Source organism: Neisseria leonii (genome assembly GCF_028776105.2).
In the GTDB taxonomy this organism is placed as follows: Bacteria; Pseudomonadota; Gammaproteobacteria; order Burkholderiales; family Neisseriaceae; genus Neisseria; species Neisseria leonii.
The window spans coordinates 396064-452455 of record NZ_CP145606.1; the positions used below are offsets into that span (position 1 = coordinate 396064).

Genomic DNA, 56392 nt, shown 5'->3' on the forward strand with positions numbered 1-56392 from the left:
GGCGCGATGCTGCAAAGCCCCGATTTGATTGATGTGATTATTCCGCGCGGCGGCAAAAGTCTGGTGGCGCGGGTGGCGGCCGAAGCGCGCGTGCCGGTTATCAAGCATTTGGACGGCATCTGCCATGTGTATTTAGATGAATTTGCCGACCGGGACAAAGCATTGGCTATTGCCCTGAATGCCAAAACGTCGCGCTACGGTACCTGCAATACGATGGAAACCCTGCTGGTGCATCAGGCGCGCGCGCAGGATTTGCTGCCCGAGCTGGCGCGGCTGTATGGGGAAAAAAATGTCGAATTGCGTGGCTGTGCACGCACGCTGGCGGTTTTGCCCGATATTCAGACGGCCTCCGAAGCCGATTGGGATACCGAATATCTCGCCCCCGTGCTGGCCGTGAAAATCGTGGACGACTTGGCCGAAGCCGTCGCCCACATCAACCGCCACGGCAGCCACCATACCGACAGCATCGTTACCGAGCATTACGGCCGGGCCCAAAGTTTCCTGCGTTTGGTGGACAGTGCCAGCGTGATGGTGAATGCGTCCACCCGCTTTGCCGACGGTTTCGAATACGGGCTGGGTGCCGAAATCGGTATTTCCACCGATAAAATCCATGTCCGAGGCCCGGTCGGCCTGCACGGGCTGACCGGGCAGAAATGGGTGGTGCTGGGCAGCGGCCAGATTCGCGAATGAATCACGATTCCGTCCGGCCGCCGCAAGGCCGTCTGAACGGCCGGCTGCAACGTTAAAACCGCCGCCTGCGGTTTTGCAAACCTTTTACAAGCATTATCTGGTATACGGTACGGCTTTTTGCGACAATCGCCATGCTGTACCGAATACACGCAACTACTACTGAAATAAGGATAATCCCGTGAAACGCATCGCACTTTTCCTGCTGACCAATATCGCTGTTTTGGTGGTCATCAGTATCATTCTGCGCATTTTGGGCCTGAACGGCGACCCCGGCCAGTACGGCAGCCTGCTCGCCTATTCGGCCGTCATCGGTTTTACCGGATCGATTATTTCGCTGCTGATGTCCAAAAGCATGGCCAAACGTGCGGTGGGTGCGGAAGTGATTACACAGCCTGCCAACGAATTGGAAGCCTGGCTGGTGAATACGGTGGCTGCGCAGGCGCGCCAGTGGAATCTGAAAACGCCGGAAGTGGCGGTTTACCACTCGCCCGAGCCGAACGCTTTTGCCACCGGCGCGAGCAGAAACAACTCGCTGGTTGCGGTCAGCACCGGTCTGCTGCAACACATGAGCCGCGACGAAGTCGAAGCCGTGCTGGCGCACGAAGTGGCACACATCGGCAACGGCGATATGGTCACGCTGACGCTGATTCAGGGCGTGGTGAATACTTTTGTCGTCTTCCTGTCGCGTATTGCCGCCAATATCATCGCCAACAACGGCCGGAGCGAAAACAGCGGCGGTGTGTATTTTATGGTGAGCATGGTATTGCAGGTATTGTTCGGCTTTCTCGCCAGCTTTATCGTGATGTGGTTCAGCCGCCAGCGCGAATACCGTGCCGATGCCGGCGCGGCCAGACTGGTGGGTGCGCCGAAAATGATTGCCGCGCTGCAACGCCTAAAAGGCGAAACCGGGCAGCTGCCCAAAGAAATGGCGGCGATGGGCATTGCCAGCGAAAGCAGAGATTCGCTGCTTTCCACCCACCCGACATTGGACAACCGCATCGCGCGTTTGAAAGCGATGTAAGGCGGCTGCCGGAACCATACGGCCCGCTGTGGCGGCCAGCTTCGGGCAGTCCGCAAACAGCGGGTTTTTGACGGGCTGTCGGCAGGGCAGTTTCGGAAAATACTGTGAAGTTTTATTAAGCTTCTTCGAGTCTTTAATAATATATAAGCCTGTAATATATAAGGCCGTCTGAAAAACGGGTTTTGCCGTTTTCAGACGGCCTTTTTGCGGACGGACGGCACAACTTGAATCTTTTCATGCTTGTGGCATAATTTCTGCGGGCTGTATGTTTCAGGAACAGTTTGGCGGGCGGGCAGTGTGGCTGTCCCGCATCATGGCGCAACTGACAATCGGCGGGGTCTGTTATGTCCGTATGTGTTTTGGCATGGTTTGTCAATGATCCTTCTTTTACCTTCTTTTTTCCGTAGAACGGTCTGTTTTGTGCTGTTTACGGTTTGTTCTGCTGTTTTTAGATTGAGCATATCAGGAGGTTTGTGATGGAACATTTCAAACATTTGCCCGAGCCGTTCCGTATCCGTGTTATCGAGCCGGTTGCCCGCACGACGCGCGCCTACCGCGAGCAGGCGATTGTGCAGGCGGGGCTGAATCCGTTTCTGTTGGACAGTCGGGATGTTTTTATCGATCTGCTGACCGACAGCGGCACCGGCGCGGTAACGCAGGATATGCAGGCGGCCATGCTGCGCGGCGATGAGGCTTACAGCGGCAGCCGCAGCTATTACGCGCTCGCTGATATGGTAAAAGAGATTTTCGGTTACGGTTATACGATTCCCACCCATCAGGGGCGTGGTGCGGAACAGATTTACATTCCGGTTTTGATCCGGAAGCGGGAACGCGAAAAAGGCTTGGACCGCAGTAAGATGGTGGTGTTTTCCAATTATTTTTTCGATACCACGCAAGGCCATTCCCAACTGAACGGTGCGGCCGTCTGCAATGTGCATACGCAGGCGGCTTTCGATACCGGCGTGAAGCACGATTTCAAAGGTAATTTTGATTTGGACAAGTTGGAGCAGGGCATTGTGCAGGCAGGCGCACAGAATGTGCCCTATATCGTCTGTACCATTACCTGCAATTCCGCCGGCGGCCAGCCGGTATCGCTGGCCAATTTGCGTGCGGTATATGCCGTGGCACAGAAGTACGATATTCCAGTGGTCATGGATTCGGCGCGTTTTGCCGAAAATGCCTACTTTATCCGTCAGCGCGAAGCGGAATGCCGGGATTGGAGCATCGAAAAAATCACTTACGAATGCTACCGCCATGCCGACATATTGGCGATGTCGGCGAAAAAAGACGCAATGGTGCCGATGGGCGGACTGTTGTGCTTTAAAGACGAAACGGTAGCAGACATTTATCAGGACTGCCGTACGCTTTGCGTGGCACAGGAGGGTTTTCCGACCTACGGCGGTTTGGAGGGCGGTGCGATGGAGCGGTTGGCGGTGGGTTTGCGTGACGGTATGCGCGAAGACTGGCTGGCCTACCGCATCAACCAGGTCGAATATCTGGTCAACGGCTTGGAGGCGGCAGGGGTGGTCTGCCAGCAGCCCGGCGGTCATGCCGCTTTTGTCGATGCGGGCAAATTGCTGCCCCATATTCCGCCCGGGCAGTTTCCCGCACAGGCATTGGCCTGTGCACTGTATCGGGAGGCCGGTATCCGTGCGGTGGAAATCGGGTCTTTGCTGTTGGGGCGCAATCCGAAAACGGGCGAGCAGCTGCCCTGCCCGGCCGAGCTGCTGCGTCTGACCGTGCCCAGAGCCACTTATACGCAAACCCATATGGATTTTATTATCGAAGCGTTTGCCCGTGTCCGTGAACGGGCAGCCGGTATCAAGGGTTTGGCCTTTACTTACGAACCGTCCGTTTTGCGCCACTTCACTGCCCGTTTCCGAGAAGCGGCCTGAGTGCGCACCATACGGCCGCGCCCGCATGATCTGCGGTGCGGCCTTTTCTGTATGTGAGGCGGATATGCAGGCCGTCTGAAAAAAAGGATGAAACGGATTTTGCTGTCGGATGTAGTCGGTGCTGCCTTTTCAGACGGCCTTGCTGCCGGTGGCGGCCGTACGGGAAAGCGGGTTTTGTTTGTGCAGGTGTGCGGGGTAGAAGGTTGAGTATATCCCGTCTGAGGCGGGTAACAGGATCTGTCCAGTTGCGATGCTGCATGCCGTGCAGAAAATGCGGGAAGCGGGGGCGGGGAGCGTTTTGCCGCAACCGTCTGAGATGGGGCAACCGTCAGACTTTTCAGACGGCATCACATGGCGGTCGGCGGAAACGGCTTATCCGACGGTATAGGGTCGACCGTTTGAAACAGGCGGTGCTGTTTTTTCCGGCCGAACTTAGTGGGAAGTTTCCAGCCAAATGATGCTGGCCATGCGGCCGGTTCGGCCGTCGCGGCGGTAGGAAAAGAAGTGGTCGCGCTCCAAAACCGTGCAGCGGTTGCCGCCGTAAATACGGTTGATGCCGTGGCGGCGCAGGATACGGCGGGCAAGCCGGTAAATATCGGCCAGATATTTCCCTTCGCCGATAGGGTCAAACGCCCCGGCCGCGCCGGGGTCGGGCAGGCAGAATGCGTCCCATACATCTTGGCCGACTTCAAAGGCTTCCGGGCCTATGGCAGGGCCCAGATAGGCGAGCAGTTTTTCGGGGGGAACCCGCATGGCATCGGCGGTGTTCTGCACAATGCCGCCGGCCAACCCGCGCCAACCGGCATGGGCGGCGGCAACGGTTGTGCCGTCTTCGTCACAGAATAAGACCGGCAGGCAGTCGGCCGTCATCACCGCGCAGGCGGCCAGGCCGTCTGAATTGACGGATGCATCGGCGGTATGGCCGTTGTGCGCACAGTCGGCGTAGACGACATCGGTGCTGTGGACTTGGTTGAGATAGATGACGGGACGGCCGACGGTTTGTTCCACCCGTGCGCGGTTGGCTGCCACATTTTCGGGGCGGTCGCCGACATGGCTGCCGAGATTCAGGCTGTCAAACGGTTTGCTGCCGACACCGCCCCGGCGGGTGGTGAGCAGGGTATGCACCGTCGGCGGCGCGGGCCAGTCGGCATGGAAAAAACCGTCGTCCTGAGCGGCGGGCAGGTTGAGCATTTGATGAACGGTTTTGACGGCCATGGCGGTATCGGCTTTTTTAATGATGGTGGTACTGACAGGCGGTTTCGTGCCAAGCATCGTCGTCGCCGTCGAACTCTTCTACATGGTCGAAATCGCCGTTTTCCACCAAAGCCACCAGTTCGGCCAAATCCTGCGCGCCTTCTACCCAGAAACACGGCACATCGAGCGGGGTATCGGGGGGCAGCAGCGCGGCTTTGCCCTCGTGCCAGGCCAGCCAGTAGCCGTTGGCGGTTCGGATAAAGCGGGCATCGGGGTGAATGTGTTCGTTTTCGGTGTTCACGAGCATACGCTCGGCGATTTCGGTTTGGAAAGGCAGGGTCTGCATAATAGCTGAACTTTGAAAGGTTGCGGATGCGGCATTATAGCGGAATAGCGGACGGTTGCGTGTGGGCAGAACGGAGGCCGTCTGAAACCGCCGCGTATGATGCCTGCGTATTTTCGGGCGGCCAAAACGCCTATTCGGGCAGAAAACGGCTGAGGGCGGGCAGGAAGCATTCGCTCAGATAGAGGCGTTCGCCCCGGTGTTCAAACCACGACTGGCGCGTGAGCAAATAGTGTTCGGCGCGGGAAAAACGGATTTTGCTGCGTTTGAGTGTCAGGCCGTCTGAAAACAGAATCTGCCCCAGCGGCGTGGTGCCGCAATCGAGTATTTCCCGCCATTCGGATTGCGGACTGCACAGGCTTTGCGCATGGACGACCGGAATATCGTCCAGCAGCAGGGTAACATTGCGGGCAAACCGCGGGGCGTGGAAACAGAATCCGCCGAACGGCAGAAAGCGGCCGGTTTCGCCCAAAAAATCCAGCTGCACCCGAAAGCTGCCCAAAGCCGACAAGGCGCGGGTTAATGAGGGCTGGCGGACGAGTTCGGCCAAAGCGGGGGCGGGCGGAATCGGATTCATGGTGGTGTGCGGGAAAACGGCCGCATATTATAGCGTTTTTGCGCGCCGCCGTGAGCGGGCATTCTTGTCCGCTTTGTTATAATCGCGCTTTTCCCCGATTCAGGCCGTCTGAAAATATGCAGATTATCCAATACGAACACTCCCCCTTCAAACTCCACCAGCCCTTTCCCCCCGCCGGCGACCAGCCCGCCGCCATCGCGGGATTGTTGGAAGGCCTTTCAGACGGCCTTGCCTATCAAACGCTGTTGGGGGTAACCGGCTCGGGCAAAACCTACACCATGGCCAATGTCATCGCGCAAAGCGGCCGTCCCGCGATTATTATGGCGCACAATAAAACGCTGGCGGCGCAGCTTTATGCCGAAATGCGCGAGTTTTTCCCCGAAAATGCGGTGGAATATTTCGTTTCCTACTACGATTACTACCAGCCCGAAGCGTATGTGCCGTCGCGCGATCTGTTTATCGAAAAAGATTCCGCGATTAACGAACACATCGAGCAGATGCGCCTGTCCGCCACCAAAAACCTGATGACGCGCAACGACGTGATTATCGTCGCCACCGTGTCCGCCATTTACGGTATCGGCGACCCCACCGAATATCAGCAGATGGTGCTGTCGGTGAAAGAGGGCGACACCATGGAACAGCGCGACATCATTTCCACCCTCGTTTCCATGCAATACGAGCGTGGGGATATGGACTTCAAACGCGGCTCGTTCCGCGTGCGCGGCGATGTGATTGACGTTTACCCCGCCGAAAGCTCGGACAACGCATTGCGCATCAGCCTGTTTGACGACGAAATCGACCGCCTCGACCTGTTCGACCCGCTCACGGGCGGCAGCCTGCAACGCGTCGGCCGCTACACCGTATTCCCGTCCAGCCATTACGTTACCCCGCGCGATACGGTTTTGCGCGCCTGCGAGGGCATCAAACAGGAATTGCGCGAACGCATCGAATTTTTCGGCCGCGAAAACCGCCCCGTCGAGCAGCAGCGCATCGAGCAGCGTACGCGCTTCGATTTGGAAATGCTGTATGAAATGGGCTTCTGCAAGGGCATTGAAAATTACAGCCGCCACTTTTCCGGCAAAAAAGAAGGCGAGCCGCCGCCCACATTAATGGACTATCTGCCCGACAACGCCATCATGTTTATCGACGAGAGCCACGTTACCGTCAGCCAAATCGGCGGCATGTACAAAGGCGACGCCAGCCGCAAACAGAATCTGGTGGACTACGGTTTCAGGCTGCCTTCCGCGCGGGACAACCGCCCGCTCAAATTCCACGAATTTGAAAAAATCATGCCGCAAACCATTTTTGTTTCCGCTACGCCCGCCCAATACGAAGCAGAACACGCCGGACAGGTGGTCGAACAAGTCGTGCGCCCCACCGGCCTTGTCGATCCGCAAATCGAAATCCGCCCCGTCGCCACGCAAGTAGACGATTTACTGAGCGAAATCAACGGCCGCATCGCCAAAAACGAACGCGTACTCGTTACCACGCTGACCAAACGCATGGCCGAGCAGCTGACCGACTATTACAGCGAACTGGGCGTGAAAGTGCGTTATCTGCACAGCGATATTGACACTGTCGAACGCGTGGAAATCATCCGCGATTTGCGCTTGGGACTGTTTGACGTGCTTGTCGGCATCAACCTTTTGCGCGAAGGCCTAGACATTCCCGAAGTGTCGCTGGTCGCCATTCTCGATGCCGACAAAGAAGGCTTCCTGCGTTCCCACCGCAGCCTGATCCAAACCATAGGCCGCGCCGCCCGCAACGTCAACGGCGTGGCGATACTGTATGCCGACAAAATCACCGATTCGATGCAGGCCGCCATCGACGAAACCGAACGCCGCCGCGAAAAACAGATGAAATTCAACCAAGAACACGGCATCGTGCCGACCCAAATCAATAAAAAGGTCAAAGATATTATTGACGGCGTTTATCATGACGAAGACAGCGGCAAAGGCCGTCTGAAAGGCAAAGGCAAGGTGCAGGTGGGCAAAATCCGCAGCGAAGAAGATGCGGTGAAAGAAATCGCCCGCTTGGAAAAAGCCATGCAGCAGGCGGCACGCGATTTGCAGTTTGAAGAAGCGGCGGTGTTGCGCGATCGGATTCGGGGGATTAAGGAAGGGTTGTTGTTTGGGGCGGAGTAGTAAGTGCTATTTATTTTTTAAATTTAAAAAGTTGTATGGGTGATATATGAGTGAACAATTATTTTTGAACATTAGTCTTAATTTGGCTGTATATGTACTGGCATTTATTCCAGTTATTGTGAACTTCTTTTTTATCAGAAAATTTAACTCAAATAAGTGTAAAGTAAATTACCAACCAGTAGAGCAAGATAAATCAGAAAAGTACTTGAAATTTATTTTGTATTTAGCATCTGGTTATTATGGATTATTATTTTTGATATGTCATTTCTTGCAGATCTTACAGAAATCACCAGAAGAATATAAAAAAATACTAGAAGAGTATAAAAATGGCGATGTTGTCATCAATGCTACTATTATTTTTCTATTAAGTTGGTTTTTCTTTTTATTCGGATTCTATAAATTAGCCGTTAATAAAAGGCTAGATTCAATAAAATTTAACATAGTAATGTTGGCAGCAATTTCTATTGCAATAATCATGTCAGTACTTAGTGAGACTGAAAATTTTATATTGAAAGTTGTTTATAATTTCGCATATGTAAGTGTTCCTGCTTTTACTGTATATATAATTCAAAAGCAAGATTCAGAATCTAGTAATGAAAAAATTAATGCAATATTAGATAGAGTTAGCAATATTGAAAAAGAGATATCACAAATAAATGAAAAAATAAGGAGCAAAATCATCAAAATTGCAAGCCAAAGAGTTTTTGGGAAAAATTTAAAGAATTTTTTGGATTTATCTAGCAAGTCTGAAAAACACATTTTCCTGTTTTTCAGCTGGCCTAGTCGGATACTTGTATCCGATATTTCCCGAGCATTCCGCCAAATGTCGGATTCGAGAATCCGACCTACATTTAAGGCCGTCTGAAAATAGGTTGCCTGCTTTTTCAGACGGCCTTTTGCGCTATATCGAAAGCGTGTGCGCGGATTGGTTTACTATGGTTTTTTTGATGGGGGGTAAACCATGTTACAGCAAGAGTAGGTCGGATACTTGTATCCGACAAAATGTTTAATCTTTTGCTGTTTTCAAGGATTGCGACTTAATCGGCGTGGCAAGTTTAGCCGGCGTAGGTCGGATACTGGTATCCGACATTTCCCGAACACTCCGCCAAATGTCGGATTCGAGCATCCGACCTACATTGAAGGCCGTCTGAAAATAGGTTACCCGCTTTTTCAGACGGCCTTTTGCGCTATATCGAAAGCGTGTGTGGCGGATTGGTTTACCATGGTTTTTTGATGGGGGTAAACTATGTTGCGGTCTGAACATTGCGGAATATTCGAGTTGCCGTTTTTCCAGTTTGCACAAATGAAGCGTTCTTGTCCCGAGCGGATTGATGATATTAAGGCGGCACACCGTGCGGCTTGGCTGGTGTGGCGGCAGACGGTGGAAGCGGTGGCGGCGGATTTGGGGGCGGGGTTTGCACCGCCGCATATCGAGCGTTGGTGTAACGGCTGGCAGGTGCGGGCGCATTTTTTTGCGTATTTTAAATACGAGTGTTACCGTGATTCGGCCGTGATGATTGCGCTGCTGCTCAACCGCCGCCGTTTGAGTGTGCATCTGGATTGGCACAGCCACCGCGCGGCGCAGTCGGTATCGTCTTTGGCGCAATACCGTCAATGGACGCAGGCTTTGGCGGGCGGGGCGTTTGATGATTGGCCGATGTGGCGCGACAGCGATGGGGAGTATGCCGATTATCCGTCAGCGGCCGAACAGCGTGCGGCAGGTTTGGCCTTGGACGGAGATGATTTTTTCTGTATCGGCCGCCATATCGAGCGTGCGGAAATCGGTAAAACGGATTGTACGGCATGGCTGGCAGCGCAAGTCCGTGCATTGCAGCCGCTGTATGAGGCCTGTTTCCGTTAGGCCGTTCATTGCAGGCCGTCTGAAAAGGGCAAGAGCGTTTTCAGACGGTTTTATTGATTTCCGTATTGGCGGAATGGGTGGCAGAAACGTAGGTCGGATACGGGTATCCGACATCATTTTTGGCGGTTGTGATGGCATGGGCTTGGTTTATGGTGGAAATGTCGGATTCGAGAATCCGACCTACTGTTTGGTAAGGCCGTTATTATTTCCAGCCGTCTGAAAAAGGGGGAGTGTTTTCAGACGGCTTGGATTATTTCCGCATCGGCGGAATGGGTTACAGACGTAGGTCGGATTCTTGAATCCGACTTATTATTTTTAGCGGTTGTGATGGCATGGGTGGGTCAGTTTATGGTGGAAGTGTCGGATTCTAGAATCCGACCTACCAAGTTCGGCAAAGGTTTTATGATGATAGGCCGTCTGAAAACGGGTTGGTGTTTTCAGACGGCCTTTTATGGACAAACCGGTACACGGATTCGGACGGCGGGGCCGTCTGAGAGATGCGTCAGGCGGCTTGATTGGCGAGGAAGTCTTGTGCGAAGCGTTGCAGTACGCCGCCTGCTTCGTAGATCAGGACTTCTTCCGCCGTATCCAGGCGGCAGGTGACGGGGACTTCGACGGTTTCGCCGTTGCGTCGGCGGACAATCAGGGTCAGGTCGCCGCGCGGGGTGCGGCGGCCGGCGACATCGTAGGTTTCCGTGCCGTCCAGTTGCAGGGTGTGGCGGTTGGTGCCGGTTTTGAATTGCAGCGGCAGTACGCCCATGCCGATCAGGTTGGTGCGGTGGATACGCTCGAAGCCTTCGGCGACAATGGCTTCCACGCCTGCCAGTCTGACGCCTTTGGCCGCCCAGTCGCGGCTGGAACCCTGCCCGTAGTCGGCACCGGCGATGATAATCAGCGGCTGTTTGCGGTTCATATAGGTTTCGATGGCTTCCCACATCCGCATCACGGTGCCTTCCGGTTCGACACGTGCCAGTGAACCCTGACGGGTGCTGCCGTCTGCATTTTTCACCATTTCGTTGAACAGTTTGGGGTTGGCTAGGGTGGCGCGTTGCGCGGTCAGATGGTCGCCCCGGTGGGTGGCGTAGGAGTTGAAGTCTTCTTCCGGCAAGCCCATTTTGGCCAGGTATTCGCCTGCCGCGCTGGCGGGCAGAATGGCATTGGACGGGGAGAGGTGGTCGGTGGTGATGTTGTCGGGCAGAATCGCCAGCGGACGCAGGCCGGTCAGCGTGCGTTCGGCTGCCAGTGCGCCTTCCCAATACGGCGGACGGCGGATATAGGTGGACATCGGCCGCCAGTCATACAGCGGGGTGGCAGTTTTGCCGCTGCGGCCGGTGTCGAACATGGGGATGTACACATCGCGGAACTGCTGCGGTTTCACATATTCGGCCACCACGGCATCGATTTCTTCATCGCTCGGCCAGATGTCTTTCAGGCGGATTTCGCGGCCGTCTGAAATGCCCAGTACGCCGTTTTCAATGTCGAAGCGGATACTGCCTGCAATCGCGTAGGCCACCACCAGCGGCGGCGAGGCCAGAAAAGCCTGTTTGGCATAGGGGTGGATGCGGCCGTCGAAATTGCGGTTGCCCGACAGGACGGCGGTGGCATACAGGTCGCGGTCGATAATTTCCTGCTGGATTTCCGGGTCGAGTGCGCCGCTCATGCCGTTGCAGGTGGTGCAGGCGAAGGCGACGATGCCGAAGCCGATCTGTTCCATTTCGGACAGCAGCCCTGCTTCTTTCAGATAGATTTCTGCGACTTTGGAACCAGGGGCGAACGAGGATTTGACCCACGGTTTGCGTGTCAGTCCCAGCCGGTTGGCATTGCGCGCCAAGAGGGCGGCGGCCACGACATTGCGCGGATTGGATGTGTTGGTGCAGCTGGTAATCGCCGCAATGATGACGGCACCGTCGGGCATCAGGCCGTCTGAACGGGTTTCGTAGGGCGCGGCGATGCCTTTGGCGGCCAGATCGGCGGTGGCAAAACGGGCGTGCGGGTTGCTGGGGCCGGCCATATTGCGCGTGACGGCGGACAAATCGAAAGTCAGCACGCGCGGATAAACGGCGTTTTTCAGGCTGTCTGCCCACAGACCGGCGGTTTTGGCATAGGTTTCGACCAGTCTGACCTGTTCTTCGTCGCGGCCGGTCAGTTTCAGGTAGTCGATGGTTTGGCGGTCGATGGCGAACATGGCGGCCGTTGCGCCGAATTCGGGGGTCATGTTGGAAATGGTGGCACGGTCGCCCACCGTCAGATTGTCCGCGCCTTCGCCGAAAAATTCCACGAATGCACCGACCACGCGTTCTTTGCGCAGAAATTCGGTCAGTGCCAGCACAATATCGGTGGCGGTGATGCCCGGGCGGCGCCGGCCGGTCAGTTCCACGCCGACCATATCGGGTGTACGCATCATCGAGGGGTGGCCGAGCATCACGCATTCGGCTTCCAGCCCGCCCACGCCGACGGAAATCACGCCCAGCGCGTCGGTGTGCGGCGTGTGGCTGTCCGTGCCGACACAGGTGTCGGGAAAAGCCGCGCCGTTCTGTACCTGTACCACCGGCGACATTTTTTCCAGATTGATTTGGTGCATGATGCCGTTGCCCGCCGGAATGACATCAACGTTTTCAAATGCGGTTTTGCTCCAATTGATGAAATGGAAGCGGTCGTCGTTGCGGCGGTCTTCGATGGCGCGGTTTTTGGCGAAAGCATCGGGGTCGTCCCCGCCGTGCTCCACCGCCAGCGAGTGATCGACAATCAGTTGGGTCGGCACCACGGGATTGATTTTTTCGGGGTCGCCGCCTTTTTCGGCAATGGCATCGCGCAGGCCGGCCAAATCCACCAGAGCCGTCTGCCCCAGAATGTCGTGGCAGACCACGCGGGCGGGATACCACGGAAAATCCAAGTCCTGCCGCCCTTCGATAAGTTGGGTCAGATAGTCGGCAAGGCGGGCGGGATCGGCGCGGCGCACCAGTTGCTCGGCCAGTATCCGTGCGGTATAGGGCAGGGTATCGTATGCGCCGGGTTGGATGTCTTCGCAGGCGGTGCGTGCGTCGTAGTAGTCCAGACCGGTGCCGGGCAGAGGTTTGCGGTAGAGGGTATCGGTATTCATGGGTTGTCCTTTGCGTTCGTTTTTCTTCTCGGGCGCCGGTTGGCATGACGGTGTTTTCAGACGGCCCCAACCGGCGGCAGGCCGTCTGAAAATGCTTTATTGCAGCAGAGCCGTGACCGCGCCCGGCAGTTTGGCCGCACCGCGCCGTTTTTGTTCGACCACAATGGCGGCAGCGGCCGCAGTCATCAGAAACGCCCGGAGCATCAGCGTGTTGTCGGCGGAAATCAGCGGCATAAATCCTCCTGCAAACAGTCAAGCCGGGAATCGTCAAATCGGCAGATAGCCCTGAAAGCCGATGGGGGCGGGCGAGCCGTCAGGGTTGGGGGTCAAATGGACGAATGCTCCGCCGATATTGTCCAGCAGCAAGACGTTGTCGATGTCTTTCAGATTGTCTTTGTGTGCCGAACCGTGCCCGGGCAGCAGCACGGCGAGGGCTTTTTGTTTGGCCGTTTCGGGCGACGGGGCGACGAACAGGCCGAATGCGTGCTGTTCGGCCAGACAGTCTTTGCGGTAGCCGCCGACATTGACAAAATACAGCTTCTGCCCGTTGTTTTCGGGAGCAGTGCGGTCAAGCCGCACATCGTGGCCGTCAGCCCAGTTCACGACCTGCCAACCGTCGATGTGGATTTTGCCGGCATCGCCGAACCAGGCCGCTTTGAGGGCGGGGACGGCTTCGCGCCAGTCGCGGCAGGCGGCAAACTGCACATCGTGTACTTCGATATTCGCGCGTCCGGCGTGGCCGCCCAGATAGAAAAGATAGAGCTGTTTCATGCGCTTGCTTCCTGTTTTTGTTGATAGGGTAAGCGGCAGCGGCCGGCTGCGTATTCAGGCCGTCTGAAAACGGCCATTTTAACCATAGTCAGCCGCGCCTGCACCACCACACCCCCACCAGAGCCAGCACAAAGCCTGCCATCTGCACTATGGTCAGCGTCTCGCCGAACAGCAGCCACGCCTGTACCGCTGCCAAAGGCGGGGCAAGCAGCACCAATGCCGCCGTCTGTACCGAACCGCTGCCCTGCATCAGGCGGATAAACAGATACAGCCCCAGTCCCGACAGAATGCATACCGCCCAAAACACACCCAAGGTAAAAGTAAAATTAACAATCAGCAAGTTTTCACCGAGCAGCCGAGCCAGTATGACTGCCGTGGCGGCACCTGCGGCATTTTGCAGTGCCAAAGACGGCAGCAAATCCGCCTTGCCCAGCCAGTGTTTTTGCAGCAGCAAACCGGCGGTAATCCCCAACACCGACAAAAATGCCACCGCCAGCACGCCAAATGACACGCCGGTCAAGCCCAGCGACGGCGATACTGCCAAATACAATCCGCCCAAGCCGACAATAATCCCCGCCAATGCCCTGCCATCGGTGCGTTCCCCCAACAGCAGCACGCCGATAACCAGCGTCAGCAAAGGCTGCAAACCGCCGAGTAATGCCATCAATGCCGCAGGCAGCCCCTCGCCGATTGCCCAGTAGCTGCCGCCCAAATACAGCCCGTTGCTCAGCAGTCCGACCATAAAATGCCGCCCCCATGCACGCACGGGCGGATAGGTTTGCCGCAGCACCGAAGCCAACACGCCGAACATCACGGCAGACAAGGCAAAACGGATGCCCAAGAAAATATTCGGCGATACCGTGCCGACAATCAGCCGCCCGACAATAAAGCCTGACGACCAAATCAGTACGAACAAGGCAGATAGGGCGGTATGGCGGTTTGCAGTCAACATCATGGTTCGGTCTTGCCGTCAGGTGTTTGAGTCATAGCAGATGTCAGGCAGCCTGACCGGCAGCCGGTACGGATTGGGCGGCCGTGCGGATATGGTTATCCGGCCTGCGTTTTTTCAGACGGCCTGACGGCCGCCCAAGTTCTAAATTAACGGCTTTCGGCATAAATCATCAGCAAACCGCCAGCAAACACCAGCCCCAAACCGCACAGTTTTAGCCAATCCACCCTTTGTACAGGCAGCCCAAACCAGCCTGTTACCGAAAGCAGCGTAGCAAACAGCATTTGCCCCAAAAACACCCACAGCAAAGTATTGGCAGCACCGATTTTCGGAGCGGCGATAAACATGAACAGAATATAAAAACTGCCCAAAAATCCCGTCAGCCACATCCACCACTGGGCATGTTGCACCTGTGGCGGCTTGATGCTGCCGCTAAATGCCAACGACAGCACCAGCGAGGCAATCGCACCGCCTAAATACAGATAAAAAGTCGCCTGCAACTGGCTGGCATGGGTAGCTTGACGAAATGCGTTTACCATCGCCAGCTGCAACGGAATAATCAATCCGCCCAAGATGCTCAAAGCAATGTAGGGCAACAGATTCATCGCCATTCCTTTGTGTGTCGGGACAGATGATGCCGCTACTGCCATTCCGATTTTCAGACGGCCTGACAGTAGCGGCAATACCGGTACGGCATACCGGCTTACGGTCTGTTCAGACGGCCGAAGGATAGGCCGTCTGAAAACGCAGGCTTACCGCTGATCCATCGGCACAAATGCCAAATCGTCGGGGCCGGTGTAGTTGGCGCTCGGGCGGATAATTTTGCCGTCGCTGCGCTGTTCCAAAACGTGTGCCGACCAGCCGGCGGTACGCGCGATGACGAACAGGGGGGTAAACATGGCGGTGGGAACGGCCATTTTCTGATAGGAAACGGCAGAGAACCAGTCGAGATTGGGGAACATTTTTTTCTCGTTCCACATCAGGGTTTCCAGCCGCTCGGCAATGTCGAACAGGCGCATATCGCCCGTTTCGCTGCTCAGCTTGCGCGCCACTTCTTTAATGACGACGTTGCGCGGGTCGGAAACGGTGTAAACCGGGTGGCCGAAACCGATGACGATTTCTTTGCGGCCGATGCGTTCGCGGATGTCCGCTTCGGCTTCGTCGGCGTTGCGGTAGCGTTTCTGAATGTCGTAGGCCACTTCGTTGGCACCGCCGTGTTTGGGGCCTTTCAGCGCGCCGATGGAACCGCAGATGGCGGAGTAAATGTCCGAGCCGGTACCGGCGATGACGCGGCCGGTAAACGTGGAGGCGTTAAATTCGTGTTCGGCGTACAGAATCAGCGAAATGTGCATGGCCTTGATATGGCTTTCGGAAGGCCGTCTGCCGTGCAGCAGGTGCAGGAAATGGCCGCCGATGCTGTCTTCTTCGCTTTCGACTTCGATGCGTTTGCCGTTGTGCGAGTATTGGTACCAATACAGCAGCATGCTGCCCAGGCTGGCAATCAGCTTGTCGGCGATGTCGCGTGCCTCGGAAGCAGGCTGGCTTTCGCGTTCGGGGTGGACGCAGCCGAGCATGGAAACGCCGGTGCGCAGTACGTCCATCGGGTGCGTGTGGGCGGGCAGGCTTTCCAGCACTTGAATCACGCGTATCGGCAGGCCGCGCAGGGATTTGAGTTTGGCTTTGTAGGCCGCCAGTTCGAATGTATTGGGCAGGTGGCCGTGGATCAGCAGGTGTGCCACTTCTTCAAATTCGCAGTGGGCGGCCAAATCCAGAATGTCGTAGCCGCGGTAGGACAAATCATTGCCGCTGCGGCCTACGGTGCACAGTGCGGTGTTGCCGGCCGGTACGCCCGAGAGGGCGACGGATTTTTTGGGTTTGAAAGTCGGGGTTTCGGCAGTCATGGTGTTCTCCTTTGTTTGGGTTTGTCGGGTGTCCGGTTTTCAGACGGCCTGTTTGCCGGCAGGCCGTCTGAAAGGGATTTCTGTTTATTGGCCGAACAGTTTGTCTAATTTCTGCTCGAATGTGTGGTAGTTCAGGTGTTCGTAGAGTTCGGCGCGGGTCTGCATGGTGTCGAGGGCGGCGGCCTGCGTGCCGTCGCGCATAATGGTTTCATACACATTGAGCGCGGCTTTGCTGGCGGCGCGGAACGACGAGAGCGGGTAGAGTACGATTTTCACGCCGTTTTCGGCCAATTCCTGCTGCGTATAGAGCGGGGTTGCGCCGAATTCGGTGATGTTGGCCAATACCGGCACGTTTACCGCATCGGCAAATTGCCGGTACATAGACAGCTCGGTCATCGCTTCGGGAAAAATCATGTCGGCACCGGCTTCCACACAGGCTTGCGCACGTTCGATGGCGGCATTCAGGCCCTCGACGGCCAGCGCGTCGGTACGCGCCATGATGACGAAGTTTTCATCGACCCGTGCATCGACGGCTGCTTTGATGCGGTCGGTCATTTCGCTTTGGGAAACAATGGCTTTGTTGGGGCGGTGGCCGCAGCGTTTCTGCGCGACCTGGTCTTCGATATGGACGGCGGCCACGCCCGCACGTTCGAAATGGCGCACGGTGCGCGCGATATTGAATGCGCCACCCCAGCCGACATCGATGTCCACCAGCAGCGGCGTATCCACATTGTCGGTAATGCGGCGGGCATCAGTCAGCACATCTTCCATATTGGTGATGCCCAAGTCGGGAATGCCGCACGAAGCGGCCGCCACGCCGCCGCCGGAAAGGTAAACGGCTTTGAAACCGCTGTGCTCGGCCAGACGGGCGAAATAGGCATTGATGCACCCGACGACGGCCAGCGGGTTTTCGGTTCGGACGGCCTCGCGGAAACGCAGGCCTGCGGAAGCTGCTGCCATAAAATTCTCCTGTTTTTCTTGGTGTAAGCGAATGTAAACAAGAATGGGCGGCGGCGTAAAATAAATTATTTTGATGGGACAAATCAGAAGATTGGATAGCCCGACGGCGGTGGGGGATTGATTTGTGCAGATGGTAATGAATTTTTATTGTTGAAACATCAAGATGCGGAAATATGGGAAATAAAGAGTTTATTGCATTGTTAATAAAACGTCTGCGGCCGGGCAGTGTTTTTTTTTTCGGGAGGCTGTGCTGAGAAAGGCCGTCTGAACCTCGGTCTCAGACGGCCTGAGACGGCATACGGCTGCTTTAAGCGGTGAAGAATCACTCGGGAACAGTGCGCAGATAATATATTTTCAGACGGCCTGGGCCGGTATAGGCCGTTTGAAAGTACGCCGCCCGCATCATGGATAAACCGTGTATGGTGTACGGTTCAGCCGTTTTCCGTTTCGTCTTCCTGCCAGGCCGTTTTCAGGGCGCGGCGGACGGTGTCGGCATCGAAACCTCGGTAGGCGAGAAAGCGCATCTGTTTGAGTTTGTTCGCCGGATTGTCCGCCGGTGCGGCGAATTTTTTTTCCAAAACGCCGACGGCGGCGGCCAGTTCTTCATTGCGGCCGGGCAGCAGCGGCGCGACGATGTCCGCGCCCACGCCTTTGGCGGCCAGAGCCTGTTGCAGGCGCAGACGGCCGTGGCGGCGGCTTTTGCTGTGGATATAGGCTTCGGCAAAGCGTTCGTCGGACTGCCAGTTGCGGTCGGCAAATTCGTTGATGACGGCTTCGATTTCTTCCTCGCTTTCGGCATGGCGCGCCAGTTTTTTTTTCAGCTCGGCACGGCTGATTTCTTGGCGCGACAGGATTTCGAGGGCGCGGCTGCGCAGGGATTTGGTCGGTTTCATCGGGTTTCGGGCCGTCTGAAAACGGCCTGTACCATGTTGGTCGGTCAGTCGGTTTCCGTATCTTTTTGCGGTTTCAGATTTTCATAAATTTCGGGCAGCGCACCGATCAGCCAGTCGGGCTTGGTGGCGGGGTTTTGCGACAGTTCCGCCATATCGCCGTAGCCGAAAGTAACACCCACGCTCAGGCAGCCGGCGGCTTTGGCAGCCAGAATGTCGTTTGCCGAATCGCCCACCATCATCATCTCTTGCGGCGCAATCCCTAAAATTTCGGCAACGTGCAGCAGCGGTGCGGGCGACGGTTTCTTTTCCGGCAGGCTGTCGCCGCCCAGAACGATGGTGAAATAATCGGCCAGCCCCAAGGCTTTGAGCAGTTTGACGGCCAACACTTCGTTTTTGTTGGTGACGACAGCCAGCGGAATGCCCAGCGATTTCAATAACTGCAAACCGGCTTCGGTTTCGGGGTAGAGACGGGTGGCATCGGCGATGTGTTCGGCATAATGGCGCACGAAAGAGACAAACCCCTGTTCCCATAAGGCGGGTTCGGCCCGGCCGCAGTAATCGGCGGTCAGGCTGCGGTGTACCAGCACGCCGACGCCGTCGCCGACATAGCTTTCGATGGTGTCCTGCGGCAGCGGTGCCAGATTCAGCGCGGCGCGCATGGCGTTGGCCGAAGCGGCCAGATCGGCTACCGAATCGCACAAAGTGCCGTCCAAATCGAAAATCACGGCTTGCAGCCGGTTGATGGCGGTATCCATAAATGCTGCGCTCCTATAAAAGAATGGCGGGGATTGTAGCAAATTTGCGGTATGATGGCGAAAGTGAAGGTTTTTGTCATGAAGGCCGTCTGAAAAACGTCTTTTGTATATTATTTGTATATTAAAAGCAGATTCAGACGGCCGTCCGTTGTCTGAAACGGCATGGCGGGCAGTGAAGAAGCGGAGTAGCGGATTTGGCGGATTTTTCAAACAGAAAGGTGTTGCGCCCGGACACAGTGTTCGCGCCGGAGCGGGTGATGCTGGTGGGCGTGATGTTGGCGGCCGATTTTTCCGGCAGCAACGAGCAGCGCGAACGTGCGTTTCAGGCCGCACTGGCCGAGGCGGGCGAATTGGTGGCGGCCACGGGTGCGCAGTGGGTGCATACCGAAACGGCAAAACGCGACCGCGCCCATGCCGCGCTGATGGTGGGGACGGGCAAGGCAGACGAGTTGGCCGAAGCCGTGCGCCTGCACGAAATCGATCTGGTGGTGTTCAACCACGAATTGACGCCCACACAGGAGCGCAATCTCGAACGGGTTTTACAATGCCGCGTGTTGGATCGTGTCGGCCTGATTCTGGCGATTTTCGCCCTGCGTGCGCAAAGCCAGGAGGGTAAATTGCAGGTGGAGCTGGCGCAGCTGACGCATTTGAGCAGCCGCCTGATACGCGGCTACGGCCATTTGCAGAGCCAGAAAGGCGGCATCGGCCTCAAAGGGCCGGGCGAAACCCAATTGGAAACCGACCGCCGCCTGATTCAGGTCAAAATCAACGCTTTGAAAAAACAGCTGAAAAATGTGGAAAAGCAACGTGAAACGCGGCGCAAGGCGCGTATGGCGGGGCGGCTGCCGACCTTTGCGCTGGTGGGGTATACGAATACGGGAAAATCCAGCCTGTTCAACCGTTTGACCAAAGCCGGCGTGTTGGCCAAAGACCAGCTGTTCGCCACTTTGGACACCACGGCGCGGCGGCTGTACCTGTCGGAAGACTGCTCGGTGGTGCTGACCGATACCGTCGGTTTTGTACGCGATTTGCCGCACGGCTTGGTGGCCGCCTTTTCGGCCACATTGGAAGAAACCGCGCTGGCCGATGTGCTGCTGCATATCGTCGATGCGTCGAATCCCGATTACGAACGCCAAATCGATGATGTCAATCATGTGTTGGCCGAAATCGGCGCGGGCAGCCTGCCGCAATTGACGGTGTACAACAAAATCGATTTGCCCGCTGCTGCCGCGCGCCGTCCCGGTATGCTGCGCGATGCGGCGGGATGGCCGGCGGCGGTGAATATTTCGGTAACCGAATCATGGGGTTTGGATGCCTTGCGCGAAGCCTTGGCGGAGTTGGCCGCATCGTGCCGGGGCGGAGAGGCCGTCTGAATCTGAGAACGGTGTGGAGCGGCCGGAAAGTTTGCCGAGGCGGCGAAAATTCTGTACGCTGGACACCGGATAATTTCTGTTTCATCCATCAGGAGAAAAATCATGAAAAAACGTTTGCTTGCGGCGGCTCTGGCCGCTGTGATGACGTTGGGCGGCTGCACCGGCGTGGCCGAAATGGCGGGCTACAACAGTGCCGCACTCAATCAGGAAGCGGCCAAGAGCTACCGGCAGGTCATCGGTCAGGCACGGCAGCAGCGGGTGGTGGACAGCACGTCGCGCACCGCCAAACGCATTCAAACCGTTTTCATGCGCCTGAAACCGTACGCCGAGCGTGCCAATACCACCGGCGTGCCGTTTGCGTGGGAAATGACGGTGATCCGTTCCGAAGAATTGAACGCATGGGCGATGCCCGGCGGAAAAATGGCGTTTTATACCGGCTTGGCGGAAAAACTGAATCTGACCGATGACGAAATCGCCGCCGTGGTCGGGCATGAAATGACCCACGCCCTGAACGAACACGGCAAACAGGAGGCCGGACAGAAAATCCTCACGGGACTGGCCGTGCAGTTGGGCGGGGCGGTACTTCAAGCGAAAACCGGCGTGAGTTCGGACACGCTGAATCTCGGTGCGGGCCTGTTGAGCGAGTACGGTATCAACAAACCGTTCTCGCGCAGTCAGGAATACGAGGCCGATGCGGGCGGTATGCGCCTGATGGCACAGGGCGGTTACAACCCCGAAGCGGCCCTGACCGTGTGGGAAAAAATGAACCGCATCAATGACAACAACAATGCGCTCAACGCGATTGTTTCCACCCACCCGAACAACAACGCGCGCATCGAAGCCATGCGCAGGCTGCTGCCCGAAATGCGGGGGATTTACGCGCAGAGCCGCCGCTAGTCCGTACTTGGTTTATCCGTGTCAAGGCCGTCTGAAAAACGCCCGTTGTGTTTTTCAGACGGCCTTTCGGCATCTGTGTCAAATCGGTTTCAATACGTGAAGAATTGGTTTATGATATGGCGGGTGCCGCCGTAAACACGGGGCGGTTTCATTCAGAAGAAAAAGCAAAAAGGAACAAGAGATGTTAGAAGCCTACCGCAAAGCCGCAGCAGAGCGCGAAGCATTGGGTATTCCCGCCCTGCCGCTGGATGCCAAGCAGACCGAATCCCTGATTGAGCTGTTGAAAAACCCGCCCGCAGGCGAAGAGGCGTTTTTGGTCGACTTATTGGCCAACCGCATTCCGCCCGGCGTAGACGATGCGTCCAAAGTCAAAGCCTCGTTCTTGGCCGCCGTTGCCGAGGGCAGTGCCGAAAGCCCGCTGGTGTCGCCCGAATATGCTGCCGAACTGCTGGGTACCATGCTCGGCGGTTACAATATCCACCCGCTGATTGAGCTGCTGGATAACGACAAGCTGGCGCCGATTGCGGCCGAAGGCCTGAAACACACGCTCTTGATGTTCGATGCTTTCCACGATGTGCAGGAAAAAGCCGAGCAGGGCAATGCACATGCCAAAGCCGTATTGCAGTCTTGGGCGGATGCCGAATGGTTTACCTCCCGCGAAGCCGTTCCCGAAAAAATTACCGTAACCGTCTTCAAGGTAGACGGCGAAACCAATACCGACGATCTGTCTCCCGCCCCCGATGCGTGGAGCCGTCCCGACATTCCGCTGCACGCGCTGGCGATGCTGAAAAACCCGCGCGACGGTATTTCCCCCGATAAGCCTGGCGAAGTCGGCCCCATCAAACTCTTGGAAGAACTGAAAGCCAAAGGCCATCCGGTAGCTTATGTCGGCGACGTAGTCGGCACCGGTTCTTCACGCAAATCGGCCACCAACTCAGTCATCTGGCACACCGGCAGAGACATTCCTTTTGTGCCGAACAAACGTTTCGGCGGTGTGTGTCTGGGCGGAAAAATCGCTCCGATTTTCTTCAATACCCAGGAAGATTCGGGCGCACTGCCGATCGAAGTCGATGTATCGCAACTGAAAATGGGCGATGTGGTCGATATTCTGCCGTATGAAGGCAAAATCGTGAAAAATGGCGAGACGGTTGCCGAATTTGAATTGAAGTCGCAGGTGCTGCTGGACGAAGTGCAGGCCGGCGGGCGCATCAATCTGATTATCGGCCGCGGTCTGACAGCCAAAGCGCGCGAAGCACTGGGCTTGCCCGCTTCCGACAAATTCCGCCTGCCTCAGCCGCCAGCCGAAAGTAATGCCGGTTTCTCGCTGGCGCAGAAAATGGTCGGCCGTGCCTGCGGCCTGCCCGAAGGCCAAGGTGTCCGTCCCGGCACTTACTGCGAACCGCGCATGACTACTGTCGGCTCGCAAGACACCACCGGCCCGATGACCCGTGACGAGTTGAAAGACTTGGCCTGCTTGGGCTTCTCTGCCGACCTAGTGATGCAGTCGTTCTGCCACACCGCCGCTTATCCGAAACCGGTGGACGTGAAAACCCACAAAGAGCTGCCTGAATTTATTTCCACGCGCGGCGGCGTTTCGCTGCGTCCGGGCGACGGCGTGATTCACTCATGGCTCAACCGTCTGTTGCTGCCCGATACCGTCGGTACCGGCGGCGACTCGCACACCCGCTTCCCTCTGGGCATTTCTTTCCCCGCAGGTTCCGGGCTGGTGGCCTTTGCCGCCGCCACCGGCGTGATGCCGCTGGATATGCCCGAAAGCGTATTGGTGCGCTTCTCCGGCAAATTGCAGCCGGGGGTTACGCTGCGCGATTTGGTCAATGCGATTCCGCTGTATGCCATCAAGCAGGGTCTGCTGACTGTGGCCAAAGCCGGCAAGAAAAACATTTTCTCCGGCCGCATTCTGGAAATCGAAGGCCTGCCCGATTTGAAAGTGGAACAGGCGTTTGAGCTGAGCGACGCTTCTGCCGAGCGTTCGGCCGCCGGCTGTACCGTGAAGCTCAATCAAGAGCCGATTATCGAATACATGAAGTCCAATATCGTGTTGATGAAAAACATGATTGCCGACGGCTATCAAGATGCGCGCACCTTGGAACGCCGCATCAAGGCCATGGAGGCTTGGCTGGCCGATCCGCAGCTTTTGGAAGCCGATGCCGATGCCGAATATGCGGCTGTCATCGAAATCAATATGGACGACATCAAAGAGCCGATTATCGCTTGCCCGAACGATCCCGATGATGTGTGTTTTATGTCCGAAAAATCCGGTACGGCAATCGACGAAGTCTTTATCGGTTCGTGCATGACCAATATCGGCCATTTCCGTGCCGCTTCCAAACTGCTGGAAGGCAAGAGCGATATTCCGGTACGCCTGTGGGTGGCACCGCCGACCAAAATGGATGCAAACCAATTGTCCGACGAAGGCCACTACGGCGTACTCGGCCGTGCCGGTGCGCGTATGGAAATGCCCGGCTGCTCGCTGTGTATGGGCAATCAGGCGCAAGTACGCGAAGGTGCCACCGTGATGTCCACCTCCACCCGCAACTTCCCCAACCGTTTGGGTAAAAACACCAATGTGTTCTTGGGTTCGGCGGAACTGGCTGCGATTTGCTCCAAGTTGGGCAAAATCCCGACAGTTGAGGAATACCGGGCCAATATCGGTATCATCAACGAACAGGGCGATCAGATTTACCGCTACATGAACTTTAACGAAATCGCCAAATACAGTGAAGTTGCCGATACGGTAAAAGTGTAAAACGCTTCATTGGTCAGGCCGTCCGAAAACGCATGATGCCGTTTTCAGACGGCTTTTTTTCTGTTGTGCCGTTTTTTCTGTCGGACACCGGCAACCGGCAGGCGGTACAGATACAGGCTGTGTTGAAGAGGCAGACGGCAGCGGTGCGAGGGAGAATATTGTCCGTATTTCAGATACTGTAATATCCTTGATTACAATAATATGGACGGTATTTCGGTATTTGATGCGGATAGAGTTACAGTCTGCCGATTACATTTTCAGACGGCCTGAGGTTTAGGCCGGCTTGGAATGGGCGCGGCAGCAGCGGAAGAGAAAGGAGCAAAAGATAAGCTGTGCAGCAGTTGTGGGCGGTAGGCGGAAAAAAAGTGCGCCGAAGCGCACCAAAGCGGGGTGGAATGATCCGGTCAGCCGAATTTGCCGGTAATGTAGTCTTCGGTTTCTTTGCGGCTCGGGTTTTTGAACATTTTGTCCGTATGATCCACTTCAATCAGCTCGCCCAGATACATATAGGCGGTATAGTCGGAAACGCGGGCGGCCTGCTGCATATTGTGGGTAACGATGGCGATGGTGTAGTCCTGTTTCAGTTCGGTTACCAATTCTTCGATGTGGGCGGTGGAAATCGGATCAAGTGCGGAGGTCGGCTCGTCCAGCAGCACCACTTCGGGCTTGGCCGCCACAGCACGGGCGATGCACAGACGCTGCTGCTGGCCGCCGGACAGTGAGTTGCCGCTCTGTTTGAGCTTGTCTTTTACCTCGCCCCACAGCGCGGCTTTTTTCAGCGCCCATTCCACGCGGTCGTCCAAGTCGCTTTTGCTCAATTTTTCATACAGTTTCACGCCGAAAGTAACATTGTCGTAAATCGACATCGGAAACGGGGTCGGTTTTTGGAACACCATGCCGACTTTGGCACGCAGCAGGTTCAGATCGACACTTTTGTCCAGAATGTTTTTTCCGTCCAAGAGCAGTTCGCCTTCGGCGCGCATACCGGGATAGAGGTCGTACATACGGTTGAAAGTACGCAGCAGGGTGGATTTGCCGCAGCCCGACGGGCCGATAAAGGCCGTAACCTGGTTGGCGGGAATATCCAGATTGATGTTTTTCAGGGCATGGAAGCTGCCGTAGTAGAAATTGAAGTTGCGGACGGTGATTTTGCTCGCTTGCATCGTGTTTCCTTATCGTGTGTTGGGTGTTTCAGACGGCCTTTTTATGCCGTTATGCCGTCTGAAAACACGGTCATCGGGGGTGCTTATTTGCGGTTGCCGACATAGCGCGCGGTAATGTTGGCAGCCAGAACGGTCAGGGTAATCAGCAGGGCGGCGGCCCAGGCCAGCTTGTGCCAGTCGGCATAAGGCGACATGGCAAACTGGTAGATGACGTTCGGCAGGTTGGCGATGGGCTGGTTCATATTAATGCTGAAAAACTGGTTGTTCAGTGCGGTAAACAGCAGCGGTGCGGTTTCGCCGGAGATGCGGGCAAAAGCCAGCAGAATGCCGGTCAGCACGCCGGCCTTGGCCGCGCGCAGTGTGACCATGCTGACCAGTTTCCATTTCGGCGTACCCAGCGCATAAGCGGCTTCGCGCAGCGAGTTGGGAACCAGTTTGAGCATGTCTTCTGTTGTGCGCACCACTACCGGTACCACCAACAGGGACAGTGCCAGTGCACCGGCCCAACCGGAGAAGTGGCCTTGGCGCACGACGACCAGTTCGTAGATGAACAGACCGATGACGATGGAGGGGGCGGAAAGCAGAATATCGTTTATAAAACGGGTGGCGGCGGCCATTTTGCTGCGCTGGCCGAATTCGGCCAGGTAAATACCGCACAAAATGCCGATGGGGGTGCCGACCAGCAGGCCGAACAGTGTAATCAGCAGGCTGCCGAGAATGGCGTTGCGCAGACCGCCCTCCACGCCCGGCGGCGGGGTGTCGGCAGTAAAGAGGCCGAGACTCAGGCCGCTGAAACCGTGGCCGAACAGGGTAACGAAAATCCAGCCCAGCCAGAACAGGCCGAAAGCCATTGTCAGCCAAGCCATGGTCAGATTGAAGCGGTTGATGAACCGGCGGCGGGAATACAGGGAAGCGTTCATTTTCAGACGGCCTTTCGGTTTAGTGGCTGCGGCCTTCGTTGCGGCTCATGCGCAGCAGCATGACTTTGGACAGGCAGAGTACGACAAAGGTAATGACAAACAGAATCAAACCCAGATAAAGCAGCGAGGAGAGGTGCATCGGATTGGCTGCTTCGGCAAATTCGTTGGCCAAAGCAGAGGTAATCGATACGCCCGAAGTATAGAGGCTGGCACTGATGTTGAAGGTGTTGCCGATGACGAATGTGACTGCCATGGTTTCGCCCAAGGCACGGCCCAGTCCGAGAATGATGCCGCCGACCACACCGGCTTTGGTGTAGGGCAGAACTACATGACGCATCACTTCCCACGTGGTGCTGCCCAAACCGTAGGCCGATTCTTTGAGCATCGGCGGTGTGACTGCAAACACATCGCGCATCACGGAAGCGATATAGGGAATAATCATAATCGCCAGAATCAGCGCGGCGGCAAACAGGCCGATACCCATCGGCGCGCCCTGGAACAGTATGCCGACCAGCGGCAGCGGGCCGAGATATTTGATGAATAACGGCTGAATGTATTCAGAGAAAAACGGGGCAAAGACAAACAGCCCCCACATACCGTAAATAATCGAAGGAATGCCGGCCAGCAGTTCGATACAGATGCCCAGCGGGCGGCGCAGCACAATCGGACACAATTCGGTCAGAAAAACCGCAATACCGAAACTGACCGGCACCGCGATCAGCAGAGCGATGGCCGAAGTGACCAGCGTGCCGTACACCGGTGCCAGTGCGCCGTAGCGCCCGGCCACCGTGTCCCATTCTGCCGAAGTGAAGAATCCGAAACCGAATTCGCGCATACTCGGCATCGCACCGACAATCAGTGAAATCAGAATGCCCGCAAGGCTGGCCAGCACCAGAAAAGCGAAAGTGCGCGTGGTGCCGACAAATAAACCGTCCAGCAGACGCTGGCGTTTCAGTTGTCTGGAAAGCTCGGTCATGATTGATGCCCATTTGTTAGGATTTGTGCGCGGAGTGTAACAAGCGATTGTTGCAGGAATATGACGTACGGCAGCACGGCGGACGGGCAAAAAAAAAGGTGCGCCGAAGCGCACCGGAATCAGGGAGAGTATTTATAGCACTCCGACAATGCTCTCACACAGATAGTCGATATTGTCGTCGGTGATACCGGCCACATTGATACGGCCGGAACGGACGGCATAGACGGCAAATTCGTCTTTCAGACGATCCACCTGTTCGGGTGTGAGGCCGGAGAACGAGAACATACCGTTTTGCCGGACAATAAAGTCGAAATCCTGTTTGGCACCTTTTTCTTTCAGCAGCGCGACAAATTTTTCGCGCATCTGTTTGATGCGGCCGCGCATTTCGTCCAGCTCGGCAATCCATTGCGCTTTCAGCTCCGCGTCTTTCAACACCAGTGCGACGGTTGAGCCGCCGTGTGAGGCAGGGTTGGAGTACAGCGTGCGGATAATCGATTTGACTTGGCTGAAAGCGCGGCCGGCGGTTTCGGTATCGGCGGCCACCAGCGTAAACGCGCCCACGCGCTCGTTATAGAGGCCGAAGTTTTTGGAATACGAGCTGGCAACCAGCAATTCTCTGTTCTTTTCGGCAAACACGCGCAGCCCGTAGGCATCTTCTTCCAAGCCGTTGGCAAAGCCCTGATAGGCGAAGTCGAACAGCGGCAGCCAGCCTTTTTCGGCCGCCATATCGGCCAATTGCCGCCATTGTTCGGGCGTGGGATCGATGCCGGTGGGGTTGTGGCAGCAGCCGTGCAGCAGCACCACATCGCCCGCCCGGGCTTGGGACAAATCTTCGATCAGGCCGTTCCAGTCCAAGCCGTGGGTGGTTTTGTCGTAATAGCGGTAGTCGCGGACAGGGATGCCGACGGCTTGGAAAATGGCATTGTGGTTCGGCCAGGTCGGGGTGGAAATCCAGATATTTTGCGCACCGGTTTGACGTTTGATAAATTCGGCCGCCACGCGCAGCGCGCCGGTGCCGCCCAAACTTTGTGCCGTTTTGGCGCGGTTGGAAGCGATGACTTCGCTGTTTTCGCCGAACAGCAGAATTTGGGTTTGTTCGTTGTAGTCGGCCACGCCGTCGATGGTCAGATAGTTTTTCGTGTTTTCACTGTCCAGCAGGCGTTTTTCGGCTTCTTTGACGGCTTTGACAATCGGGGTCTGCCCTTGTGCGTCTTTATAGACACCGATGCCGAGATTGACTTTTTGCGCGCGCTGCTCGGCTTTGAAGGCTTCGCCCAAACCCAGAATCGGGTCGGCCGGTGCGGCTTGGATATTGTCGAAGAACATAAAAACGTGCCTTTCGGAAAGTGGGGTCGGAAAAGGAAACACCCGCCATCTTACGCTTTTTAACAGGGCTTGGAAACTATATTGTTCGCATTGGGCGAGGCGTGGTGCGGACGGACAGTACTGTTTTTTCGGAACGGCGGGTTTATAATCAGGCCGTCTGAAAACAGTTTTGGGAGAGAAGATGAAACGGATCATCATGTGCGGGCTGATGCTGGCGGCACTGCCTGCGGCAGCCGAGGGGCTGAATTACAATGTGGTGTCGTTCAGCGAGAGTGCGACGGCACTGGTGGCCAACGACTTGATGGATGTACGCCTGACCGTGCGTGAAGAGGGTGGCGACCGGCAGGCGGTCAGCAATGCGGTAACGCGCAAGCTGAATATCCTGAATGCGCGTATCCGCGGACAGGAGGCAATGGAAAGCGAGCTGGTGCACCGCAGTGTTTCGCCGCGTTACGAAAAGGGTAAAGTGGCGGCTTGGCTCGATCAGGCAACTGTCCGTGTGCAGAGCCGGGATTTTCAGGCGCTGAACAAACTGATTGCGCAAAGCCAGCAGGAAGCAGTGTTGCAGGGCATGAATTTCCGTGTTTCTGCGCAAAAACGCAGTGAAACCGTGAACCGGCTGAGCCGTCAGGCTTTGGAAAATTTTCAGGCACGGGCGGAAGTCGTCAGCCGGACTTTGGGCTTTTCGGGGTATAAAATTGTGAACCTGAATCTGGACAGCAGTTTTAACAGCTACAGCGGGGGTATGCGGGCGGCGAAGATGGCACCGGTCGCCATGGCGCTGTCGGATGCGCCGGAAATGGTTACCGATAATCCGGGCAGCGAAGAGATAACGCAGACGGTCAGCGGTTCGATTCAGATGTAGCGGTTTTTCGGCCGTCATACGGTAAAAGGCCGTCTGAAAACCGTTTTTCGGGGTTTCAGACGGCCTTTTTGCGGCAGCGGTGTTTTTATGGTGTGGAAGTGGGGGGCAGAAATGAATCGGGCGGCACGTGTTTTCCGCAGACTCGGGTGCTGCGGCATATGGTGTCTGCTGCCGTTGTTGGCAGCCTGCCAAAACCTGCCCGGGCAGCGGCCGGTGAACGCCGTGCAGAAGGTGCACGGCGTATGTCCGGATAAGCAGAATCTGATGGTATTTTTTGAGCCGTCGGCTGCCGAAGCGGTGGTGTCGTTTGCGCGGCGGCGCGGCGACAAACTGCTTTACAGATACCGCAATTTGAACGGAGTAGCTGTTCATGCCGCCGACGGTCAGGTACGGGCGGTGACGGCATACGGGCAGCTGGCGGGCGTACTGGCCGTTTTGCCGGACGGGTGCGCCTATCCTGCACACTGAGTGCGGCCGGGCGGCTGCCTGTGCGTATACCAAGCCGCCTGCCCGTTTTCAGACGGCCTTTGCTTCATCATCGGGACGGCCGAGAAACAGGCGGTAGGCGGTGTTGTCGGTTTCGTCCTGATAGGTGTAGCCCAAATTGTCGAGGAAGGCGGCGAAGGCGGCATCATCGGCAGGCGGGACGTCGATGGCTACCAGCACGCGGCCGTAGTCGGCACCGTGGTTGCGGTAGTGGAAAAGTGTGATGTTCCAACTGCTCTGCATATGGTTGAGGAACGCCGCCAATGCGCCGGGCCGTTCGGGGAATTCAAAACTGATGACACGCTCGTCGGCGATTTTGTGCGTCCGCCCGCCCACCATATAGCGGATATGGATTTTCGACATTTCGTCGTGGGTCAGGTCGGTATTGGGCAGGCCGGCGGCACTGAGTTCTTCGCTGATTTTGGCTAAGTCTTTGGCACCGGCCGCCTGAATGCCGACAAAAATATGCGCGGTTTGATCATCGCCGTAGCGGTAGTTGAATTCGGTGATGTTGCGGTTGCCCAGTACATTGATAAATTTGAGAAAGCTGCCCGGTGCTTCGGGAATGGAAACGGCAAAAATCCCCTCGTTGCCCTCGCTTAGCTCGCTGCGCTCGGAAACGTGGCGCAGACGGTGGAAATTCATGTTCGCACCACTGTTGACGGCAATCAGGGTCTGGTTTTCGCAACCCGATTGGGCGATATAGGCTTTCAGGCCGGCCAGCGCGAGCGCGCCGGAAGGTTCGGTGATGCTGCGGGTGTCGTCGAAAATGTCTTTCAGCGCGCTGCATACGGCATCGGTGTCCACCAGAATAATATCGTCGAGCAGGTCGCGGCACAGGGCGTAGGTTTCTTCGCCCACCAGTTTCACGGCGGTGCCGTCGGCAAACAGGCCGACATCTTTCAATTCCACCCGTTTTCCGGCATCAATCGACTGCTTCATGGCGCAGGCATCGTCGGTTTCCACGCCGATAACCTTGATTTCGGGGCGGACGTGTTTGATAAATGCTGCTACGCCTGCCGCCAGTCCGCCGCCGCCGATGGGAACGAAAACCGCATCAATCGGCTTGGGATGCTGGCGGATAATTTCCATGCCGATGGTGCCCTGTCCGGCAATCACTTCGGGGTCGTCAAAAGGCGGAATGTAGCTCAAACCGCTTTCGGCAACCAGTTTGACGGCATGGTTGTAGGCATCGGTGTAGGAAGTGCCGGCCAGCACGACGCGGCCGCCGCGCGCACGTACCGCATCGACTTTAATCTGCGGCGTGGTCTCCGGCATCACAATTGTAGCGGTGCAGCCGAGCTTTTGTGCTGAAAGCGCTACGCCCTGCGCATGGTTGCCCGCGCTGGCGGTAATCACGCCGCGCGCCAGCTCTTCCGGTGAAAGTGAAGCCATTTTATTGTAGGCACCGCGGATTTTGAACGAAAATACCGGCTGCAAATCCTCGCGTTTGAGCAAAATCCGGTTTTTCAGACGGCCTGACAGACTGCGCGCTGCTTCCAGCGGGGTTTCGACGGCCACATCGTAAACGGACGATGTGAGGACTTTGGTCAGATAATGGCGGTGGGGTAGGGCGCTCATGGTTGGATTGCGTAAAATTCGTTCGGAAAAATGTAAAACCATACCGACGACAGACGGCGAAAGCAAGAAAAATTTAGCAAGCCTCAGCCTTGTGCGTATAATACCGCCCGTTTGCGGATTGTGCGGCAGGCCGTCTGAAAAAGCGGATAATCGGTGTTTCAGACGGCCTGCCTGTGATTCTGCCCCGGCTTTTTCCGACAACCGATACTGTGGCGCACGATAATGGTGCGGCGCGTTTTTTGCGGTAATCCTCTATGATGAAAAAAACTGTCTGCGCAGCGGTATTGGCCGCCGCGCTACTGACCCAATACGCTCCGGCTGCCGGTAATGCAGCCGCTTCCCAACCGCAAACCGCCGCCGCAGCCGAACCGGCCGCCGCTCCGGTACTGCCCCAACCGCCCCAGGTTGCCGCTGCGGCTTATCTGGTGCAGGATTTGCAAAGCGGCCGGATTCTGGCCGGCAAGGATTTGGATACCCAAATCGAACCGGCCTCGCTGACCAAGTTGATGACGGCCTATCTGACGTTCAAAGCACTGGAAGAAGGGGTGCTCAAACCCGATCAGGAACTGTTGGCTTCGCAGGCGGCATGGCGTGCAGAAGGCTCGCGCATGTTTGTCAATCTGGGCAAGCCCGTGAGCGTGAGCGACCTGCTCAAAGGGCTGATTGTGCAGTCGGGCAACGATGCGGCGATTATTCTGGCCGAAGCCTTGGGCGGTACGGAAGCCGGTTTTGCCGACAAAATGAACGTGCAGGCACAGCAGCTGGGCATGAAAAACACCCGCTTTATCAATGCCACCGGCCTGCCGGGCGAAGGGCATCTGACAACGGTGCGCGATTTGGCCCTGCTCTCGGCGGCGATTATCCGCGACTATCCGCAGTATTATCCGATTTACTCGATGAAATCGTTTAAATACAACAATATCGATCAGCCCAACCGCAATCTGCTGCTGTACCGCGACCCGAGCGTGGACGGCCTGAAAACCGGCCATACCGCCAGCGCGGGCTATAATCTGATTGCATCCAGCAACCGCAACGGCCGCCGCGTGTTGAGTGTGGTGGTCGGAACCGACAGCCCCGAAGCGCGGGCGGCCGAAAGCAGCAAACTGCTCAACTGGGCATTGCAGTCGTTCGATACGCTGAAAGCTTATCAGGCCGGCCAGACGGTTTCGCAGGTCAAACTTTATAAGGGTGCTGCCAATACAGTAGCTGTGGGTTTTTTGGACGATGCCTATCTCACGTTTTCCCGGGGCAGCAGCAAAGACATCCGGCCGGTACTGGAAACCGTACAGCCCGTTCTGGCGCCGGTCAGCAAAGGTCAGGTGCTGGGCAAGCTGAAAATCATGAGCGGCGGCCAAGAGATTGAGTCGCGCGATGTGGTGGCGTTGAACGACGTCGGCGAAGCGGGCTGGTTCGGCCGCGTGTACGACAGCATTGTGTTGTGGTTCAAACAAATGTTTGCCGATTGAAATAAAGGCCGTCTGAAAACGGGCGTAAGGGAAGCTGCTGTCGGGTAAAGACTCCTCAGGCGGCTGCATGACGGTAGGTCGGCGCAGATTTTCGGGAACGGGAGGCACGGTGTCGAAAGCGGTTTTGGGGTTGATTTTTCTGCCGGCGGGCATTGTCAGTATGTGCCTGGCTGCGGTGTGGCAGATGTATGTCGTGCTGACGGAAAGCTATCCGCTTAACCGTTTTCAGGGGCGGCGGTTGGCAGGTGTGGCGGCGGCCATGTTTTTCAGCTTTTCGCTGGCGGTGTACATTTTCTGTCCGAATGCGCGCAGAAAAGGTGTGTTTTTTGCCGTATTAGCCGGCGGCGGGGCATTGATGTATCTGTTGGCAAAATGGTGGCTGCCGTGGCAAGCGTAAAGGCAGTTTGTTGTATCTTTACATAAAACGCGGTTGTGATCGGCAGTTTGCGCCCTTATAGTAAAAAGCAAGCAGCGGCCATGCCGCGCTGCGATCCAAGACGAAAAACATCATTCAAATTAATCGGGAGTTGCAGTATGAAAAAAGATTTTGACAACCAAAAAGAAGCATTGTTGAAAGAAGTCCGTTCCGTATTGGACGAAGTGGAAGGCCTGTATGAAGCAGGTGTGGATCGCGGTTCCGAAGAGGCCAAAGCCCTGTCTGAAAAGCTGAAAGACAAACTGGCTGCCGCCCAGGACAAATTGCAGGACTTTGAAAGCGAAGCAACCCGCCGCGTGAAAAAACACGCCGCACAGGCCGATGCTTATGTACAGGACAAACCTTACTACGCAATGGGCTTTGCCGCACTGGCAGGTCTGGTGGTCGGCGTTCTGTTGAACCGCCGCTGATAACCGGCCCGTCTATCAGGCCCCGAAAACCGCTAGGGCTGTACCGCCTAGCGGTTTTCTTATCGCAACGGGTTTTACCATCTCATTGTGTGGAGGGAGCAAACATGAGTTTGAGCCGCAGCATCAGCCGCTATAAAACGCTGCTGAACAAGGGAACCGATCTGCTGTTGCTGCGTTTGCAGATTTTGCAGATGGACGTATCGCAGCAGCTGGGAACACTGGTACGGCTGCTGGCCGTGGTCGCGGTGGCGGCTGTTTTGGCACTGGTGGCCTTGATCAGTCTGCTGTTCGGCCTGAATGCCGTTTTGCCTCGGGAGACGGCTGTGTGGACATTTTTCGGTATCGGCGGGGGACTGCTGCTGCTGATTGCCGTGCTGTTTGCATGGGCATTGTCGGGCTGGCGGCACCAATGCTCGGAAGTAAACCGTGTTTTGGGCGATATCCGCCGTGATCTGGCCTATTTGCGCGGTGACGTGACGGCCGATACGTTGAACCAAACGGAGTTGGAGAAGCATGAGCAGATTAAACCGTAAAGAGCAGCGGGAGCTGTTGGAGTTGGAAGTGATGCGCAACCGCCTGCAATTGGCGTTGGACAAGGTCAAACAGGACGAGCTTCGCCGTGATCATGCCGATAATCTGGCAGTGGCGCGCATGAGCGGGCTGATCGGCAGCGGCATCAAGGGCAATTTGCTGTGGCGGCTGATTATGCTGCCTTCGGCATGGCGGCACCGTATTGTGCTGGGTGCGCTGGTGTTGCTGTGGCAGATGTGGCGCAAGCAGACACCGCGCCGCAGCCGTTTCCGCCGTTAAGGGCGGCAGGCGGCCGTACGGCAAAGGGGCGGAAAGCCGCTCCTTTTGCCGTTTTGTGTTTTCAGACGGCCCGGTACGGGCGGTTTGGCCGTCTGAAAACGGATGATTTTGAATAAATAGAAAACAGGAATGTGAAATGTTGTATGCAGGTTTGGCCGTTTTGGCCGGTTTGGCGGTATTGGTATGGAGTGCCGACCGCTTTATCGACGGCGCGGCGGCAACCGCCCGCCATTTCGGAATGCCGCCGCTGCTGATCGGTATGGTGATTGTGGGTTTCGGTACTTCGGCACCGGAAATGGTGGTGTCGGTATTTTCGGCATTGGAGGGCAGCCCCGGTATCGCTTTGGGTAATGCTTACGGATCGAATATTACCAATATCGCCCTGATTTTGGGTCTGACGGCGCTGATCAGCCCGATTGTGGTGCAGAAAAGCGTTGTGAAAACCGAACTGCCTGTTTTGCTGGCCGTTACCGCTTTATCGGCCGGCCTGCTGCTGGACGGCAGCCTTTCTTTTTCAGACGGCCTGACGATGCTGGCGGTATTGGCGGCCTATATGCTGTGGACGGTATGGATGAATTTCAGGCAGGCCGGGCAGGGTGCGGAAACGGAGTCTGCCGGAGATTTGCCGCAGATGGCTTTGGGGCGGGGTATTTTCTGGCTGGCGGCGGGTCTGCTGATGCTGGTGCTCAGTTCGCGGCTGCTGGTTTGGGGGGCGGTGGAGATTGCGCAGGGGCTGGGTGTCAGCGACCTGATTATCGGCCTGACTGTCGTGGCTGTCGGGACATCACTGCCGGAGCTGGCTTCTTCGATTATGGCGGCGCGTAAAAACGAACACGATATTGCTGTGGGCAATGTGGTCGGATCGAACCTGTTCAATACGCTGGCGGTGGTCGGTTTGGCTTCCGCGCTGCACCCGATGGATGTTCAGGCCGATATTTGGCAGCGTGATTTTCCCGTGATGGCGGCTTTGACCGTTTTGCTGCTGTTTTTCTGCATCGGCCGGGGCGGTACAGGCAGAATCGGCCGCGGCAAAGGCCTCTTCCTGCTGGCGGCCTATGCGGCTTATACGGTTTATCTGATTTCGACGGCGTTTTGACGGAACGGTTCAGGCCGGTTTCCGATGCGTCTGATACGGCAAGGCCGTCTGAAATTCTGTTTTCAGACGGCCTTTTTGACGGTTTGGTGTTTGGCGGAACGGTTTTCAGGCATCGGGCAGGCGCGACATCCATACGGCGGTGGCCGCACAAATCAGGCTGGCGGAGGCCGGAAAATACCAGCTCTGCAAACCGAAACGCCACCATAACAGGGCGCAGGAAAACGTCATCATGATATAGGCCAGATATTTGGCGCGGCGCGGTACGGCACGGCGGGATTCCCAGTTGTGCAGTATCGGGCCGAAGCGGCGGTGTTGCAGCAGAAAGCGGTGCAGGCGGGGCGAGGCGCGCGCCCAGCAGAGGGCGGCAAGCAGAACCAGCGGGGTGGTGGGCAGCAGCGGCAGATAAATGCCGATAATGCCCAAGGCCAGTGCCAGTGCGCCGGCCAGCCACAGCAGCGCGCGCCACATCACGGTTTCTCCTTATGCGGGCAGCCGACAGCGAGTTTTTCCCAGCCACGATGCCCCATTTCTTCCAGCAGGCGGATATTGCGCCCGAAAATCTGCTCGGGATCGGGAAAGGCTTCCACCGCTTTGGCGATACTCGCTTCGCGGATCAGGTGCAGAGTGGGATAGGGGCTGCGGTTGGTGTAATTGCCGATGTCGTCGGGCCGGCTGCCGGCAAACTGAAAATCTGGGTGGAACGGTGCGATCTGTATGATGCCTTCGACTTGGTTGTCTGCCAGCGCGGCATCGGCAGCGTCGAGCATATCGTTGAAAACCGGAAAATCGGGAAACAGAGTGGGGTGAACCAGCAAAGTGGTTTCCAGTATTGGCGGCGGCGTGGCGGCCAGATGTTGCAGTTCGCGGTCGAGATCTTCCAGAAAGCCGTCGAGATGACGTGCACGGCTCACGCTGATGCGCACCAGCCCTTTGACGTAAGGGGCTTTGGCAAACGGGCAGAGATTCAGGCCGATAACGGCTTTTTCCAGCCAGTATCGGGTGCGGTTGGCGATGTATTCGGTATCGAGGTCGGACATGGGCGTTTTACGGTATCGGCAGGCCGTCTGACAAACGTGCTGCTGCGTTTTCAGACGGCCTGTCAGGTTATGCCGGTTCGGGTTGCAGGTGGGCCAGCGGCAGCGCGGTAGTATTTTTCACTTCGTTGAGGACAAAACTGGATTTGGCATCCTGTACACCGGGGTGGGAGAGCAGGGTTTCCAGCACAAAGCGGGAAAAGGCGTTCATATCGGTAAAAAACGCGTGCAGCAGGTAATCGGTTTCCCCCGTCAGTGCAAAACAGCTCAATACTTCCGGCCAAGTCTGTACGGCACGGGCGAAGTCTTCGCGTGCTTCCGTGGCTTTGTTGATGGACACGCGGATAAATGCCTGCAGGCCCAAATCCACCGCCGCAGGCGACAGCAGGGCGGCATAACGGCGGATGATTCCCGCATCTTCCAGCTGTTTCAGACGGCGCAGACAGGGTGAGGGCGAAAGTGCCACCCGTTCGGACAGTTCGACATTGGTCAGCCGGCCGTTTTCTTGAAGTACTTGGAGGATTTTTAAATCGGTTTTGTCGAGTGTGAGCGGCATCATGGTTGTTTCCTGTATTTCTTCTTGTTTGCGGCCTTAATATAAGCTAAAAAAAATTAACCGACAATACGGTGTCGGGAATAATATTTCAAGAAACGGCAGCAGACGGTCGGTTTCTTGTCGGCAGGGTGCCGATTTTGTCGGAATATGCCGAATCGGGCGTAACGTTGGTACGGGGAGTGTAAAGAATGCTTGCCTGCAAACGGCTTTCGCGCCATAATCCGACAGGATTTCAGGAGAGAGCCGCAAGGCCGCCGAAGGCGCAAACACCCTATAATCGCTCAGGCAAAAGGACTGAAACCGTTCAAATCTGGAGAGCGGCGCAACGCGCCCACCGAAGGGGAGAAGACGCTCAGCCGTCGAAAATCTCAGGTTCAAGGACAGATGGGGCGGCGCGTTTGCGCCATTAATATGCTATGGAGAAACCCGATGACCGCCCTTAAAACCACCCCGTTCCACCAAGCCCACCAAGATGCCGGCGGCAAGCTGATCGATTTTGCCGGTTGGGAGTTGCCGATTCATTACGGCTCGCAAATTGCCGAACACGAAGCCGTGCGTACCGATGCCGGCATGTTCGACGTTTCCCATATGCTCGTTACCGATGTAACGGGCGATCAGGCCAAAGCCTTTTTCCGCAAACTGATTGCCAATGATGTCGCCAAACTCGGTTTTGTCGGCAAAGCCCTTTATTCGGCCATGCTCAACGACAAAGGCGGCGTGATTGACGATTTGATCGTATACCGCACCAACGAAGCCGAAACCCAATACCGCATCGTTTCCAACGGCGCCACCCGCGAGAAAGATTCCGCCCAGTTTGCCAAAATCGGCGCAGAATTCGGCATCGCGATCAATCCGCGCTACGATCTGGCCATGCTGGCCGTTCAAGGCCCGAAAGCCGTGGAAAAACTCCTGAAAGTGAAGCCCGAATGGGCGGAAACGGTAAACAATCTGGCCGTATTCCAAGGTGCCGATTTGGGCGGCGACTGGTTTGTCGCCCGCACCGGCTACACTGGTGAAGACGGCGTGGAAGTGATTCTTCCCGGCAGCGAAGCCAACGCCTTTTTTGCCCAATTGCGCGAAGCGGGTGTGCAGCCGTGCGGTCTCGGTGCACGCGACACCCTGCGTATGGAAGCAGGCATGAACCTCTACGGCAACGATATGGACGACGACACCAGCCCGCTCGAAGCCGGTATGGGCTGGACGGTGGACTTGAAAGACGAAAACCGCGATTTTGTCGGTAAAACCGCGCTGCTGGCTTTGAAAGAAAAAGGCGTGGCGTTCAAGCAGGCCGGCCTCTTGCTCGCCAAAGGCGGCGTATTGCGCGACCATATGGAAGTGATTACCGACGCGGGCAAAGGCATCACCACCAGCGGCGTGTTCTCGCCCAGCCTGAAACAGTCCATCGCCATCGCCCGAGTGCCGAAAGATTTCAACGGCGATACGGCCAAAGTATTGATGCGTGGCAAAGAAGTAGACGTGCGCGTGTTGAAACTGCCGTTTGTGCGCAACGGCAAGCAGCAGTTTGAATAAATCGGTGTATTCTGCTTTCAGACGGCCCAAATGAAGAAAGGCCGTCTGAAAACGGATTGTCCGGTCAAACAGAAAGCAGAAAGGAATACCGTGAACAAAGCATTGCGGCTTGTGCCGCTGCTGCTGGCATTGGCTGCCTGTGATGCCAAAGATATCTGTCTGGATCAGGGCGGGCGTTATCATGAAACAACCAAACAGTGCGAAAAATAAGTTTTCGGCCTGTGCTGCCTGAATGATTTCCGCTGTATCAGGCCGTTTGAAAACCGTATGACTGTTTTATGAATCGTAAGTATTGATGATGAAAAACATTTTTCTGGCCGCCGCCGCTTTTCTTCTGGCAGCCTGTGCCGCCACGCAGCCCGTCGGCCGGCAGATGGGGCAGATTCGGCAGGCTGTGGTTGCCAAAGGTCAGGTTGTCGATCAGATGCTCTTTGTCCGAGTGCCGTCGCCGGGCAATCCGGTGTCGGAAGGCATGATGCTGGCCGCTTTGGCTGCCGGTACGCAGAGTAACGCAGTCAAAGGGATTACCGAAATCCTGACGGCACGTCCGAATGCACCCTTGGGAATTGTCGGTAACAGCCGCGCGGTGAATGTGGCCACGCTCAAACGCGCATTGGCCGACCTGCCCGCCGTCCCCGCTGCCCGCGAATATGCCGTTTATCTTGATGCTTCACCCGCCGATCTGGCTGCGTTGCAGCAGGCAGCGGCCGGGAAAAATATCCGCATTTTCGGTTTGCAATAAACCACACCCACCTTTTCAATATGGAGAATACCATGAGCAATATCCCTGCCGAATTGAAATACGTTGCCAGCCACGAATGGCTGCGTCTGGAAAATGACGGGACTGTTACCGTCGGCATTACCGAACACGCGCAAGAGCTGTTGGGCGACATCGTGTTTGTCGAGCTGCCCGAAGTCGGCACCGGGCTGGCTGCCGACGAGCAGGCCGGCGTGGTGGAATCGGTGAAAGCCGCTTCCGATGTGTACGCGCCGATTGCGGGCGAAGTGGTGGCGGTAAACGATGCGCTGACTGCCGCACCCGAAACTGCCAACAGCGACCCGTACGGCGAAGGCTGGTTCTTCAAAATCAAACCCGCCGATGCGGCCGATTTGGACGGCCTGCTGAGCGCGGAACAATACGCCGCAGAAATCGGCTGAGTGCGTTAAACGTTCTCGGCCAAGGCCGTCTGAAATGGCTGTTCGGGCTTTTTCAGACGGCCTTTTTGCGGTTTTGACGGTTCGCGGTTTGGCCGGAAACCGCCGGAGTTGCTTCCGCATACGGCAAGGCGTTTTTTCGGGCGGTGTTTTTTAGCGGTGTTTTTTAAGTAAAAATACGGGCGGATACCCGAAACGGACAGATAGGGAGCAAAATATGAAAACCTTGGGCATTATCGGCGGCATGAGTGCCGAAAGCACGGTTCTGTATTATCAGATCATCAACCGCGAGGCCAACCGCCGTTTGGGCGGCAACAGCAGCGCGGATATTGTGATGCACAGTGTCAATTTTGAAACAGTGGCCGCGATGCAGCGGGCGGGCGACTGGCAGGGTGCGGGTGCCATGCTGGCGGACAGTGCGCGCAAACTGGTGCAGGCGGGCGCACAGGCCATTGTGTTGGCCACCAATACCATGCACAAAGTCGCGCCTGCCATTGAAGCGGCTGTGCCGGTGCCGCTGATTCATGTGGTCGATGCCACCGCAGCGGCAGTTAAGGCGGCGGGCTTGCAGAAAGTTGCCCTGTTGGGTACGCGCTTTACCATGAGCGACAGTTTTTACAGCGGCCGTATGCGCGCTTTGGGCGTGGAAACGCTGGTGCCGTCTGAAAGCCATCAGGACGAAATCCACCGTGTGATTTTCGAAGAGTTGTGCTGCAACCGCATAACCGAAACGGCCAAACAAAGCTACCTGAGTGCCATCGAAAGTTTGCGGGAAGCGGGCGCGCAGGGCGTCATTTTCGGCTGCACCGAAATCGGCTTGCTGCTGAAAGCCGAAGACTGTCCGCTGCCCGTATTCGACAGTGCCGAAATCCATGCGTTGGCTGCGGCCGATTTTGCGCTGGGGTAAATGGAAAGATACCGTTGGGTTTCTGGGATTTTAACGCGGTCGATACAGAAGCTCGAACCGGGCTGATGCAATCATCACGGCTGAGGTTTCAAGGTGTTGTGAAGTTTTTTGAGTTTGTTTGAATCTATCATATAGGCCGTCTGAAAATGTCCGAGACATATTGCGCGTTCTGCCATGCTTTGCCCGAAAACAGCGATAATCCCAACCGCCGTTATCACGACTGCGAATACGGTTTCCCCCTGGCGGACGACAACGCGCTTTTCGGCCGCCTGCTGCTGGAAATCAATCAGGCCGGTTTGAGCTGGACCACCATTTTAAACAAACAGGCCGCTTTTCAGACGGCCTATTCGGGCTTCGATATTGCCGCCGTGGCCGCATATGGTGCGGCCGACCGCGAACGGCTGCTGGCCGATGCGGGCATCGTGCGCAACCGCCTGAAAATCGATGCGGCGGTTTACAATGCGCGGCAGATTCTGCTGTTGCAGGGTGAATACGGTTCGTTCCAAAACTGGCTCGATGCGCACCACCCGCAGGATTTGGTGCAGTGGGTGAAACTGTTTAAAAGCCGCTTCAAATTTGTCGGCCGCGAGATTGTGAACGAATTTTTGATGAGTACGGGCTATCTGCCCGGCGCGCATACGGCGGATTGTCCCGTTTATGCCGAAGTATTGCGCCGCAAGCCCAAATGGCATCAGGCATAAAAAAACCTGCCGTTTCCGGCAGGTTTTCGGGACGCGGCATCAGCAGACGGCGGTCAGCCAGCCGTAGCGGTCTTCGGCCAGACCGAATTGAATATCGGTAACGGCTTTGCGGATGGCGTTGCCCTGTTCTGTGCCGGAAACGGCGATTTCTTCGCCGCCGATGATAAAAGACGTAACCGGCGAAATCACCGCCGCCGTGCCGGTCAGAATCGCTTCCGCGCCGTCCTGTACCGCCGCTTTGAGTTCATCGACTGTAAAGTTCCGCTCATCGACGGCATAGCCCAAGCCGGCAGCCACTTTCAGCACCGAATCGCGGGTAACGCCGTGGAGGAATTCGTCGGTCAGCGGCTTGGTGATGATGGTGCGGTTGTGGATCAGGGCGAAGTTGGACGCGCCGGTTTCCTGCACATCGCCGCCGGGGCAGAACAAGACTTGGGCCGCACCGTATTCGGCTTTGGCTTTCAGTACCCAAGGCATGGCCGAGGCGTAATTGCCGCCGCATTTGACGCGCCCCATATGCGGCGCGCAGCGGATATGTTCCGTTTCCACCAGCAGTTTGACCGGTGAGCCGGCTTGGAAATAGTCGCCCACGGGCGAGGCCAGAATATAGAGCAGGGCAGTATCGGAGGGTGCACCGGCCTTGCCGATGACGGGATCGGTGCCGATGAGGGTGGGGCGCAGATAGAGCGAGGCGGGCGCATCGGGAATTTCGTCGGCGGCACGGCGCACCAATTCGACGAGTGCATCCAGAAACTGTTTGCTGTCGGGGACGGGCAGATTGAGAATGCGCGCGCTCTGCTGCATACGCGCGATATTGGCTTCGGGGCGGAACAGGACAATTTTTCCGTCGGCCTGACGGAAAGCTTTCAGGCCTTCGAAACATTCGCTGCCGTAATGCAGGGAATGCGCGCCGGGCGTCAGTTTCAATTCGTCCGCAGACTGCCAGACGGTCGGCTGCCAAGTGCCGTCCTGGTAGGCGATAACGGGCATTTCGGCATGGAAAACGCTGCCGAATACGGCGGGTACGGGGCGGTTCATGGGTTTACCTTTTTCAATAGTGGTTGGGCAGGGCGGCGCAGCGGCCGGTTGCGTAAAGTTTTCTTAAAGTGTGTACAATACTCTGTGTTCCGCCTGTCTGGCAAGTAGGGCGGTGCGGGACGGCCGTCTGAAAAGCGGGTCGGACCGCGACGGGCAAAGCCGGAGGATAAAGGGAATGGACGGACGTGATGCACTGATTGCCGGATTGGTGGTAACGGCGTGGGGCGTGAATTTTGCGGTGATGAAGGCCGGTTTGGCCGAGTTGTCGCCTGCGGTTTTGGGTTTGCTGCGTTTTTCGCTGCTGCTGCCTGCGGTGTGTCTGCTGCCGAGGCCGGCCGTGCGTTGGTACTGGCTGGCACTGTACGGCTTGTGCATCAGTTTCGGCCAGTTCGGCATGATGTTTACCGCACTGTCGTGGGGTATGCCGTCGGGTCTGGCTGCGCTGCTGTTGCAGTCGCAGGTATTTTTTACCGTGATACTGGCGGTCGTGTGGCTGCGCGAACCGGTGGCCGGGCACCACCTGCCCGCCATGCTTCTGGCCGCTGCGGGTCTGCTGCTGGCGGGGATCGGCCAATACCGGGGGGTAGTGCCGCTGGCGGCACTGTGGGCGGTGCTGGCGGCGGCAATGTCTTGGGCCTTGGGTAATCTGACGGTGAAGTTTATCGGGCGGGTGAATCCGCTGTCTTTGGTGGCGTGGGGCAATATTTCGTCATGGGCGGCGTTTTTGCTGTTGTCGCTGTGGTTGTACGGGGCGGGCGAAGTCGGGCGGCAGATCGCGGATTTGAGTGCGGGCGGCTGGTTGGCGGCGGCGTTTTTGGCGTATGTGTCGGGGTTGTTCGGTTACGGCGGTTGGGGGCGCTTGTTGGCGCGTTATCCGGCTTCGCTGGTAACGCCTCTGGCTCTGTTGGTGCCGGTTATCGCGCTGTTGGTATCCGCACTGGTGCTGGGCGAGCGTTTGAACGGCTGGCAGTGGGGCGGTGTGGCGGTGGTGATGGCCGCACTGCTGGTACAGGTGTCCGGCGGCCGTTTGCGTGTGCGCGGGAGGGAGAAATGACGGCGGGCAATACGCCTGTGCGGGCGGCGGATTGGGGGGTGCGGCTGGCGGTAATGCTGACCGGCCTGTTTGCGTTTTTGCAGGTGTATTCGGTGCAGGCCGTGCTGCCGTTTCTGATGCGCGATTTGGCGGCAGGTGAGGTGGAGGCCGGGTTGGCGGTGGGGGCGACGGTGGCGGGTGTAGATCTCGTTTCTCCCATTATCATTAAAAAAAAAAATGCGTTCGGGCGCAAACGCTTTATTGTCGGCAGCCTGCTGTTTCTGGCTGTGCCCACCGCGCTGCTGGGCTGGTCGGATTCGATGCGCGAAATGATGATGTGGCGGCTGTTGCAGGGCGTGGCGGTGCCGGGGATTACGGTGGTGCTGATTGCCTATGTGGGCGAAGAGTTTGAAGGGGCGCTGATGACGCGCCTGATGGGGCTGTATGTGGCGGGTACGGTGTTGGGCGGTTTCCTCGGCCGCTTTCTGCTCGGCCATTTGAACGACTGGCTGGGCTGGCGGCAGGGGTTTTGGATAATGGCGGCTTTCAGCGCATTGGGTGCACTGTTCGTCCGGCAGCGGCTGCCCGAATCGCGCCGTTTTGAGGCCAAACCCGATTTTCAGACGGCCTTGTCCACGCTTTACGGCCATTTGCACAACCCTTATGTGCTGACGGCCTGCCTGCTCGGTGCCTGTGTGCTGTATTCGCTGGTGGGCTGTTTTACCTATATCAACCTGCATCTGGCCGATACGCCGTACCGTTTGGGCAGCTCGGATTTGGCCAATCTGTTTGCAGTTTATTTAATCGGCATGGTGATTACCCCTTTATCGTCGCGCCTGATCGGCCGCTGGGGCAGTGCGAAAACCGTCATGGGGGCGGTGCTGCTGTCGGCATTGGGGGTAGTCGGTACGCTGGCCGCGCCTTTGTGGCTGATTGTGCTGTCGCTGGCCGCCATGTCCAGCGGTGTATTTATCGCGCAGGCGGCTACCATCAGCTATATTGCCGCCTACGTTTCCCAAGGGCGGTCGCTGGCTTCGGGTCTGTATTATGCGGCATATTACGGCGGCGGTACGTTGGGGGCGTGGCTGTGCGGGCTGGCATATGCCTACGGCCGGTGGCAGACGGTGGTGCTGATGCTGCTGGCGGTTCAGGCAGCGGCATTGGCGGTGGCGGCAAAAGGTATGCGCAAGGCCGTCTGAAAAACGGGTATACCAGCCAAACATCAGGATTTGCGTTACAATGGCACGCTCCGATGGAGAAAGATTCATTATGCGGCCGGTTCTGCTGATTGCCGATTTGCATTTGTCGGACGACACGCCCGATTTGAACCGCCTGTTTTTGCAGTTTCTGCATAATTGGCAGGGCAGGGCGCAGGCACTGTATGTTTTGGGCGATTTGTTTGAGGCGTGGTTGGGCGACGATGTATTGAGCGGTATTGCCCGCGAAGCCGCTGCCGCTTTGAAAACGTTCGGCCAAAGTACGCCGGTGTATTTTATCTGCGGCAACCGCGATTTTCTGCTCGGCCGCAGATATGCAGAGCAGGCAGGCATGATTCTGCTGCCCGAAGTGCACAGCGTGGTGCTGCACGGCAAAAACTGCCTGTTGTCGCACGGCGACGAAATGTGTACCGACGATAAAGCCTATCAGCGTTTCCGCTGCATCATGCGCCGGAAATGGCTGCAAAAAATCCTGCTGTCGCTGCCGAAAAAACAGCGGGCGGCTTTGGCGGAGAAAATGCGCCGTGCCAGCCGTGCGCGGCAGCAGGCGGTGGGGCAGAGTGCTATTTCTGATGTTACCGAACAGGGCGTTCAGAAGGCCTGGCGGCAGTATCCGCACATTGAAGCGGTGATTCACGGCCATACCCACCGCCCCGCCGTCCATCATCATCAGAATCAAGGCCGCAGTCTCGCGCGTTATGTCATTCCCGACTGGTACGGCGGCAAAGGCGGCTATGTGGCGGTCACGCCGCAGCACATCGCGATACACTATATTGAACCGGATGCCGTCTGAAAACGGCACAACCGATTTTTTGGCCAACCGAACCGTTTCAACGAAATGAGGAAAACATGAATTTTCAAGAATTGTTCCATGCGGACGAATTTGCCGCGCGCCATTTGAGTTTCCAAGACGAAGCCGCGCTGCTGGCCGCTTTGGGCGAAAAAGACATGGCGTCTTTTATCGACAACACCGTGCCGCAGAGTATCCGTATGCCGGGCAAACTCGATTTGCCCGAAGCCGTGAGCGAGGCCGACGCGCTGGCCGCGTTGAAAGCCGTGGCGGCGAAAAACCGCATCAACAAATCCTACATCGGTTTGGGTTATTACCCGACCCGTCTGCCGAATGTGATTTTGCGCAATGTGCTGGAAAACCCCGGCTGGTACACTGCTTACACGCCCTATCAGGCCGAAATCGCGCAGGGACGTTTGGAAGCCCTGCTGAACTTCCAGCAGATGTGTATCGATTTGAGCGGCTTGGAAGTGGCCGGTGCGTCTTTGCTGGACGAAGCCACGGCTGCGGCCGAAGCGATGGCGATGGCCAAACGCGTGGGCAAAGTCAAATCGGAACAATTCTTCGTTGATGCGCGCGTGTTGCCGCAAACGCTGGACGTGATGCAGACCCGAGCCCGCTATTTCGGTTTCGAGCTGGTGGTCGGCGATATTCAGACGGCCGCCGAGGGCGACTATTTCGGTGCGCTGCTGCAATATGTGGGCAAAGACGGCGATGTGGCCGACTTGCAGCCGGTGGTGTCGGCATTGAAAGCCAAAGGTACGATTGTGGCGGTGGCGGCCGATGTGATGAGTCTGGTGCTGCTCAAATCGCCGGGCGAAATCGGTGCCGACATCGCTTTGGGCAATACCCAGCGTTTCGGCGTGCCGATGGGCTTCGGCGGCCCGCACGCGGCGTATTTTGCCTTTAAAGACGAGTTCAAACGCTCCGCCCCCGGCCGCATCATCGGCGTATCGAAAGACGCAGCGGGCAAGCCTGCGCTGCGTATGGCGCTGTCCACCCGCGAGCAGCATATCCGCCGCGAAAAAGCCACGTCGAATATCTGTACCGCACAGGCTCTGCTGGCCAATCTGGCCGGTATGTACGCGGTGTACCACGGTCCCGAGGGCGTGAAACGCATCGCCCGGCGCATTCACGCGCTGGCGGCCGCCTTTGCCGACTCTTTGGCCGGTTCAGACGGCCTCAAAGTGGTGCACGGCGTGTTTTTCGATACCGTCGCGGTGGATTGCGGCAGCAAGGCCAAAGCCGATGAAATCTACCGCAACGCGATCGATGCGGGCTACAACCTGCGCCACGCGGGCGACAGCGTACTGGCCGCCGCCTTTCACGAAGAAAGCACGCGCGAAGATTTGGCCGCGCTGCACGGCCTGTTTACCGGCCAAACCGAGCCGACCCTGCCGGAGCAGGCTCCGCAGCGCCTGCCGGAAAACCTGCTGCGCCGCGATCAGATTTTGAGCCACCCCGTGTTCAACCGTTACCACACCGAACACGAAATGCTGCGCTACCTGAAAAAACTGGAAGACCGCGATTTGGCGATGAACCGCAGCATGATTTCGCTCGGTTCCTGCACCATGAAGCTGAACGCCACCGCCGAAATGCTGCCGGTAACCTGGCCGGAATTCAGCCATATCCACCCGTTTGCGCCGCGCGATCAGACGGCCGGTTATGGCGAGCTGCTGGCCGGTCTGCAAAAACAGCTCGAAGCCATTACCGGTTTTGATGCCGTCTGCCTGCAACCGAACTCCGGTGCACAGGGCGAATACACCGGCCTTTTGGCGATCCGCCGCTATCACGAAGCCAACGGTCAACCCGACCGCAATATCTGCCTGATTCCGCAGTCGGCACACGGCACCAACCCGGCCACCGCCGCCATGCTGGGTATGAAAGTGGTTGTCGTGAAAACCGATGCCCAAGGCAATGTGGATATTGACGACTTGAAGGCCAAAGCCGAGCAGCACCGCGAGGCTTTGGGTGCGCTGATGATTACCTATCCTTCCACACACGGCGTATACGAAGAAGGTATCCGCGACATCTGCCGCATCGTGCATGAGAACGGCGGCCAAGTGTATATGGACGGGGCCAACCTCAATGCCCAAATCGGCATCATGCAGCCGGCCGAAGTCGGTGCCGACGTACTGCATATGAACCTGCATAAAACCTTCTGCATTCCGCACGGCGGTGGCGGGCCGGGCATGGGTCCCATCGGTCTGAAAGCCCATTTGGCACCGTTTGCGCCCAACCACAGCGTTTCCGCCATTGAAGGTGCAGGTGAGGGCATGAGTGCCGTCTCTGCCGCGCCGTACGGTTCGGCCGGTATTTTGCCGATTACCTGGATGTACATCACGATGATGGGCAAAACCGGTATGGAGCAGGCCACGCGCTGGGCTTTGCTGAATGCCAACTATGTCGCCAAAGCCCTGAGCGAAGACTATCCGATTCTCTACACCGGCAAAAACGGCCGTGTGGCGCACGAATGTATTGTCGATTTGCGCCCGCTCAAAGCCGAAAGCGGCATCACGGAAACCGACATCGCCAAACGCCTGATGGATTACGGTTTCCATGCACCGACGGTTTCCTTCCCCGTGGCCGGTACGCTGATGATCGAGCCGACCGAATCGGAAAGCAAAGCCGAACTCGACCGCTTTATCGCCGCCCTCAAAGCCATCAAACAGGAAGTGTTGAAGGTGCAGAACGGCACTTGGCCGAAAGACGACAACCCGCTGGTACGCGCCCCGCACACCGCCGAAGATATCAGCGGCGAGTGGAACCGCGCCTACACCCGCGAAGAAGCCGTGTTCCCGCTGCCTTATGTGCGCGAACACAAGTTCTGGCCGAGTGTGAACCGTGTGGACGATGTATACGGCGATAAAAATCTGGTGTGCAGCTGCCCGCCGCTGTCAGATTATGAAGACTGACGCAGTAGAAAGCTCAGGCTAAGGTAGGGAAAGGCCGTCTGAAAATGCCGTATCAGTGTTTTCAGACGGCCTTTTTGCAGCCTGATCGGCGGCGTCGGAGAAAAGCAGACACGGCTGTGGAGTGGTGTTAATTTTGATACCTGAGGAAATTAGATGGATTTGATTTTTTAGATTTTGATTTCTAAAAGATTTTTCAGATTTTGGTGTAAAAAGCGGCTTTGATACTTTTTGACGGAACTGCTCAGGAATGAGCGAATTTTTGTGATGCCCGACAATCCGCTGTTTTCCTGCAATAAATTCCCTCCATAACCGTTGCGCGGCTTGCCAGTATCAAAGATAACCCGTTTACATCTGTCGGCCGGGTGTCAAAGGTCGCCCGAAAAGGTGTTAAAAATCGCGCGGTTTTATACGGCTGCTTGCCTGCAAACCGTTTTGTCCGTATAATCACGTTTCTGCCACAGAGAGGTGGATGAGTGGTTTAAGTCGCACGCCTGGAAAGCGTGTATACGTGAATAGCGTATCGAGGGTTCGAATCCCTTCCTCTCTGCCAAATACCGAATCCCAAGCCGGAAAGGCTTGGGATTTTCGTTTTGCCGTTTTACATACAACTGACTGCCCGTTTTGTGCTGCCGGAATATGGTTTGGCGACTGTATGGCAGGCTGTTTATCAGTTGTTTATCAATTGACGTATCGGGATATTCAAACGGCTTTCTGTAAGGCTTCGGCAAAGGCGGCGACGGTGCGGTCGATGTTTTGCAGTTTGTCCAAACCGAACAGCCCCAAACGGAAAGTGGAAAAATCCGCTCCTTCGCCGCATTGCAGCGGCACGCCGGCGGCAATCTGTACACCTTGTCCGATAAAGGCACGACCGTTTTGCATATCGGCACGGTCGGTATAGGAAACGACCACGCCGGGGGCTTCAAAGCCTGCGGCGGCCACGCTGGGGAAGCCGTTTTCGGCCAGCAGGGCGCGCATTCTGCCGCCCAGCTCGTATTGGGCGGCTTTGAGGCGGTCGAAACCGATGGTTTCGGCCTCCTGCATGACGGCAGCCAGTGTGTACAGTGCGTCTGTCGGCGGGGTGGCGTGATAGGCATGGCCGCCGTTTTCAAAGGCCTCCATAATGGCCAGCCATTTTTTCAGATCCAGCGTAAAGCTGTCGGATTCGGCGGCCTGTACCTGCTGATAGGCGGTTTCGTTGAGCATGACCAGTCCGCAGCAGGGCGATCCGCTCCATCCTTTTTGCGGCGCGGAAATCAGTATATCGATGCCCAATTCTTCCATATCCAGCCAGATGCAGCCCGAAGCGATGCCGTCGATGACCAGCAGGCCGCCGACGGCGTGGACAGCTTCGGCCAGACGGCGGATATAGTCCTCCGGCAGCATGATGCCCGAAGCAGTTTCGACATGGGGGGCGAATACCAATGCCGGTTTCAGCGCGGCGATTTCGGCGCAGACTTCGTCAATCGGCGCGGGGGCAAACGGGGCTTGCGGTGCGCCGCTTTGGCGGGCGGTCAATACACGGGTTTCGGCAGCGAGGGCGCTTTTGTCGAGAATCTGGCTCCAACGGTAGCTGAAAAAGCCGTTGCGGATAATCAGGCATTTCCGGTCGCGGGCAAGTTGGCGTACAACGGCTTCCATGGCCGAGGTGCCGCTGCCGGGAATCACGGCGCAATGGCGGGCGCGGTAGACATTTTTCAGTGTGGCAGAAATATAGCGCAGGGCGGTTTGGAATTTCTGCGACATATGGTTGAGCGCGCGGTCGGTGTAGACCACAGAGTATTCGAGCAGGCCGTCGGGATCGATATGGGGGTGGGGCAGGGGGCGGTTTGACATGACTTTCTCCTTGTTGCATGGGAAAAAAGGCCGTCTGAAAACGGATCATGCGGTTTTCAGACGGCCTTTTTATCAGGCTTTGTCCAGCTCGAATGCTTTGTGCAGCACCCGGGTGGCCAGTTCCATATATTTTTCGTCAATCAGCACGGAAACTTTGATTTCGGAAGTGGAAATCATCTGGATATTGATGCCTTCTTCTGCCAGCGTGCGGAACATGGTGGCCGCGACGCCCACATGCGAGCGCATGCCCAAGCCGACGATGGACACTTTGCAGACCGTATCGTCGCCGTCCACTTCGGCCGCACCCAGACTGTCTTTGAGGCTGTTCATCAGTTCCAGCGTGGGCTTGTAATCGCCGCGCGGCACGGTAAACGAAAAGTCGGTGGTACCTTCCGCGCCGACATTCTGGATAATCATATCGACTTCTGTGTTGGCATCGGCAACCGTCCCCAGAATCTGATAGGCGATGCCCGGTTTGTCGGGGACGCCGCGCACATTGATGCGGGCTTGGTTTTTATCGAAGGCAATGCCTTGTACGGCGGCTTTTTCCATGTTCTCGTCCTCTTCAAAGGTAATCAGCGTGCCCTCGCCGCCTTCTTCCAGGCTGCTCAATACGCGCAGGCGCACTTTGTATTTTCCGGCAAATTCTACCGAGCGGATTTGTAAAACTTTCGAACCCAAGCTGGCCAATTCCAGCATTTCCTCAAAGGAAATGGAGTTCATGCGGCGGGCTTCGGGAACGACGCGCGGGTCGGTGGTGTACACGCCGTCCACATCGGTATAGATTTGGCATTCGTCCGCTTTCAGTGCGGCAGCCAGTGCCACGGCGGAAGTGTCCGAACCGCCGCGGCCGAGTGTGGCAATGTCGCCGCCGGCCGTGACACCCTGGAAGCCCGCGACAATCACGACTTTGCCGTCAGCCAAATCGGCACGCATTTTGGTATCGTCAATCGAATCGATGCGTGCTTTGGTGTGCGCAGTGTCGGTCTGAACCGCAACCTGCCAGCCGGTATAGCTTTTGGCAGGGACACCGATGTCTTTCAGCGCCATGGCCAGCAGACCGATGGTTACCTGCTCGCCGGTGGCCAGCACTACGTCCAGCTCGCGCGGGTCGGGAAATTCCTGCATTTCGCCGGCCAGTGCGACCAAGCGGTTGGTCTCGCCGCTCATGGCCGATACCACGACCACGACATCGTGCCCTTCGGCACGGGTTTTGGCTACACGGCGGGCAACGTTTTTGATGCGCTCGACCGAGCCTACCGATGTGCCGCCGTATTTTTGTACGATTAACGCCATTTGTCTGCTTTCTTGTATCAGGAAATTCGGGAGAGTGCCGCCGTGAAAGAAGCGGGCGGCAGAAATCGGGTTCAGTGAAGTATTATTACTATTTTTAACACAGAAAACAAGCCGCAAAACAGGTTTGTCGCGCAGAATCGGGCAGTGCGGCATATTCAGGCCGTCTGAAAACCACTAAAATGCGCACTGTTTTGAACAGGAAAGGAAACGAGCGATGGCCGCCGTCCACTATTTGAAAGATTACCGTACGCCCGATTATCTCGTCCGCCAAGCCGACCTGACTTTCGACATCGGCAAAGAAGAAACGCGGGTCAGCTCCCGCCTGCTGATGACGGCGCAGCGTGCCGGTACCCCTCTGGTTTTGAACGGTTCGGCCGATCTGCTTTCCGTATCGCTCAACGGCCGTCTGTTGGCAGCGGAAGACTATACACTGGAGGACGGGCTGCTGGCCATCGAGGGTATCGGGGACGAGAGCGTGGTGGTAGAGGTGGAAACCGTCATCAGGCCGTCTGAAAACACGACATTGATGGGGCTGTACGAATCGGGCGGCAATCTTTATACCCAGTGCGAGCCGGAAGGGTTCCGCAAAATTACTTTCTATCCCGACCGTCCCGATGTGATGGCGGTCTTTTCCACCACCATTATTGCCGACAAAACCCTATATCCCGTTTTGCTGTCCAACGGCAACCGCGTCGACGGCGGCGAGCTGCCCGACAACCGCCATTGGGCGAAATGGCTGGATCCGTTTAAGAAACCGGCCTATCTGTTTGCTTTGGTGGCGGGTGATTTGGTGCGCACCGACGATACGTTTACCACACAAAGCGGGCGGGAAGTGGCGATTGCGTTTTACACCCGTGCCGAAGATGCGGGCAAAGTGGATTTTGCCGTTCAATCGCTGAAAAACGCGATGGCGTGGGACGAAACCCGTTTCGGCCTGGAATACGATCTGGATATTTATATGGTGGTGGCCGTCGGCGACTTTAATATGGGCGCGATGGAAAACAAAGGCCTGAATATTTTCAATACCAAATATGTGCTGGCCGACAGCCGTACCGCCACCGATGCCGATTTTGAAGGCGTGGAAGCCGTGATCGGGCATGAGTATTTCCACAATTGGACGGGCAACCGCATTACCTGCCGCGACTGGTTCCAACTGTCGCTCAAAGAGGGTCTGACCGTCTTCCGCGATCAGGAGTTTTCTGCCGACCGCGCCAGCCGCGCGTTGCGCCGGATTGAAAACGTGTCGGCTCTGCGCGCGCACCAGTTTCCCGAGGATGCGGGGCCGACTGCCCACCCCGTGCGCCCCGAAAGTTATGTGGAAATGAATAATTTCTACACCATGACGGTGTATGAAAAAGGCGCGGAAGTGGTGCGCATGTATCATACTTTCTTGGGCGAAGACGGTTTCCAGAAGGGCATGAAACGGTATGTGGAACGCCATGACGGCCAAGCCGTTACCTGTGATGATTTTCTGGCGGCGATGGCCGATGCCAACGGCTTCGATTTCAGCGGTTTCGAGCGGTGGTACAGTCAGGCCGGTACGCCCGTGTTGGACGTAACAGGCCGTCTGAATGAAGCGGGCGACTATGTTTTGACCGTCAGACAGCATATTCCCGACACGCCGGGGCAAAGCGGCAAACAGCCGGTGCTGCTGCCGTTGAAAGTGGCACTGTTCGGCTCGGAGCAGGGCGCGTTCGGCGAAAAAATCGCCTTCGACTATCAGGGCAGACGTTGCGATGAGGCCGTGTTGGCGGTCAGCGCGGCCGAGCAGGAATTTGTTTTGGCCGGTGTCGGACGTGCGGCGGTACCCTCGCTGCTGCGCGGATTTTCCGCACCGGTCATCTTGAATTTTGCGTACAGCGACGAAGATTTGGCGGTATTGCTGGCGGCCGACGACGATGCGTTTGTGCGCTGGGAAGCGGGACAGACCCTCTACCGCCGCGCCATCGCCGCCAACGAGGCCGCATTGGCGGCCGGTGCGCCGCTGCCGGAACATCACGCGCTGTTTTCGGCGGTGGAATATGTACTGAAAGCCGACATTCCGCCCGCATTCAAAGCCCTGCTGCTGCAAGTGCCGTCTGAAAGCGAATGGTGGACGGGCAGGCGCGATATCGAGCCTTTGCGCGTTTACCGCGCGCGCGAAGCACTGTTGGACGAGCTGGCCGGCCGTTTTGCCAACGAAATCGGCCGTCTGCGTCTGCTGGCGCGCGAGCGCGAAGAAAACAGCGGCTTGGCCGCGCCGTACGAATACCACCCCGAACAGGCGGGTTGGCGCCGTCTGCGCAATGCCGCCCGTGCGCTGGCCGTGCGTGCCGAGCCGAAAATGGTGGATTTCATCGCGCTGGAATACGGTGCCATGGCGCACAATATGACCCACGAATGGGGCATGTTGCAGGCGGTCAATCACAGCAGCAGCGAAAAACGCAATCAACTGCTGGCGCGTTTTGCCGAAAAGTTTGTCGGTGAAGCCTTGGTGATGGACAAATATTTCAGCCTGATTGCCGCCAGCCACCGTGCCGATACCCCGCAGCAGGTGGCCGCCGCCCTCCGCCATCCTGCGTTCAGCCTGAAAAACCCGAACAAAGCCCGTTCGCTTTTGGGTGCGTTCAGCCGCAATATTCCGCATTTTCATGCGGCGGACGGTTCGGGCTATGCCTTTTTGGCCGACCGCATTATCGAAATCGACGGCTTTAACCCGCAAACCGCTGCGCGTCTGGTACAGGCATTCAATATCTGCGAATATCTGGCGGCCGGACCGCGCGCACTGATGCGGGCGCAGGTGGCGCGGATTGCTGCCGGATCGGGCCTGTCCAAAGACGTGGGCGAAATCGTGGCGAAAATCCTCGAATCCTGATTTCAGACGGCCTTTGCGGACATTTCCCGTGCAGACGGCTTGATAAACCCGCCAAAGGCCGATACACTTCATTGCGATATTAACGGCAGCCCGCCTGCCTTTTTTCCACCCGACCATCTCGATATGAGGAGAACCACCGGTATGAAAACCCCCGTTCGTGTTGCCGTCACCGGCGCAGCAGGCCAAATCGGCTATGCCTTACTGTTCCGCATCGCCAGCGGCGAAATGCTGGGCAAAGACCAGCCTGTGATTTTGCAGCTTCTGGATCTGCCGCAGGCGCAGAATGCCGTCAAAGGCGTGATGATGGAGTTGCAGGACTGTGCGTTCCCGCTGCTGGCCGATATGTTTACCACCGACGATCCCGAAGTGGCGTTCAAAGATGCCCAAATCGCTATTCTGGTGGGTTCGCGTCCGCGCAGCAAAGGCATGGAGCGTGCCGATCTGTTGCAGGCCAATGCCGAAATCTTCACGGTTCAGGGTGCCGCGTTGAACAAAGTGGCCGACCGCAATGTGAAAGTGCTGGTGGTGGGCAATCCGGCCAACACCAACGCCTACATCGCGATGAAATCCGCCCCCGATCTGCCGGCGAAAAACTTTACCGCCATGCTGCGTCTCGACCACAACCGCGCGTTGAGCCAAATCGCCGAGAAAACCGGCAAAAAAGTGGCCGACATCGAAAAACTGTGCGTTTGGGGCAACCACTCGCCGACCATGTATGCCGACTACCGCTTTGCCACCATCAACGGCGAAAGTGTGAAAGACATGATTAACGACCAGCAATGGAATGCCGAAGTGTTCCTGCCGACCGTGGGCAAACGCGGTGCCGCCATTATTGAAGCGCGCGGTCTGTCTTCCGCCGCTTCTGCCGCCAATGCCGCCATCGACCACATCCGCGACTGGGTGCTGGGCACCAACGGCAAATGGGTTACGATGGGTATTCCGTCCGACGGTGCTTACGGTATTCCCGAAGGTACGGTGTTCGGTTTCCCGGTAACGTGCGAAAACGGCGAATACAAACTGGTGGAAGGCTTGGAAATCGATGCGTTCAGCCAAGAGCGTATTCATGCCACGCTGGCCGAGCTGGAAGAAGAAAAAGCGGGTGTGGCACATTTGCTGTAACCGGTTTCCGTTTTGATTGAAAAGGCCGTCTGAAAATGCGATTGAGCGTTTTCAGACGGCTTCTGTGTTTTATGCTGTTTTACTACTTATGGTCATTGCTGTCGAGAAAGTGCAGTAGGTCGGATACTTGTATCCGACTTGCCCTTGCGATGGAGAGAGTTGTCCGATTGAAACATCAAACCTGATTGGCTTTTTAGGCATGGTTTTGTTGGATCCGAGAATCCGACCTACGGCCTTTTTGCAGAAACGGCGGCAGTTTGCGCTGCGGTGCGGTAAACCGTTCAAAAAAACGGTGTGGCCGAGGCCACACCAAACACACACATCAAGAGGAAAGGATCATTGGGAAATCAAGGTTTCTTGGGCGATTGTCCTGCCTGTTTTCTCACCCAGAAAAACAAATAGGCGGCAATGACCACAACAAAAGAAATAGTAAAAGCGGACAAAATACCGACCGGCGATTTGAACAGTTCGAGAAACACGCCCATTTTCTGCTCCTTCTTTATCATGGTATTGCTGTATGGGTACGATTATCGGACAGGCCGGTTCCGCCTGCTTTGATGCAGGTCAAGACTTGTGTTTAGGGCCGTCTGAACGGGGTCGGTGCTGCGGGCGGGGATTTTCAGACGGCCTCGGCCGGGGCTGTATCGTCCCGGCCGGCTAAGAATGCTGCCAGTCCGGCACGGTCGGGCAGGGCAGGCATCGCGCCTTTGGCCGTGGTGGCCAGCGCACCGCAGGCGTTGGCCTGACGGACGGCTTCGGCCAGTACCGCTTCGTCGTGCAGATTGCCT

At 56.8% G+C, this 56392-nt stretch carries 53 protein-coding genes, 1 tRNA gene and 1 riboswitch (2 of these 55 running past the window's edge); of the genes, 29 read left to right on the forward strand and 25 right to left on the reverse strand.

The window, feature by feature from the left end; all coding sequences use genetic code 11:
* The 3 genes from ORY85_RS01960 to tnaA all read left to right on the forward strand — a co-directional run.
* On the forward strand, window positions 1–690 hold the 3' portion of the coding sequence (locus tag ORY85_RS01960; protein WP_274572358.1) for a glutamate-5-semialdehyde dehydrogenase. The gene continues 570 nt to the left of window position 1, outside the view; 690 of the gene's 1260 nt are visible here — the last part of the coding sequence; the start codon falls outside the window, past its left edge; its stop codon occupies window positions 688–690.
* A 178-nt stretch (window positions 691–868) separates the two neighbouring features.
* Entirely contained in the window at window positions 869–1711 is an 843-nt protein-coding gene (htpX, locus tag ORY85_RS01965) for a protease HtpX (protein ID WP_274572357.1), read from the forward strand.
* A 476-nt stretch (window positions 1712–2187) separates the two neighbouring features.
* Window positions 2188–3606, forward strand: a complete 1419-nt coding sequence (tnaA, locus tag ORY85_RS01970) for a tryptophanase (protein ID WP_274572356.1) — start codon at window positions 2188–2190, stop codon at window positions 3604–3606.
* A 432-nt stretch (window positions 3607–4038) separates the two neighbouring features.
* On the opposite strand, the gene pgeF is transcribed toward tnaA, so the two are convergent.
* The 3 genes from pgeF to ORY85_RS01985 all read right to left on the reverse strand — a co-directional run bounded on the left by pgeF (window position 4039) and on the right by ORY85_RS01985 (window position 5720).
* Window positions 4039–4821, reverse strand: a complete 783-nt coding sequence (gene pgeF / locus ORY85_RS01975; protein WP_274572388.1) for a peptidoglycan editing factor PgeF — start codon at window positions 4819–4821, stop codon at window positions 4039–4041.
* A 16-nt stretch (window positions 4822–4837) separates the two neighbouring features.
* A complete protein-coding gene (locus ORY85_RS01980; protein WP_274572355.1) occupies window positions 4838–5146 on the reverse strand; it encodes a general secretion pathway protein GspG in 309 nt (102 codons plus the stop codon).
* 130 nt (window positions 5147–5276) lie between these two features.
* Window positions 5277–5720 carry a chorismate lyase gene (locus tag ORY85_RS01985; RefSeq protein ID WP_274572354.1) on the reverse strand — a complete coding sequence of 148 codons (444 nt, stop codon included), beginning with the start codon at window positions 5718–5720 and terminating at the stop codon, window positions 5277–5279.
* Between the two features lie 116 nt (window positions 5721–5836).
* On the opposite strand from ORY85_RS01985, the gene uvrB reads away from it, so the two are divergent.
* The 3 genes from uvrB to ORY85_RS02000 all read left to right on the forward strand — a co-directional run bounded on the left by uvrB (window position 5837) and on the right by ORY85_RS02000 (window position 9725).
* The gene (uvrB, locus tag ORY85_RS01990) at window positions 5837–7864 is read left to right on the forward strand and encodes an excinuclease ABC subunit UvrB (RefSeq protein WP_274572353.1); all 2028 of its coding nucleotides are present in this window, start codon (window positions 5837–5839) and stop codon (window positions 7862–7864) included.
* 46 nt (window positions 7865–7910) lie between these two features.
* Complete coding sequence (locus tag ORY85_RS01995) at window positions 7911–8729, forward strand: hypothetical protein (RefSeq protein ID WP_274572352.1); 819 nt, start codon at window positions 7911–7913, stop codon at window positions 8727–8729.
* Window positions 8730–9110: 381 nt separating this feature from the next.
* On the forward strand, window positions 9111–9725 hold the full coding sequence (locus tag ORY85_RS02000; RefSeq protein WP_274572351.1) for an HI_0552 family protein: 615 nt from the start codon (window positions 9111–9113) through the stop codon (window positions 9723–9725).
* Between the two features lie 502 nt (window positions 9726–10227).
* Here ORY85_RS02000 and acnD read toward each other — a convergent pair.
* The 9 genes from acnD to ORY85_RS02045 form a co-directional block, all read right to left on the reverse strand.
* Window positions 10228–12825, reverse strand: coding sequence for a Fe/S-dependent 2-methylisocitrate dehydratase AcnD (gene acnD / locus ORY85_RS02005; RefSeq protein WP_274572350.1), 2598 nt, complete (start codon window positions 12823–12825; stop codon window positions 10228–10230).
* A gap of 96 nt (window positions 12826–12921) precedes the next feature.
* The gene (locus ORY85_RS02010; RefSeq protein WP_274572349.1) at window positions 12922–13059 is read right to left on the reverse strand and encodes a hypothetical protein; all 138 of its coding nucleotides are present in this window, start codon (window positions 13057–13059) and stop codon (window positions 12922–12924) included.
* A gap of 33 nt (window positions 13060–13092) precedes the next feature.
* Complete coding sequence (locus tag ORY85_RS02015; RefSeq protein ID WP_274572348.1) at window positions 13093–13596, reverse strand: DUF1543 domain-containing protein; 504 nt, start codon at window positions 13594–13596, stop codon at window positions 13093–13095.
* An 88-nt stretch (window positions 13597–13684) separates the two neighbouring features.
* Entirely contained in the window at window positions 13685–14551 is an 867-nt protein-coding gene (locus tag ORY85_RS02020) for a DMT family transporter (RefSeq protein ID WP_274572347.1), read from the reverse strand.
* 143 nt (window positions 14552–14694) lie between these two features.
* On the reverse strand, window positions 14695–15150 hold the full coding sequence (locus ORY85_RS02025) for a DMT family transporter (RefSeq protein ID WP_274572346.1): 456 nt from the start codon (window positions 15148–15150) through the stop codon (window positions 14695–14697).
* Window positions 15151–15297: 147 nt separating this feature from the next.
* On the reverse strand, window positions 15298–16446 hold the full coding sequence (gene prpC, locus ORY85_RS02030) for a 2-methylcitrate synthase (RefSeq protein WP_274572345.1): 1149 nt from the start codon (window positions 16444–16446) through the stop codon (window positions 15298–15300).
* Between the two features lie 84 nt (window positions 16447–16530).
* Entirely contained in the window at window positions 16531–17406 is an 876-nt protein-coding gene (prpB, locus tag ORY85_RS02035; protein ID WP_274572344.1) for a methylisocitrate lyase, read from the reverse strand.
* Window positions 17407–17837: 431 nt separating this feature from the next.
* Window positions 17838–18299 carry a recombination regulator RecX gene (gene recX / locus ORY85_RS02040; protein WP_274572343.1) on the reverse strand — a complete coding sequence of 154 codons (462 nt, stop codon included), beginning with the start codon at window positions 18297–18299 and terminating at the stop codon, window positions 17838–17840.
* A gap of 44 nt (window positions 18300–18343) precedes the next feature.
* The gene (locus ORY85_RS02045) at window positions 18344–19054 is read right to left on the reverse strand and encodes a phosphoglycolate phosphatase (RefSeq protein WP_274572342.1); all 711 of its coding nucleotides are present in this window, start codon (window positions 19052–19054) and stop codon (window positions 18344–18346) included.
* 257 nt (window positions 19055–19311) lie between these two features.
* Between ORY85_RS02045 and hflX the strand changes: the two genes are divergently transcribed.
* The 3 genes from hflX to acnB all read left to right on the forward strand — a co-directional run bounded on the left by hflX (window position 19312) and on the right by acnB (window position 24091).
* Complete coding sequence (gene hflX / locus ORY85_RS02050; protein WP_274572387.1) at window positions 19312–20427, forward strand: GTPase HflX; 1116 nt, start codon at window positions 19312–19314, stop codon at window positions 20425–20427.
* 102 nt (window positions 20428–20529) lie between these two features.
* Window positions 20530–21324, forward strand: coding sequence for a M48 family metallopeptidase (locus ORY85_RS02055; protein WP_274572341.1), 795 nt, complete (start codon window positions 20530–20532; stop codon window positions 21322–21324).
* Window positions 21325–21505: 181 nt separating this feature from the next.
* Window positions 21506–24091 (forward strand): bifunctional aconitate hydratase 2/2-methylisocitrate dehydratase, encoded by a 2586-nt coding sequence (gene acnB, locus ORY85_RS02060; RefSeq protein WP_274572340.1) that lies wholly within the window; start codon window positions 21506–21508, stop codon window positions 24089–24091.
* Between the two features lie 404 nt (window positions 24092–24495).
* On the opposite strand, the gene pstB is transcribed toward acnB, so the two are convergent.
* The 4 genes from pstB to ORY85_RS02080 form a co-directional block, all read right to left on the reverse strand.
* Window positions 24496–25254: a phosphate ABC transporter ATP-binding protein PstB gene (pstB, locus tag ORY85_RS02065; RefSeq protein WP_274572339.1), complete on the reverse strand. Its 759-nt coding sequence runs from the start codon at window positions 25252–25254 to the stop codon at window positions 24496–24498.
* An 83-nt stretch (window positions 25255–25337) separates the two neighbouring features.
* A complete protein-coding gene (pstA, locus tag ORY85_RS02070; RefSeq protein ID WP_274572338.1) occupies window positions 25338–26174 on the reverse strand; it encodes a phosphate ABC transporter permease PstA in 837 nt (278 codons plus the stop codon).
* 19 nt (window positions 26175–26193) lie between these two features.
* The gene (pstC, locus tag ORY85_RS02075) at window positions 26194–27150 is read right to left on the reverse strand and encodes a phosphate ABC transporter permease subunit PstC (RefSeq protein WP_274572337.1); all 957 of its coding nucleotides are present in this window, start codon (window positions 27148–27150) and stop codon (window positions 26194–26196) included.
* 132 nt (window positions 27151–27282) lie between these two features.
* Window positions 27283–28476, reverse strand: coding sequence for an amino acid aminotransferase (locus ORY85_RS02080; RefSeq protein WP_274572336.1), 1194 nt, complete (start codon window positions 28474–28476; stop codon window positions 27283–27285).
* Window positions 28477–28657: 181 nt separating this feature from the next.
* Between ORY85_RS02080 and ORY85_RS02085 the strand changes: the two genes are divergently transcribed.
* Both ORY85_RS02085 and ORY85_RS02090 read left to right on the forward strand, forming a co-directional pair.
* Window positions 28658–29341: an SIMPL domain-containing protein gene (locus tag ORY85_RS02085; RefSeq protein ID WP_274572335.1), complete on the forward strand. Its 684-nt coding sequence runs from the start codon at window positions 28658–28660 to the stop codon at window positions 29339–29341.
* 87 nt (window positions 29342–29428) lie between these two features.
* A complete protein-coding gene (locus ORY85_RS02090) occupies window positions 29429–29809 on the forward strand; it encodes a hypothetical protein (RefSeq protein WP_274572334.1) in 381 nt (126 codons plus the stop codon).
* Window positions 29810–29857: 48 nt separating this feature from the next.
* Here ORY85_RS02090 and ilvA read toward each other — a convergent pair whose 3' ends face one another.
* Window positions 29858–31408: a threonine ammonia-lyase, biosynthetic gene (ilvA, locus tag ORY85_RS02095; protein WP_274572333.1), complete on the reverse strand. Its 1551-nt coding sequence runs from the start codon at window positions 31406–31408 to the stop codon at window positions 29858–29860.
* 257 nt (window positions 31409–31665) lie between these two features.
* Here ilvA and ORY85_RS02100 point away from each other — a divergent pair, with 257 nt between their 5' ends.
* From ORY85_RS02100 to ORY85_RS02125, 6 genes are all read left to right on the forward strand, one after another.
* Window positions 31666–32874 carry a D-alanyl-D-alanine carboxypeptidase family protein gene (locus tag ORY85_RS02100; protein WP_274572386.1) on the forward strand — a complete coding sequence of 403 codons (1209 nt, stop codon included), beginning with the start codon at window positions 31666–31668 and terminating at the stop codon, window positions 32872–32874.
* Window positions 32875–32983: 109 nt separating this feature from the next.
* A complete protein-coding gene (locus ORY85_RS02105) occupies window positions 32984–33271 on the forward strand; it encodes a hypothetical protein (protein ID WP_274572332.1) in 288 nt (95 codons plus the stop codon).
* A 137-nt stretch (window positions 33272–33408) separates the two neighbouring features.
* On the forward strand, window positions 33409–33720 hold the full coding sequence (locus ORY85_RS02110) for a YqjD family protein (RefSeq protein ID WP_274572331.1): 312 nt from the start codon (window positions 33409–33411) through the stop codon (window positions 33718–33720).
* A 104-nt stretch (window positions 33721–33824) separates the two neighbouring features.
* Window positions 33825–34253: a phage holin family protein gene (locus ORY85_RS02115; protein ID WP_274572330.1), complete on the forward strand. Its 429-nt coding sequence runs from the start codon at window positions 33825–33827 to the stop codon at window positions 34251–34253.
* Window positions 34234–34530 carry a hypothetical protein gene (locus ORY85_RS02120; RefSeq protein WP_274572329.1) on the forward strand — a complete coding sequence of 99 codons (297 nt, stop codon included), beginning with the start codon at window positions 34234–34236 and terminating at the stop codon, window positions 34528–34530. Before ORY85_RS02115 ends, ORY85_RS02120 begins: the two co-directional genes overlap by 20 nt.
* 136 nt (window positions 34531–34666) lie before the next feature.
* The gene (locus tag ORY85_RS02125; RefSeq protein ID WP_274572328.1) at window positions 34667–35626 is read left to right on the forward strand and encodes a calcium/sodium antiporter; all 960 of its coding nucleotides are present in this window, start codon (window positions 34667–34669) and stop codon (window positions 35624–35626) included.
* 105 nt (window positions 35627–35731) lie between these two features.
* Here the strand turns inward: ORY85_RS02125 and ORY85_RS02130 are convergent, their stop codons facing one another.
* The 3 genes from ORY85_RS02130 to ORY85_RS02140 all read right to left on the reverse strand — a co-directional run bounded on the left by ORY85_RS02130 (window position 35732) and on the right by ORY85_RS02140 (window position 37219).
* Entirely contained in the window at window positions 35732–36094 is a 363-nt protein-coding gene (locus ORY85_RS02130; protein ID WP_274572327.1) for a YbaN family protein, read from the reverse strand.
* Entirely contained in the window at window positions 36094–36663 is a 570-nt protein-coding gene (locus tag ORY85_RS02135) for a DUF1415 domain-containing protein (RefSeq protein ID WP_274572326.1), read from the reverse strand. Before ORY85_RS02135 ends, ORY85_RS02130 begins: the two co-directional genes overlap by 1 nt.
* Window positions 36664–36730: 67 nt before the next feature.
* Window positions 36731–37219, reverse strand: coding sequence for an Lrp/AsnC family transcriptional regulator (locus ORY85_RS02140; protein ID WP_274572325.1), 489 nt, complete (start codon window positions 37217–37219; stop codon window positions 36731–36733).
* A 220-nt stretch (window positions 37220–37439) separates the two neighbouring features.
* Window positions 37440–37523: riboswitch (glycine riboswitch) on the forward strand.
* A 122-nt stretch (window positions 37524–37645) separates the two neighbouring features.
* On the opposite strand from ORY85_RS02140, the gene gcvT reads away from it, so the two are divergent.
* The 5 genes from gcvT (at window position 37646) to ORY85_RS02165 (ending at window position 41509) form a co-directional block, all read left to right on the forward strand.
* Window positions 37646–38746, forward strand: a complete 1101-nt coding sequence (gene gcvT / locus ORY85_RS02145; protein ID WP_274572324.1) for a glycine cleavage system aminomethyltransferase GcvT — start codon at window positions 37646–37648, stop codon at window positions 38744–38746.
* A gap of 295 nt (window positions 38747–39041) precedes the next feature.
* Window positions 39042–39488 carry a hypothetical protein gene (locus ORY85_RS02150; RefSeq protein WP_274572323.1) on the forward strand — a complete coding sequence of 149 codons (447 nt, stop codon included), beginning with the start codon at window positions 39042–39044 and terminating at the stop codon, window positions 39486–39488.
* Between the two features lie 20 nt (window positions 39489–39508).
* Entirely contained in the window at window positions 39509–39904 is a 396-nt protein-coding gene (gene gcvH / locus ORY85_RS02155; protein ID WP_274572322.1) for a glycine cleavage system protein GcvH, read from the forward strand.
* A gap of 214 nt (window positions 39905–40118) precedes the next feature.
* Window positions 40119–40808: an aspartate/glutamate racemase family protein gene (locus ORY85_RS02160; protein ID WP_274572321.1), complete on the forward strand. Its 690-nt coding sequence runs from the start codon at window positions 40119–40121 to the stop codon at window positions 40806–40808.
* A gap of 146 nt (window positions 40809–40954) precedes the next feature.
* On the forward strand, window positions 40955–41509 hold the full coding sequence (locus tag ORY85_RS02165) for a DNA-3-methyladenine glycosylase I (RefSeq protein WP_274572320.1): 555 nt from the start codon (window positions 40955–40957) through the stop codon (window positions 41507–41509).
* A 39-nt stretch (window positions 41510–41548) separates the two neighbouring features.
* Here ORY85_RS02165 and ilvE read toward each other — a convergent pair whose 3' ends face one another.
* Window positions 41549–42547, reverse strand: coding sequence for a branched-chain-amino-acid transaminase (gene ilvE / locus ORY85_RS02170; RefSeq protein ID WP_274572319.1), 999 nt, complete (start codon window positions 42545–42547; stop codon window positions 41549–41551).
* A gap of 175 nt (window positions 42548–42722) precedes the next feature.
* Here ilvE and ORY85_RS02175 point away from each other — a divergent pair, with 175 nt between their 5' ends.
* The 5 genes from ORY85_RS02175 (at window position 42723) to ORY85_RS02195 (ending at window position 49052) form a co-directional block, all read left to right on the forward strand.
* Complete coding sequence (locus tag ORY85_RS02175) at window positions 42723–43601, forward strand: EamA family transporter (protein ID WP_274572318.1); 879 nt, start codon at window positions 42723–42725, stop codon at window positions 43599–43601.
* Complete coding sequence (locus tag ORY85_RS02180; RefSeq protein ID WP_338578241.1) at window positions 43598–44779, forward strand: MFS transporter; 1182 nt, start codon at window positions 43598–43600, stop codon at window positions 44777–44779. Before ORY85_RS02175 ends, ORY85_RS02180 begins: the two co-directional genes overlap by 4 nt.
* Window positions 44780–44849: 70 nt before the next feature.
* Entirely contained in the window at window positions 44850–45590 is a 741-nt protein-coding gene (locus ORY85_RS02185) for a UDP-2,3-diacylglucosamine diphosphatase (RefSeq protein ID WP_274571336.1), read from the forward strand.
* A gap of 56 nt (window positions 45591–45646) precedes the next feature.
* Complete coding sequence (gene gcvP / locus ORY85_RS02190; protein WP_274571337.1) at window positions 45647–48502, forward strand: aminomethyl-transferring glycine dehydrogenase; 2856 nt, start codon at window positions 45647–45649, stop codon at window positions 48500–48502.
* A 459-nt stretch (window positions 48503–48961) separates the two neighbouring features.
* Window positions 48962–49052, forward strand: a tRNA-Ser gene (locus ORY85_RS02195).
* Between the two features lie 149 nt (window positions 49053–49201).
* Here ORY85_RS02195 and ORY85_RS02200 read toward each other — a convergent pair.
* Window positions 49202–50335 (reverse strand): aminotransferase class V-fold PLP-dependent enzyme, encoded by a 1134-nt coding sequence (locus ORY85_RS02200; RefSeq protein WP_274571338.1) that lies wholly within the window; start codon window positions 50333–50335, stop codon window positions 49202–49204.
* A 72-nt stretch (window positions 50336–50407) separates the two neighbouring features.
* A complete protein-coding gene (locus tag ORY85_RS02205) occupies window positions 50408–51631 on the reverse strand; it encodes an aspartate kinase (protein ID WP_274571339.1) in 1224 nt (407 codons plus the stop codon).
* Between the two features lie 214 nt (window positions 51632–51845).
* Here ORY85_RS02205 and pepN point away from each other — a divergent pair, with 214 nt between their 5' ends.
* Together pepN and ORY85_RS02215 are read left to right on the forward strand one after the other, a co-directional pair.
* On the forward strand, window positions 51846–54485 hold the full coding sequence (gene pepN, locus ORY85_RS02210; RefSeq protein WP_274571340.1) for an aminopeptidase N: 2640 nt from the start codon (window positions 51846–51848) through the stop codon (window positions 54483–54485).
* 141 nt (window positions 54486–54626) lie between these two features.
* Entirely contained in the window at window positions 54627–55604 is a 978-nt protein-coding gene (locus tag ORY85_RS02215; RefSeq protein ID WP_274571341.1) for a malate dehydrogenase, read from the forward strand.
* A gap of 347 nt (window positions 55605–55951) precedes the next feature.
* Here ORY85_RS02215 and ORY85_RS02220 read toward each other — a convergent pair whose 3' ends face one another.
* Together ORY85_RS02220 and ORY85_RS02225 are read right to left on the reverse strand one after the other, a co-directional pair.
* Window positions 55952–56089 (reverse strand): DUF3149 domain-containing protein, encoded by a 138-nt coding sequence (locus ORY85_RS02220; protein WP_274571342.1) that lies wholly within the window; start codon window positions 56087–56089, stop codon window positions 55952–55954.
* 134 nt (window positions 56090–56223) lie between these two features.
* Window positions 56224–56392 carry the end of an aminoimidazole riboside kinase gene (locus ORY85_RS02225; RefSeq protein ID WP_274571343.1) on the reverse strand. The gene runs 785 nt beyond the window's last position, so 169 of the gene's 954 nt are visible here — the last part of the coding sequence; its start codon lies beyond the right edge, outside the window — the gene reads right to left on this strand; the stop codon is at window positions 56224–56226.

Excerpts from the sequence above, each read along its gene's own strand:
- tnaA (WP_274572356.1), top strand. The coding sequence starts at position 2,188 with ATGGAACATTTCAAACATTTGCCCGAGCCGTTCCGTATCCGTGTTATC.
- pgeF (WP_274572388.1), bottom strand. The coding sequence starts at position 4,821 with ATGGCCGTCAAAACCGTTCATCAAATGCTCAACCTGCCCGCCGCTCAG.
- ORY85_RS01980 (WP_274572355.1), bottom strand. The coding sequence starts at position 5,146 with ATGCAGACCCTGCCTTTCCAAACCGAAATCGCCGAGCGTATGCTCGTG.
- ORY85_RS01985 (WP_274572354.1), bottom strand. The coding sequence starts at position 5,720 with ATGAATCCGATTCCGCCCGCCCCCGCTTTGGCCGAACTCGTCCGCCAG.
- uvrB (WP_274572353.1), top strand. The coding sequence starts at position 5,837 with ATGCAGATTATCCAATACGAACACTCCCCCTTCAAACTCCACCAGCCC.
- ORY85_RS01995 (WP_274572352.1), top strand. The coding sequence starts at position 7,911 with ATGAGTGAACAATTATTTTTGAACATTAGTCTTAATTTGGCTGTATAT.
- ORY85_RS02000 (WP_274572351.1), top strand. The coding sequence starts at position 9,111 with ATGTTGCGGTCTGAACATTGCGGAATATTCGAGTTGCCGTTTTTCCAG.
- acnD (WP_274572350.1), bottom strand. The coding sequence starts at position 12,825 with ATGAATACCGATACCCTCTACCGCAAACCTCTGCCCGGCACCGGTCTG.
- ORY85_RS02010 (WP_274572349.1), bottom strand. The coding sequence starts at position 13,059 with ATGCCGCTGATTTCCGCCGACAACACGCTGATGCTCCGGGCGTTTCTG.
- ORY85_RS02015 (WP_274572348.1), bottom strand. The coding sequence starts at position 13,596 with ATGAAACAGCTCTATCTTTTCTATCTGGGCGGCCACGCCGGACGCGCG.
- ORY85_RS02020 (WP_274572347.1), bottom strand. The coding sequence starts at position 14,551 with ATGATGTTGACTGCAAACCGCCATACCGCCCTATCTGCCTTGTTCGTA.
- ORY85_RS02025 (WP_274572346.1), bottom strand. The coding sequence starts at position 15,150 with ATGAATCTGTTGCCCTACATTGCTTTGAGCATCTTGGGCGGATTGATT.
- prpC (WP_274572345.1), bottom strand. The coding sequence starts at position 16,446 with ATGACTGCCGAAACCCCGACTTTCAAACCCAAAAAATCCGTCGCCCTC.
- prpB (WP_274572344.1), bottom strand. The coding sequence starts at position 17,406 with ATGGCAGCAGCTTCCGCAGGCCTGCGTTTCCGCGAGGCCGTCCGAACC.
- recX (WP_274572343.1), bottom strand. The coding sequence starts at position 18,299 with ATGAAACCGACCAAATCCCTGCGCAGCCGCGCCCTCGAAATCCTGTCG.
- ORY85_RS02045 (WP_274572342.1), bottom strand. The coding sequence starts at position 19,054 with ATGGATACCGCCATCAACCGGCTGCAAGCCGTGATTTTCGATTTGGAC.
- hflX (WP_274572387.1), top strand. The coding sequence starts at position 19,312 with ATGCTGGTGGGCGTGATGTTGGCGGCCGATTTTTCCGGCAGCAACGAG.
- ORY85_RS02055 (WP_274572341.1), top strand. The coding sequence starts at position 20,530 with ATGAAAAAACGTTTGCTTGCGGCGGCTCTGGCCGCTGTGATGACGTTG.
- acnB (WP_274572340.1), top strand. The coding sequence starts at position 21,506 with ATGTTAGAAGCCTACCGCAAAGCCGCAGCAGAGCGCGAAGCATTGGGT.
- pstB (WP_274572339.1), bottom strand. The coding sequence starts at position 25,254 with ATGCAAGCGAGCAAAATCACCGTCCGCAACTTCAATTTCTACTACGGC.
- pstA (WP_274572338.1), bottom strand. The coding sequence starts at position 26,174 with ATGAACGCTTCCCTGTATTCCCGCCGCCGGTTCATCAACCGCTTCAAT.
- pstC (WP_274572337.1), bottom strand. The coding sequence starts at position 27,150 with ATGACCGAGCTTTCCAGACAACTGAAACGCCAGCGTCTGCTGGACGGT.
- ORY85_RS02080 (WP_274572336.1), bottom strand. The coding sequence starts at position 28,476 with ATGTTCTTCGACAATATCCAAGCCGCACCGGCCGACCCGATTCTGGGT.
- ORY85_RS02085 (WP_274572335.1), top strand. The coding sequence starts at position 28,658 with ATGAAACGGATCATCATGTGCGGGCTGATGCTGGCGGCACTGCCTGCG.
- ORY85_RS02090 (WP_274572334.1), top strand. The coding sequence starts at position 29,429 with ATGGTGTGGAAGTGGGGGGCAGAAATGAATCGGGCGGCACGTGTTTTC.
- ilvA (WP_274572333.1), bottom strand. The coding sequence starts at position 31,408 with ATGAGCGCCCTACCCCACCGCCATTATCTGACCAAAGTCCTCACATCG.
- ORY85_RS02100 (WP_274572386.1), top strand. The coding sequence starts at position 31,666 with ATGAAAAAAACTGTCTGCGCAGCGGTATTGGCCGCCGCGCTACTGACC.
- ORY85_RS02110 (WP_274572331.1), top strand. The coding sequence starts at position 33,409 with ATGAAAAAAGATTTTGACAACCAAAAAGAAGCATTGTTGAAAGAAGTC.
- ORY85_RS02115 (WP_274572330.1), top strand. The coding sequence starts at position 33,825 with ATGAGTTTGAGCCGCAGCATCAGCCGCTATAAAACGCTGCTGAACAAG.
- ORY85_RS02120 (WP_274572329.1), top strand. The coding sequence starts at position 34,234 with ATGAGCAGATTAAACCGTAAAGAGCAGCGGGAGCTGTTGGAGTTGGAA.
- ORY85_RS02125 (WP_274572328.1), top strand. The coding sequence starts at position 34,667 with ATGTTGTATGCAGGTTTGGCCGTTTTGGCCGGTTTGGCGGTATTGGTA.
- ORY85_RS02130 (WP_274572327.1), bottom strand. The coding sequence starts at position 36,094 with ATGTGGCGCGCGCTGCTGTGGCTGGCCGGCGCACTGGCACTGGCCTTG.
- ORY85_RS02135 (WP_274572326.1), bottom strand. The coding sequence starts at position 36,663 with ATGTCCGACCTCGATACCGAATACATCGCCAACCGCACCCGATACTGG.
- ORY85_RS02140 (WP_274572325.1), bottom strand. The coding sequence starts at position 37,219 with ATGATGCCGCTCACACTCGACAAAACCGATTTAAAAATCCTCCAAGTA.
- gcvT (WP_274572324.1), top strand. The coding sequence starts at position 37,646 with ATGACCGCCCTTAAAACCACCCCGTTCCACCAAGCCCACCAAGATGCC.
- ORY85_RS02150 (WP_274572323.1), top strand. The coding sequence starts at position 39,042 with ATGATGAAAAACATTTTTCTGGCCGCCGCCGCTTTTCTTCTGGCAGCC.
- gcvH (WP_274572322.1), top strand. The coding sequence starts at position 39,509 with ATGGAGAATACCATGAGCAATATCCCTGCCGAATTGAAATACGTTGCC.
- ORY85_RS02160 (WP_274572321.1), top strand. The coding sequence starts at position 40,119 with ATGAAAACCTTGGGCATTATCGGCGGCATGAGTGCCGAAAGCACGGTT.
- ORY85_RS02165 (WP_274572320.1), top strand. The coding sequence starts at position 40,955 with ATGTCCGAGACATATTGCGCGTTCTGCCATGCTTTGCCCGAAAACAGC.
- ilvE (WP_274572319.1), bottom strand. The coding sequence starts at position 42,547 with ATGAACCGCCCCGTACCCGCCGTATTCGGCAGCGTTTTCCATGCCGAA.
- ORY85_RS02175 (WP_274572318.1), top strand. The coding sequence starts at position 42,723 with ATGGACGGACGTGATGCACTGATTGCCGGATTGGTGGTAACGGCGTGG.
- ORY85_RS02180 (WP_338578241.1), top strand. The coding sequence starts at position 43,598 with ATGACGGCGGGCAATACGCCTGTGCGGGCGGCGGATTGGGGGGTGCGG.
- ORY85_RS02185 (WP_274571336.1), top strand. The coding sequence starts at position 44,850 with ATGCGGCCGGTTCTGCTGATTGCCGATTTGCATTTGTCGGACGACACG.
- gcvP (WP_274571337.1), top strand. The coding sequence starts at position 45,647 with ATGAATTTTCAAGAATTGTTCCATGCGGACGAATTTGCCGCGCGCCAT.
- ORY85_RS02200 (WP_274571338.1), bottom strand. The coding sequence starts at position 50,335 with ATGTCAAACCGCCCCCTGCCCCACCCCCATATCGATCCCGACGGCCTG.
- ORY85_RS02205 (WP_274571339.1), bottom strand. The coding sequence starts at position 51,631 with ATGGCGTTAATCGTACAAAAATACGGCGGCACATCGGTAGGCTCGGTC.
- pepN (WP_274571340.1), top strand. The coding sequence starts at position 51,846 with ATGGCCGCCGTCCACTATTTGAAAGATTACCGTACGCCCGATTATCTC.
- ORY85_RS02215 (WP_274571341.1), top strand. The coding sequence starts at position 54,627 with ATGAAAACCCCCGTTCGTGTTGCCGTCACCGGCGCAGCAGGCCAAATC.
- ORY85_RS02220 (WP_274571342.1), bottom strand. The coding sequence starts at position 56,089 with ATGGGCGTGTTTCTCGAACTGTTCAAATCGCCGGTCGGTATTTTGTCC.